This is a genomic window from Planococcus faecalis, from assembly GCF_002009235.1.
Lineage (GTDB): Bacteria > Bacillota > Bacilli > Bacillales_A > Planococcaceae > Planococcus > Planococcus kocurii.
The window spans coordinates 286,502-344,172 of record NZ_CP019401.1 but is presented as its reverse complement, the minus strand read 5'-3'; the positions used below and the strand labels follow the sequence as shown (position 1 = coordinate 344,172).

51 protein-coding genes and 1 riboswitch (2 of these 52 running past the window's edge) are annotated in these 57,671 nt (G+C 40.3%); of the genes, 17 read left to right on the top strand and 34 right to left on the bottom strand.

What is annotated here, in order from left to right:
* Positions 1–267: the final stretch of an oligoendopeptidase F gene (gene pepF / locus AJGP001_RS01800; protein WP_071153437.1), read on the top strand. Its footprint begins 1,545 nt before the window's first position; the window shows 267 of its 1,812 coding nt (coding positions 1,546–1,812); its start codon lies off the left edge, out of view; its stop codon occupies positions 265–267.
* 315 nt (positions 268–582) lie between these two features.
* Here the strand turns inward: pepF and AJGP001_RS01795 are convergent, their stop codons facing one another.
* The 5 genes from AJGP001_RS01795 to AJGP001_RS01775 form a co-directional block, all read right to left on the bottom strand.
* Positions 583–1,863 carry a purine/pyrimidine permease gene (locus AJGP001_RS01795; RefSeq protein ID WP_071153436.1) on the bottom strand — a complete coding sequence of 427 codons (1,281 nt, stop codon included), beginning with the start codon at positions 1,861–1,863 and terminating at the stop codon, positions 583–585.
* An 83-nt stretch (positions 1,864–1,946) separates the two neighbouring features.
* Positions 1,947–2,216 (bottom strand): hypothetical protein, encoded by a 270-nt coding sequence (locus tag AJGP001_RS01790; protein WP_071153435.1) that lies wholly within the window; start codon positions 2,214–2,216, stop codon positions 1,947–1,949.
* A 166-nt stretch (positions 2,217–2,382) separates the two neighbouring features.
* A complete protein-coding gene (locus tag AJGP001_RS01785; protein ID WP_071153434.1) occupies positions 2,383–3,024 on the bottom strand; it encodes an NAD(P)-dependent oxidoreductase in 642 nt (213 codons plus the stop codon).
* Positions 3,025–3,138: 114 nt separating this feature from the next.
* Positions 3,139–4,161: an LLM class flavin-dependent oxidoreductase gene (locus AJGP001_RS01780; protein ID WP_071153433.1), complete on the bottom strand. Its 1,023-nt coding sequence runs from the start codon at positions 4,159–4,161 to the stop codon at positions 3,139–3,141.
* A 98-nt stretch (positions 4,162–4,259) separates the two neighbouring features.
* The gene (locus AJGP001_RS01775; RefSeq protein WP_071153432.1) at positions 4,260–4,994 is read right to left on the bottom strand and encodes an MBL fold metallo-hydrolase; all 735 of its coding nucleotides are present in this window, start codon (positions 4,992–4,994) and stop codon (positions 4,260–4,262) included.
* Between the two features lie 122 nt (positions 4,995–5,116).
* Here AJGP001_RS01775 and AJGP001_RS01770 point away from each other — a divergent pair, with 122 nt between their 5' ends.
* From AJGP001_RS01770 to AJGP001_RS01760, 3 genes are all read left to right on the top strand, one after another.
* Positions 5,117–5,446, top strand: a complete 330-nt coding sequence (locus tag AJGP001_RS01770) for a YflT domain-containing protein (RefSeq protein ID WP_058386549.1) — start codon at positions 5,117–5,119, stop codon at positions 5,444–5,446.
* Positions 5,447–5,674: 228 nt separating this feature from the next.
* The gene (locus tag AJGP001_RS01765; protein ID WP_071153431.1) at positions 5,675–6,733 is read left to right on the top strand and encodes a YkvI family membrane protein; all 1,059 of its coding nucleotides are present in this window, start codon (positions 5,675–5,677) and stop codon (positions 6,731–6,733) included.
* 14 nt (positions 6,734–6,747) lie between these two features.
* Positions 6,748–7,047, top strand: coding sequence for a DUF3219 family protein (locus AJGP001_RS01760; protein ID WP_071153430.1), 300 nt, complete (start codon positions 6,748–6,750; stop codon positions 7,045–7,047).
* A gap of 500 nt (positions 7,048–7,547) precedes the next feature.
* Here AJGP001_RS01760 and AJGP001_RS01755 read toward each other — a convergent pair whose 3' ends face one another.
* The 8 genes from AJGP001_RS01755 to glgB all read right to left on the bottom strand — a co-directional run bounded on the left by AJGP001_RS01755 (position 7,548) and on the right by glgB (position 17,717).
* Positions 7,548–7,808, bottom strand: coding sequence for a DUF3006 domain-containing protein (locus AJGP001_RS01755; protein ID WP_071153428.1), 261 nt, complete (start codon positions 7,806–7,808; stop codon positions 7,548–7,550).
* A 4-nt stretch (positions 7,809–7,812) separates the two neighbouring features.
* Complete coding sequence (locus AJGP001_RS01750) at positions 7,813–8,943, bottom strand: MBL fold metallo-hydrolase (RefSeq protein ID WP_071153427.1); 1,131 nt, start codon at positions 8,941–8,943, stop codon at positions 7,813–7,815.
* A 92-nt stretch (positions 8,944–9,035) separates the two neighbouring features.
* Positions 9,036–9,845 carry an SDR family oxidoreductase gene (locus AJGP001_RS01745; RefSeq protein ID WP_071153426.1) on the bottom strand — a complete coding sequence of 270 codons (810 nt, stop codon included), beginning with the start codon at positions 9,843–9,845 and terminating at the stop codon, positions 9,036–9,038.
* A 19-nt stretch (positions 9,846–9,864) separates the two neighbouring features.
* Positions 9,865–12,252 carry a glycogen/starch/alpha-glucan phosphorylase gene (locus AJGP001_RS01740; protein ID WP_071153539.1) on the bottom strand — a complete coding sequence of 796 codons (2,388 nt, stop codon included), beginning with the start codon at positions 12,250–12,252 and terminating at the stop codon, positions 9,865–9,867.
* A 15-nt stretch (positions 12,253–12,267) separates the two neighbouring features.
* Positions 12,268–13,695 (bottom strand): glycogen synthase GlgA, encoded by a 1,428-nt coding sequence (glgA, locus tag AJGP001_RS01735; RefSeq protein WP_071153425.1) that lies wholly within the window; start codon positions 13,693–13,695, stop codon positions 12,268–12,270.
* A complete protein-coding gene (locus AJGP001_RS01730; RefSeq protein WP_071153424.1) occupies positions 13,695–14,714 on the bottom strand; it encodes a GlgC family sugar phosphate nucleotidyltransferase in 1,020 nt (339 codons plus the stop codon). Before AJGP001_RS01730 ends, glgA begins: the two co-directional genes overlap by 1 nt.
* Positions 14,711–15,859, bottom strand: a complete 1,149-nt coding sequence (locus tag AJGP001_RS01725; RefSeq protein WP_071153423.1) for a glucose-1-phosphate adenylyltransferase — start codon at positions 15,857–15,859, stop codon at positions 14,711–14,713. The genes AJGP001_RS01730 and AJGP001_RS01725 overlap by 4 nt, the downstream gene beginning before the upstream one ends.
* Entirely contained in the window at positions 15,849–17,717 is a 1,869-nt protein-coding gene (gene glgB, locus AJGP001_RS01720) for a 1,4-alpha-glucan branching protein GlgB (protein WP_071153422.1), read from the bottom strand. Before glgB ends, AJGP001_RS01725 begins: the two co-directional genes overlap by 11 nt.
* Before the next feature lie 231 nt (positions 17,718–17,948).
* On the opposite strand from glgB, the gene AJGP001_RS01715 reads away from it, so the two are divergent.
* Both AJGP001_RS01715 and AJGP001_RS01710 read left to right on the top strand, forming a co-directional pair.
* Complete coding sequence (locus AJGP001_RS01715; protein WP_058386980.1) at positions 17,949–18,527, top strand: SCO family protein; 579 nt, start codon at positions 17,949–17,951, stop codon at positions 18,525–18,527.
* A 3-nt stretch (positions 18,528–18,530) separates the two neighbouring features.
* Positions 18,531–18,860 (top strand): hypothetical protein, encoded by a 330-nt coding sequence (locus AJGP001_RS01710; RefSeq protein ID WP_071153421.1) that lies wholly within the window; start codon positions 18,531–18,533, stop codon positions 18,858–18,860.
* Positions 18,861–18,895: 35 nt separating this feature from the next.
* Here AJGP001_RS01710 and AJGP001_RS01705 read toward each other — a convergent pair whose 3' ends face one another.
* The gene (locus AJGP001_RS01705) at positions 18,896–19,936 is read right to left on the bottom strand and encodes a lactonase family protein (protein WP_071153420.1); all 1,041 of its coding nucleotides are present in this window, start codon (positions 19,934–19,936) and stop codon (positions 18,896–18,898) included.
* 152 nt (positions 19,937–20,088) lie between these two features.
* Here AJGP001_RS01705 and AJGP001_RS01700 point away from each other — a divergent pair, with 152 nt between their 5' ends.
* Positions 20,089–20,649: a shikimate kinase gene (locus AJGP001_RS01700; RefSeq protein WP_078080081.1), complete on the top strand. Its 561-nt coding sequence runs from the start codon at positions 20,089–20,091 to the stop codon at positions 20,647–20,649.
* A 105-nt stretch (positions 20,650–20,754) separates the two neighbouring features.
* On the opposite strand, the gene AJGP001_RS01695 is transcribed toward AJGP001_RS01700, so the two are convergent.
* Both AJGP001_RS01695 and AJGP001_RS01690 read right to left on the bottom strand, forming a co-directional pair.
* Positions 20,755–22,074 (bottom strand): acetamidase/formamidase family protein, encoded by a 1,320-nt coding sequence (locus AJGP001_RS01695; protein ID WP_078080080.1) that lies wholly within the window; start codon positions 22,072–22,074, stop codon positions 20,755–20,757.
* A gap of 134 nt (positions 22,075–22,208) precedes the next feature.
* Positions 22,209–23,621: a hypothetical protein gene (locus AJGP001_RS01690; RefSeq protein WP_078080079.1), complete on the bottom strand. Its 1,413-nt coding sequence runs from the start codon at positions 23,619–23,621 to the stop codon at positions 22,209–22,211.
* A gap of 382 nt (positions 23,622–24,003) precedes the next feature.
* Here AJGP001_RS01690 and AJGP001_RS01685 point away from each other — a divergent pair, with 382 nt between their 5' ends.
* The gene (locus AJGP001_RS01685; RefSeq protein WP_071153419.1) at positions 24,004–24,912 is read left to right on the top strand and encodes a proline dehydrogenase family protein; all 909 of its coding nucleotides are present in this window, start codon (positions 24,004–24,006) and stop codon (positions 24,910–24,912) included.
* 75 nt (positions 24,913–24,987) lie between these two features.
* Here AJGP001_RS01685 and AJGP001_RS01680 read toward each other — a convergent pair whose 3' ends face one another.
* Positions 24,988–25,935, bottom strand: coding sequence for a ring-cleaving dioxygenase (locus AJGP001_RS01680; RefSeq protein ID WP_071153418.1), 948 nt, complete (start codon positions 25,933–25,935; stop codon positions 24,988–24,990).
* An 85-nt stretch (positions 25,936–26,020) separates the two neighbouring features.
* The gene (locus AJGP001_RS01675) at positions 26,021–26,782 is read right to left on the bottom strand and encodes a hypothetical protein (RefSeq protein ID WP_071153417.1); all 762 of its coding nucleotides are present in this window, start codon (positions 26,780–26,782) and stop codon (positions 26,021–26,023) included.
* Between the two features lie 267 nt (positions 26,783–27,049).
* Between AJGP001_RS01675 and AJGP001_RS01670 the strand changes: the two genes are divergently transcribed.
* Positions 27,050–28,045, top strand: a complete 996-nt coding sequence (locus AJGP001_RS01670; protein WP_143039506.1) for an alpha/beta hydrolase — start codon at positions 27,050–27,052, stop codon at positions 28,043–28,045.
* 42 nt (positions 28,046–28,087) lie between these two features.
* On the opposite strand, the gene AJGP001_RS01665 is transcribed toward AJGP001_RS01670, so the two are convergent.
* The 9 genes from AJGP001_RS01665 to AJGP001_RS01625 all read right to left on the bottom strand — a co-directional run bounded on the left by AJGP001_RS01665 (position 28,088) and on the right by AJGP001_RS01625 (position 37,881).
* Positions 28,088–29,404, bottom strand: coding sequence for a nucleobase:cation symporter-2 family protein (locus AJGP001_RS01665; protein WP_151897504.1), 1,317 nt, complete (start codon positions 29,402–29,404; stop codon positions 28,088–28,090).
* Positions 29,401–29,988 (bottom strand): xanthine phosphoribosyltransferase, encoded by a 588-nt coding sequence (locus AJGP001_RS01660; RefSeq protein WP_058386567.1) that lies wholly within the window; start codon positions 29,986–29,988, stop codon positions 29,401–29,403. The genes AJGP001_RS01665 and AJGP001_RS01660 overlap by 4 nt, the downstream gene beginning before the upstream one ends.
* Positions 29,989–30,135: 147 nt before the next feature.
* A riboswitch (purine riboswitch) is annotated at positions 30,136–30,237 on the bottom strand.
* A gap of 177 nt (positions 30,238–30,414) precedes the next feature.
* Positions 30,415–31,029, bottom strand: a complete 615-nt coding sequence (locus AJGP001_RS01655) for a PH domain-containing protein (protein WP_058386568.1) — start codon at positions 31,027–31,029, stop codon at positions 30,415–30,417.
* A gap of 222 nt (positions 31,030–31,251) precedes the next feature.
* Positions 31,252–32,553 carry a DUF4139 domain-containing protein gene (locus AJGP001_RS01650; protein ID WP_071153416.1) on the bottom strand — a complete coding sequence of 434 codons (1,302 nt, stop codon included), beginning with the start codon at positions 32,551–32,553 and terminating at the stop codon, positions 31,252–31,254.
* 29 nt (positions 32,554–32,582) lie between these two features.
* Positions 32,583–32,804 (bottom strand): hypothetical protein, encoded by a 222-nt coding sequence (locus AJGP001_RS01645; protein WP_071153415.1) that lies wholly within the window; start codon positions 32,802–32,804, stop codon positions 32,583–32,585.
* Positions 32,805–32,938: 134 nt separating this feature from the next.
* The gene (locus tag AJGP001_RS01640; RefSeq protein ID WP_071153414.1) at positions 32,939–34,603 is read right to left on the bottom strand and encodes a formate--tetrahydrofolate ligase; all 1,665 of its coding nucleotides are present in this window, start codon (positions 34,601–34,603) and stop codon (positions 32,939–32,941) included.
* Positions 34,604–34,789: 186 nt separating this feature from the next.
* On the bottom strand, positions 34,790–35,752 hold the full coding sequence (locus AJGP001_RS01635) for a hypothetical protein (protein WP_058386572.1): 963 nt from the start codon (positions 35,750–35,752) through the stop codon (positions 34,790–34,792).
* A gap of 132 nt (positions 35,753–35,884) precedes the next feature.
* Positions 35,885–36,274: a hotdog fold thioesterase gene (locus AJGP001_RS01630; protein WP_418054999.1), complete on the bottom strand. Its 390-nt coding sequence runs from the start codon at positions 36,272–36,274 to the stop codon at positions 35,885–35,887.
* A 50-nt stretch (positions 36,275–36,324) separates the two neighbouring features.
* Positions 36,325–37,881, bottom strand: a complete 1,557-nt coding sequence (locus AJGP001_RS01625) for a fatty acid--CoA ligase (RefSeq protein ID WP_071153413.1) — start codon at positions 37,879–37,881, stop codon at positions 36,325–36,327.
* Between the two features lie 432 nt (positions 37,882–38,313).
* On the opposite strand from AJGP001_RS01625, the gene AJGP001_RS01620 reads away from it, so the two are divergent.
* Both AJGP001_RS01620 and katA read left to right on the top strand, forming a co-directional pair.
* The gene (locus tag AJGP001_RS01620; protein ID WP_071153412.1) at positions 38,314–39,327 is read left to right on the top strand and encodes a C40 family peptidase; all 1,014 of its coding nucleotides are present in this window, start codon (positions 38,314–38,316) and stop codon (positions 39,325–39,327) included.
* 421 nt (positions 39,328–39,748) lie between these two features.
* Positions 39,749–41,215, top strand: a complete 1,467-nt coding sequence (gene katA, locus AJGP001_RS01615; protein WP_078080078.1) for a catalase KatA — start codon at positions 39,749–39,751, stop codon at positions 41,213–41,215.
* 109 nt (positions 41,216–41,324) lie between these two features.
* Here the strand turns inward: katA and AJGP001_RS01610 are convergent, their stop codons facing one another.
* The gene (locus tag AJGP001_RS01610; protein WP_071153411.1) at positions 41,325–42,728 is read right to left on the bottom strand and encodes a protoporphyrinogen oxidase; all 1,404 of its coding nucleotides are present in this window, start codon (positions 42,726–42,728) and stop codon (positions 41,325–41,327) included.
* Between the two features lie 154 nt (positions 42,729–42,882).
* Here AJGP001_RS01610 and AJGP001_RS01605 point away from each other — a divergent pair, with 154 nt between their 5' ends.
* The 3 genes from AJGP001_RS01605 to AJGP001_RS01595 all read left to right on the top strand — a co-directional run bounded on the left by AJGP001_RS01605 (position 42,883) and on the right by AJGP001_RS01595 (position 45,696).
* On the top strand, positions 42,883–43,440 hold the full coding sequence (locus AJGP001_RS01605) for a nitroreductase family protein (protein ID WP_078080807.1): 558 nt from the start codon (positions 42,883–42,885) through the stop codon (positions 43,438–43,440).
* A gap of 283 nt (positions 43,441–43,723) precedes the next feature.
* On the top strand, positions 43,724–45,154 hold the full coding sequence (locus tag AJGP001_RS01600) for an FAD-binding oxidoreductase (RefSeq protein WP_071153410.1): 1,431 nt from the start codon (positions 43,724–43,726) through the stop codon (positions 45,152–45,154).
* Complete coding sequence (locus AJGP001_RS01595) at positions 45,151–45,696, top strand: MFS transporter (RefSeq protein WP_058386579.1); 546 nt, start codon at positions 45,151–45,153, stop codon at positions 45,694–45,696. Before AJGP001_RS01600 ends, AJGP001_RS01595 begins: the two co-directional genes overlap by 4 nt.
* Positions 45,697–45,786: 90 nt before the next feature.
* Here AJGP001_RS01595 and coaW read toward each other — a convergent pair whose 3' ends face one another.
* Positions 45,787–46,602, bottom strand: coding sequence for a type II pantothenate kinase (gene coaW, locus AJGP001_RS01590; RefSeq protein ID WP_071153409.1), 816 nt, complete (start codon positions 46,600–46,602; stop codon positions 45,787–45,789).
* Between the two features lie 214 nt (positions 46,603–46,816).
* Here coaW and AJGP001_RS01585 point away from each other — a divergent pair, with 214 nt between their 5' ends.
* Complete coding sequence (locus tag AJGP001_RS01585; RefSeq protein WP_071153408.1) at positions 46,817–47,293, top strand: DUF948 domain-containing protein; 477 nt, start codon at positions 46,817–46,819, stop codon at positions 47,291–47,293.
* Between the two features lie 282 nt (positions 47,294–47,575).
* On the opposite strand, the gene AJGP001_RS01580 is transcribed toward AJGP001_RS01585, so the two are convergent.
* Positions 47,576–48,424 (bottom strand): mechanosensitive ion channel family protein, encoded by an 849-nt coding sequence (locus AJGP001_RS01580; RefSeq protein ID WP_071153407.1) that lies wholly within the window; start codon positions 48,422–48,424, stop codon positions 47,576–47,578.
* 774 nt (positions 48,425–49,198) lie between these two features.
* Here AJGP001_RS01580 and AJGP001_RS01575 point away from each other — a divergent pair.
* Positions 49,199–51,223 (top strand): sensor domain-containing phosphodiesterase, encoded by a 2,025-nt coding sequence (locus AJGP001_RS01575; RefSeq protein ID WP_078080077.1) that lies wholly within the window; start codon positions 49,199–49,201, stop codon positions 51,221–51,223.
* A 138-nt stretch (positions 51,224–51,361) separates the two neighbouring features.
* Positions 51,362–52,183: a sensor domain-containing diguanylate cyclase gene (locus AJGP001_RS01570; RefSeq protein WP_245830227.1), complete on the top strand. Its 822-nt coding sequence runs from the start codon at positions 51,362–51,364 to the stop codon at positions 52,181–52,183.
* 51 nt (positions 52,184–52,234) lie between these two features.
* Here AJGP001_RS01570 and AJGP001_RS01565 read toward each other — a convergent pair whose 3' ends face one another.
* The 4 genes from AJGP001_RS01565 to AJGP001_RS01550 all read right to left on the bottom strand — a co-directional run.
* Positions 52,235–53,314 carry a M42 family metallopeptidase gene (locus tag AJGP001_RS01565; RefSeq protein ID WP_078080076.1) on the bottom strand — a complete coding sequence of 360 codons (1,080 nt, stop codon included), beginning with the start codon at positions 53,312–53,314 and terminating at the stop codon, positions 52,235–52,237.
* A 16-nt stretch (positions 53,315–53,330) separates the two neighbouring features.
* Positions 53,331–54,932, bottom strand: a complete 1,602-nt coding sequence (locus AJGP001_RS01560; protein WP_481861820.1) for an ABC transporter substrate-binding protein — start codon at positions 54,930–54,932, stop codon at positions 53,331–53,333.
* A gap of 287 nt (positions 54,933–55,219) precedes the next feature.
* Positions 55,220–56,224 (bottom strand): S8 family peptidase, encoded by a 1,005-nt coding sequence (locus tag AJGP001_RS01555; protein ID WP_071153404.1) that lies wholly within the window; start codon positions 56,222–56,224, stop codon positions 55,220–55,222.
* Positions 56,225–56,342: 118 nt separating this feature from the next.
* Positions 56,343–57,671, bottom strand: the 3' portion of a protein-coding gene (locus tag AJGP001_RS01550; RefSeq protein ID WP_058386587.1) for a solute symporter family protein. 207 nt of this gene lie beyond the right edge of the window; the window shows 1,329 of its 1,536 coding nt (coding positions 208–1,536); the start codon falls outside the window, past its right edge; the stop codon is at positions 56,343–56,345.

Here is a 57,671-nt window from a genome sequence, read left to right as displayed (position 1 = left end):
TACTACCTCGGCTTATATCCCTACACTTACAGCGCGGGATTGACCATTTCCACTCAAGTATCCAAGCGAATTCTAAATGAAGGACAACCAGCCGTAGATGAATGGTTGGAAGTTTTAAAAGCCGGCGGCACTAAATCACCAGTAGAACTTGCACAGATGGCTGGAGTCGATATCACGACAGAACAACCATTACGCGACACGATTTCCTATATCGGAGAATTGGTTGACGAACTCGTCCGTCTTACTGACGAAATCGAAGCGGAATAACGAAAAGCGTAAGCGCCCGTGTAGATTCGACGGGCATAAGACAAACCGGCGAAGCGGCGCACTGTGCCGCACAGCTGGGTTGGCTTATGACCCTAGAATCTGGGCGCTGGAGTCTGGACATAGAAAAGCGCAAGCGCCCGTGTAGATTCGACGGGCATAAGACAAACCGGCGAAGCGGCGCACTTTGCCGCACAGCTGGGTTGGCTTATGACCCTAGAATCTGGGTGCTGGAGTTCTAGACACAAAAAAGCGCAAGCGCCCCAAAGTCTAAAAAAGAGCCTTACGCAAAGTAGCTGCGTAAGGCTCTTTCAATTTTCATTTTTTCTGCCACAATAATAGCTGCTCTACAGCAATGGCGATAATGGTACCGGTGATTAAACCATTTGATAACGTAGCTGCCACAACAGAAGGCAAGTTCGCCATGCTTTCAGTCGGTACAAACATGATGCCAACACCGCTCATCAGACCAAAAGCTACTACTTTATAAGCACGCTGTTTATTTGTTTCATATTCTAGTTCAATAAAGGCCATTTCCACCATTTTGGTGAATACTGCAAAAATGACAGCGTACGCTACCGGCGCTGGCAGCGAAGCAAGAATTGCCATGATATCCGGAAAAAAACTAATCAACACAACAATCATACCGCCAAAGATAAAAGGCTTTAGCGCTGGTGTTTTCGTGGCACTAACAAACCCAGCCGCTCCAGAAATAGGGACAGGTCCAATTGAAGAAAATAGTCCAGCAAGAATATGATTGATTCCTGATGCCACGGATGCTTGCTTAATACGATCGGGTACCTCAATTGAAAAAGAATTCTTCAAAACACTCTCCATCACACGAATCGATGCCATCATATTGGCAATCAGCAAAATCGTCAAAAACAAGGCTGTGACGAACATCCCACTATCCCAAATCAACGGTCCAAAAACTAACATTTCCGGCATGGAAATTAAGTCACTAGTGGTGTTTTCAGCTTCTGGCAATTTGCCAATCACCCAGAAAATCAACCAACCTGCAGCAATTGCAAACAAAACAGAATAACGGCTAACCCAAGCTGCTTTATGATTCATAAAAAAGAAAGTCAATACGATGACCACAATACTGCCTATTAGTACGACCCCATCTACTGGGTCGCCTTCTGAAACGATTCCAAATAGGCCAGTCAAAATCGACTCACTAATTTGAAGCACCAACAATAATAAGTAAACAAAAGTAATGGTTGGTGTAAAGAGGACTTTCAGCTTATCAACTAAGCCTGTATAAGCAAACACAATAAACAAAACACCACTGTATAACAAGCCGCTTTGCAACGCTTGGAGAGATGCTTCCATAGTCGAATATAGTATTCCAACCAAACTCGCATAAACAATGAAAACTCCCCACCATAACCCGGCCGGCCCTTCATTAATTGGCACTCGGTGCCCGATAAACGCTTGCACTAAACAAGCAATTCCGAGTACGAATATAGTTCGTTGCACAAATAATGCCGCATCTGTCGTGTCCATACCGAAGATGCCGGTAATTGCGACTGGTGCTGCAATGGAAGAGGCGATCAGGAAAACCGCCCATTGCACTCCACCAAAAATATTTTTCATAATCAATTTCTCCACTTCTTGCTGTTATCAATGATTACAGTATACACCTATTGAAACATAAAAAAACGAAGTCCTGACAGTTGTCAGAACTTCGTTTTTTTATGTGCTGCTTTTTTTTCGTTCGCTATGCGTACCGCTTCTTGTGGATCTACGACATCTTGATCTGATTTTCCAGCATCAAAACCGTCTTTATATACTGCCGGATAACCTTGTTCTTCCAGTTGTTTCACTTGTTTACGAGAAGCTTTAACTAATAACCGAACAATCAGCACGGACAAAATAAATATAATAACGACAGAAATAATCCCAGGGATGTATTCCGATTTGTCTTCAGGAAAATATAAAAAATCCATTGTATTGATTCCCACCTTTAAACCTCAAGTTTCATCTTATTATACATGATTCATAAGGCTATTCTTTTACGGAACGTGAACATTTCATGGCAAGTTCTTTTGATCCTCCAAGAGTTTCATACTAATGAAAAAGCCGACTTCACGTGAAATCGACTTTTTCAGGCTATTAATGATTTTCAGAAACCACAGTAAATCGCTTGTTTTCATGTTCACCGCTTTCGATTTCATCCACTACGGCAATTGCATAATCAGCATAGCTAATATAGCTTTTGCCTTTACGGTTAACAATAAACCCATCGTCGCCTTTTTGGTAACGACCTGTACGGCGTCCATCGGGATCGAAAAATGCCGCGGGACTTAAAAATGTCCATCGAACTCCCTCTGACGCTTCTAAATCGGCTAGATTCTGCGATTGTCCTCTCGCAATTGATTTAAAAGCCTCAGGAAACTCAGGGGTTTCAACCAAGCGAGTTGTCCGCGCTTCATCAACGAACAAACTACCGGCGCCTCCCACTACGATCAAACGAGTTCCTTGAGTTTTTTTCAATGCTTCTATTAAAATTCTTCCAGCTTCAATGTGCTGCTTAGCCTTTTCGGGTGGAACACCAAATGCATTAACTACAACATCGAATGGCGACAAATCTGCTGCCGTTAAACTGAAGACGTCCTTTTCGATCACTGACACATCTGGATTTTCGACTTTCTGTGAATTTCTGACAATGGCTGTTACTTCGTGACGTCTTTTTAACGTTTCTTTTAAAATCAGATTGCCCGCTTTTCCTGTAGCTCCGATAATTCCTATTTTCATTTACCTCTCCTCCAGTCTCTATTCCCTATATAGAAAACAATAGAATCCGTTTGCACTGCTTTAGCAGCTTTTTGTCAGACTCTTCAACGAGCTATTGAGTGGTTCACTGGAAATTTATACAGTAGCAACAGTAAAACGATTTGCGGCTTGTTTGAGAATTTCAAACGAGCGTTTTCTTTTCTCCTGATCGTAGATATAAGAAACCGCAATTACTTCATCGATCTGCAAGTCGGCTACAAACGTTCCCAAACGCTCGCTTATCGTTTCTTCATCACCTTTGAACGTGTATTGCGACATTCCCCGCACCATCATTTCCTCGCGGTAACTCCATTGTCCGTCCATCGTATCAAGTGGCGGCTTCAATAAATTCTTACTACCTCTTACAACATTCAAATAAAATTGATCAGCAGACGTTGATAAAATTTCAGCTTCCTGATTGGAGTCAGCTCCGATAACGTTGACGCAAACCATCACATACGGTTCAGCCAAGTATTCAGAAGGTTGGAAGCCGTTGCGGTAAATTTGTAAGGCTTGTTCTAGTTGTTGCGGTGCAAAATGAGCTGCAAATACGTATGGCAGACCAAGACGTGCTGCAAGCTGTGCACTAGAAGTACTAGAACCTAAGATGTAAATCGGTACTCCCGTTCCTACGCCTGGATGCGCCCGGACAGGACCTTGTTCTTCAAGAGAGTTTAAATAGCTTTGCAATTCGACAACATCTTGCGGAAAAGCAAATGCCGTTTCTTGCGTCGTTCTGCGGAGCGCATGCGCCGTCTGCATGTCTGTACCTGGTGCTCTGCCAAGACCGAGGTTTAAACGGCCAGGATGCATCGTTTCTAAAGTTCCAAATTGCTCTGCGACAACCAATGGCGTATGGTTAGGTAGCATAATGCCACCCGAACCTACTTGAATAGATTCGGTGTTTTCAAGCACTTTAGAAATCAATATTGCTGTAGCAGAGCTTGCTAGTGTAGCTGTATTGTGGTGCTCAGAAAGCCAGAATCTACTGTATCCTAATTTTTCTACGTACTGGGCAATCGTGACCATTTCATCTAATGCATCTTTTGTCGTTCCGCCTTCACGAACTGGAACTAAATCCAGAACGGAAATTGGAAACGAATCTATAGGTTGTGTCATTGTCAAACTTCCTTTCAGCTTTCATATGCTTTAAGGATAGAAGTAAACTAGCTAGCACACAAACTATCTGCCTGCTGCTAGCTTATGTCAGCTGAGAGTCAAATCATATATTTTTTGCCGATCTTTGCAAACTCAACTTCGCCAGTATAGCTAGACTTAGCCGCTTGCAAAATCTCGGCCAAGTCTCCGTATTGAGGTAAGTGTGTTAGTAGCAGTTGCTTAACCCCTGCCTGTTCCGCCAACTCTCCTGCTTGTTTGCCACTCAAATGTCCTTGAATGATACCGACGTATTTCTCATAGAGATTCGATTCAGCAACTAACAGATCAGCTTCTCGAGCAAAATCCAGTAACTCATGCTTCCAGCCGGTATCTGCAGTAAATACAGCTGTCCGACCGTTTGCAGTGAATTTTATAGCTAGGCAATAAACAGGGTGAACTGTTTCACAAAATGACACTTGCCACGGTCCGAGTTCCATTGTTTCAGAAGCTTGTATCGCACGCCCTTCTGTCACCCCTTTATAGGAAAGCTTGCTAAATTCTTCTGAATCTTTGTCATGTGCATAAATTAACAAAGGCGTTTGCCATTCCTTTAACTGCATACCTACCATAGCCGCATGTTGAAGCACACCAATATCAGCAATGTGATCTGGGTGATAATGGCTAATAATTACAGCATTCAACTCACGTAACTCTGTGTAATTCTGTACGGCTGCTATTACTCCACTGCCGCAATCAACCAAACAGCGAAACCCCTCTTGTTCAATCAAAAATGCAGAAGTCGCTTCATTTTTATTGGGGTAGCCTCCCCAAATTCCAATCGGTATGATTTCCAAAAAATCACTCCCTAGCTTCAATTTCTTTCAGTATAACTGATTTGTCACACATCCTTTTGTTTAACCCCTCTTGCATCGTGGTATATATACTACTAAGTTAGAAATTATTTGGAGGGATTACATTGACAGTAAAAATGACAGTCGAAAACGCACTTCAAGCCAAATCAGAAATCGAAAAACTAGAAGCACAGGGATACACACATGAAGATATTTACATCTTTGCGCATGATAAAAAGCGTGGCAAGGACATCTCGAAAGCACTAGACACTGAAGAAGTCGGCATGAAAGAACAAGGCTTCCTCGATAGCATGAAAAACATGACAATTTCACGAGGCGACGAGCTTCGCGCGAAGATGGCTGCTGCTGGATTATCTGATCAAGAAGCAGAACAGTATGAAGAAGAGCTTGATAAAGGGAAATTGGTTATTATTGCAAATAAAGACGTAAAATAATTCACTAGTAAAGCATTGCCGGTCGAATCGGCAATGCTTTTTTTATGTACCAATTCAACATTTCCACTGATTTTTTCCTCCTATTTAAGTGTTACTAATATAGAGTTACCCAGTGCTTTACCTCTCTTTTTTATTGTATCGGCTTTATTTTTTTGCTATATTTAGATAAGGATTTTCTAATTTTTAAAAAACTTACATCCGTAGCAATCAGCATCAAGGGGGAACAACATGAAAAGTTTAAAAATGGGAAGTGCCTTTGTCGGCATTATTGTCGGTGCCGGATTCGCTTCTGGCCAAGAAATTCTTCAGTATTTTACTAGCTTTGGCTATATGGGAACTATTGCAGCAATCTTAGCAACTGCTTTATTTGCATATTTAGGAATGAGTTTAACTCGACTGGGAAGTCGTATGAAAACAACATCACATAAAGAAGCTATTTTTGGGATTAGCGGAAAAATAATTGGTACGATTGTTGATTACATCATCATCCTGACTCTTTTCGGAGTGGGTGTCGTGATGATTGCCGGAGCAGGCTCTATTTTCTCTCAGCAATTCAATTTGCCAGCTCCACTTGGTAGTACAGTCATGGCGATTCTGGTCGTCTTGACCATCATGCTGAATGTTAAAAAAGTCATTGCTATCATTGGCAGTATTACTCCATTTTTAATTATTGCCGTTGTAGTTTTAGCGGTCTATAGTTTACTGACGATGGATGCCACATTTGCATCATTAAACCCTATCGCTAATGATCAAGCTTCTGTTCTACCAAACTGGTTCCTGTCCGCTATAAATTACGTATCATTTAATATAGCTGTCGGTGCTTCAATGGCCATTGTCATGGGTGGTACTGAAAAAGACGAAAAAGTCGCAGCACGTGGGGGACTCATCGGCGGACTTATTTTAGGTGGTCTAATTATTTTGAGCCATTTGGCGATTTTCTCTAAAGTGGATGTTGTCGGTAGCGCAGAAATGCCTTTACTGCAAATAGCTGATGATTTATCACCAATTCTTGGAGTCTTCATGTCATTCATTCTTTTTGGCATGATCTACAACACTGCTGTCAGCATGCTGTTCTCATTCTCAGCGCGCTTTGTTGAAATGGGTACGATGAAATCTCGCATGTTCATCATTGCTGTCGGGCTTGTCGCTTATGTATTGAGTTTTGTTGGTTTCACGAAACTTGTTAGTCTGTTTTATCCGACCATCGGTTTTCTCGGTTTGTTCCTTGTTATTGCTTTGATTGTTGCAGACATTCGACAACCGCATAAAAAAAACTTCAATAACTAGAGGTGAAGCGAGTAATGAAAACGATTATTTGGATCAACGATACTAAACTAGAAGCTCTTCATTTCAAAGCAGAATTAATGGAGAATTCGAATGTTCACTCAAACAAACGAAAAATTTCTTTTGACTTCAAGGTAACAAGTGAAGACTATCATGACATTGTAGTATTGTTATATCAACTGAATTTCCGAATCCGTATTCCAGCTCAAGAATGGGATTTCAATGCATCGATTATCGATTACTTAACATCAATTACCGATTTGTATAAACCCAATCAAGTAGCCGATTACCATTTAGAACTGCTGGAACAAGATTAGATAGCTTAAGTAGAAAACCGTTATAACTTATATACAAGTACAAAGAGGAGCTTGTCCGATAAGCCTCTAACATAAAACAGACGGAGAAAAAGCGTTTCTTTTTCTCCGTCTGTTTTTTTGAATTGCCGCCGAAAATGCAGATAGTAGCTGATGGATACCAGCTACTTCCAAAAAATTGTGAGCCCGTGCGACAATCCTAAAATCGGTGTGTACTTTTTCGAGTTCCTGAAAGTATAATTTTAGGAAGGACCGATTGCGCTTGACACGACCAAGCACATTTTTTCCATCAATTTTGCGTCTTCTTACAGAAATGAGTGGTTTTCGTCTCTTTTTCTAGAGTCAAAATGGCTGATGGTAATGAAGGACGACGAAAGGCAAAGATATGCTTCTGTAAGATTCGCTAGCTTCGTCGCAATGGACATCAGCTTGTTCTTTAGCAGACAAAAGGGGCTGCACCGAAAAAGCCATTGTTTACGACCTTTTAAGACATCCCCTTCTTTTTACTTTCTTTTGAAACGGCTTCCTTTTTTTCTCATTCTCAATCGATCCATCAGCTCTTTTGTTTGTTGGTTTTTGATAAGAGAGGTTTCTTCATCCAGAATGATAGAAAGTTGTCTGTTTTCTGCATCAATCGTGAACCAAGAATTAATATGGCTTCCTGCGGGCAAATAATCGAAAGGCAAGATCAATTCAAGTTTTTCTGCTTCTACTAAGATGACCGCATATCTACCGTCTTCAATACGGTCCAAAATTCCTTTCATCGCATTACCCTCCTATGCAAGCCAGGCCCTGTTCTTGAATAACCTCCAGCGTCCCTTGCCCAATTCCTTTAATATCAATTAATTCTTCCACGCTTTCAAACGGTCGTTGCTCGATAATTGCCTTTGCGTAAGCATCGCCAATTCCCGATATCTCCTGCAATTCCGCTGAAGAAGCAATATTCAAATCGATACACCGATTTTCTCCTTCAGTGGGAACGCCTTTCTTCTGCGTTTTCACACGATAGGATTTACCGTCTGTTTCTACCACAATCGTGCCGTTGACATCTGTCCCGTAGACTTCTACTCCTGCATTTTCTACAGCTGCAATTACTTCTGCATGCGGATGTCCATAAGAGTTATCGGCTCCTGCACTATAAATTGCAACGTCAGGATTAACTGCCTTCAAAAAAACCTCACTGGTTGATGTATTGGAACCGTGGTGTCCTAAACGTAAAATTTCCGCATTTAACTCGATACCACTGTCAATCATTTGTTGTTCTTCTGTAATGCCCGCATCTCCTGTAAAAACAAAATCGACATCCCCATAGGTGATTTTTAATGAAATGGATTCCTCGTTTGCTGCACCGGTAAGTTCTTTTGGATGTAGCACTTCAATTTGCAAAGAGCCCACATCAAAAATGTCACCTGTTTTCGGCTCATCATACGCTGTATCACTTGCTTCAATAGCTTGCAGTGCATTTGTAAATGTATTAGAGCTACTCGTATTACCGGACATCCACACTTCTCCAACCTCAAATTCTCCGATTACTTGTGCCAGTTGACCAATATGATCAGCATCCGGATGAGTACCAACCACAATATCAATTTCTTTGATGCCTTGCTGCTTCAAGTAATCTACTACTTGGGTTGATTTCCAATGGCCCGCGTCAATCAACAGCAAAAACCCATCAAATTCTACTAGTGTGGCATCGCCTTGGCCAACATCTATATAATGTACACTCAAGGTTTCTGCAACATCTTCGTTTAGGACAGGCTGTTCTACTTTATCTTTATCGTTCTCTTGCTGCTCCTCATTACTCACTGCTTCGTCTTTTGGTTGCTCAGCTGCTTTGTTGCAAGCTGACAGCAACAGTAACATTAAAATTACTAGGAAGGACACTACTGTTTTTTTCAAAAACTCACTCCTGTTCTCCACTAAATTTTAGCATATGAAAACAGAAATGAAAAAGCAGGACAAGAAACGTCTCTTGCCCTGCTTTCTACTATTTACGTAGACATATAGTCGCCACCATTCATATGCAAAAATTGACCTGTCATATATGAATTTTGCGGATCTGCCAAAAAAACATAGGCCTTCACCAATTCGTACGGCTGCCCTGGACGTCCAGCTGGAACATCTTCACCAAAATCATCAGCGACATTTGGATTTAAATCACCGAAGGTTTTTGTAATTAGCGGCGTCCAGATGGGTCCTGGTGCGATGCCATTCACTGCAATTTCTTCGCGCACTAAACGTCTTGCCAGTGACCGCGTCATGGCAACCATCGCGCCATTTGCTCCCGCATAATCAATCAAATCCGAATGTCCCCGGTAAGCATTGATGGATGCGGTATTGATAATTCGTGAACCTCTTTTTAAATGCGGAAGCGCCGCTCTCGTCAAATAAAACATAGCAAAGGCTTTAATTTCAAAAGTTTTAAGTAATTGTTCATCTGTAATATCAAGTGGTGAAGTTTGAGGATATTGGTAACCTGCGTTATTGACCACTATATCCACTTGGCCAAATTCCGCTAAAGTAAACTGGACCAACTCATCACAATTCGCTGATTTCCCTAAATCACCGCTTAACGCTTTCACTTTGCCTCCATAACTTTCAATTAATGTGATGGTTTTTTGAGCACCTTCATCGTCTCCTAGATAACCGATAACCACCTTAGCGCCTTCTTTGGCGTAAGCGATTGCTACTGCTTGACCGATACCACTACTGCCACCTGTAACAATTGCAACTTTTCCAACGAGTGCTCCACTTGCCTTATAGTCTTTTAAATCAGTGTTATCAAAATGATGATCTGTCATATTTCCACCCTTTCACCGACTAATATACGCTGGGGATTTTTGTTAAATGCCAAACATCATTCGAATATTGCTGAATGGTACGGTCGCTTGAGAAAATACCGGAAGCAGCGATATTTTTGACGCACATTTCAGCCCATTTTACTGGATTCGCATAAGCTGCCAAAATTCGTTCATGTGCATTTGAGTAGCTGTGAATGTCTTTCAAAACAAAATAAGGGTCCCTATCTTCTAACAGCTGCCCCACAATAAAATCAACATTCTCTTTTCCTTCTGTCCATTCTCCATCAACCAACTGCTTCATCATTTTTTTAATTTCAGGATCTGAATTGATTATTTCTTTCGGATCATAGGATTGTTCTTTTTCATACTGCATAACCTCTTCAGCACGCATCCCGAAGACAAACGCATTTTCTTGACCAGCTTGCTCGAATATTTCGACGTTCGCACCGTCCAAGGTACCAATCGTCAATGCCCCATTCATCATCAACTTCATATTGCCCGTACCGGAAGCTTCTTTAGAAGCGGTAGATATTTGCTCGCTCACATCAGCTGCTGGAATTAAGTATTCAGCTTGCGTGACATTGTAATTTTCGACAAAGACAATGTGCAGGTGTTTTCTTAGCAGTGGATCATTATTCACTTTCACTGCTACCGTATTAATCATTTTAATCACTTGTTTGGCAAAATGATAACTCGGCGCCGCCTTTCCTCCAAAAAAGAAAGTTCGTGGATGTGGCCGGTACGTTGAATCTTGTTTAATTCGATCGCAAAGCATTTGAATATGCATGATGTTCATTAGCTGTCGCTTATAGCCATGAACACGTTTAATGTGGATATCAAAAATAGAAGCTGGATCTACAATTATATTTTCATTTCGTTGAAGATGATAAAGTAATTGTTCTTTTTTCAAAGTTTTAATCGCTTGAAAATCTTGAAGAAAGGAGTGATTTTGAGCAAAATAATGCAATTCGTTTAAACGTTCAGGCTCTTCAATCCACCGAGGTCCAATTGTTTCAGTAATTAGTCCAGATAACTCTTGGTTGGCTTTAACGAGCCACCTTCGATGTGCGATGCCATTGGTTTTATTGTGAAACTTGTTCGGAAACTGTTCGTTCAGTTCTTTCATTTCTCGTTTTTTCAAAATTTCTGTGTGCAGTTTGGCCACACCATTTACTTTATAGCTTCCTACTACTGCTAATACGGCCATTTTAATCACACCATTTTCAATAATTGACAGCTTTCGAAATGTTTCTTCGTCTATAGTTTGTGTCTCTAGACTTTCTTTGAAACGCTTGTCGATTTCTTCGATGATCGTATAGACTCTTGGCAGTAAAGATTGAATCAGCCGACTGTCCCATTTTTCCATCGCTTCTTCCAAAATCGTATGATTTGTATAGGAAATAGTGCGCGTCGTAATATCCCAAGCTTGTTCCCAAGTGAGGTGATGATCATCAATCAATAAGCGCATCAATTCTGGAACGGCCAAAGCTGGATGTGTATCATTGATTTGAATGGCGACATTTTCTGGAAGTTTCTCCATAGAAAAGCTGCGATTATTCAAGATATCTTGGAGTGATGCACTACAGAGAAAGTATTGTTGCTTCAAACGGAGGATTTTGCCAGATTCTAGAGAATCATCAGGATAAAGTCGGTCGGTGATCTTGGCGGTTTCTTGTTCATAAACCAAGTAATCTTTATCTCCAGGAAACGGGAAATTTGAAACTTCTGCCTGCCACAACCGAAGTGTATTAACTGTCCCCCCATTTGCTCCGACAATTGGCATATCATAAGGCACTGCTTTGACCCATTCCGAATTTTCTACCTTCATCTTTAGTCCGTCTGTCCCCATGACTAATTGAACGTCTCCATAATAAGGAATGTCTATTGCAAGGTCTTCACGACGAGCATCTGCGTTGTGCTCTTCTTGTATCCATTCTGTAGGTTGTTCTGTCTGATAGCCATTGACGAAATGCTGAGTAAATAGCCCACCTTTATAGCGCAGCCCATAGCCATGTCCCGGTAATTGAAGAGAAGCCAGCGAATCCATAAAACAAGCTGCCAATCTTCCTAACCCGCCATTACCAAGACCCGGCTCTACTTCAAGTTCTTCTACTTCAGAAAGTTGAAAGCCCAGTTCATCAAGACCTTCTTTAACGATGTCGTAAGCATTTATATTCATAAGGTTTTGTCCTAAAACACGACCAATCAGAAATTCGATAGAGAAATAGTACAATTGTTTTTCATCATTTTCTTTATACAGCCCATTTGTTCGATCCCAACTCTCTTTGATCCACTCACAAGTCATTTCCCGCAGTATCTCATAAGCTAGCTCCGTCGTTTTTCTCATATCTTTAGATTCGATTCGTGTGATAAAGCTTTTTTTGAACTCTTCTTTAGAAGAAAACATCATTGGCACGCCCCTTTAGATTAGCTTTTCATAAAGTTTGGCGTATTCTGTCGCAGAACGCGACCATGAATAATTGCCTTCCATGCCATTTTTCTTGATTGTTTCCCAATGCTTAGGCTGCTGGTAAAAATCTAAACATCGTTGGAGGGCAAGATCAAAGGGCTTGTCCTGTGAAAAATCGCTCAAAAATCCATTACCGGTCTTTAAATTTTCATCGTATTCAATGACTGTGTCTTTCAATCCGCCTGTTTTATTGGCTACAGGGACTGTTCCGTATTGCATTGAGATCAATTGACTCAAACCACAAGGCTCGAAATGAGAAGGCATGAGGAAAATATCCGCTCCTGCGTATAGTAGATGTGCAAAGGCCTCATCAAAGCCAATATGAATGTAAACCTTATCTGGAAAATCAGCTGCTAACTTCTGGAAAAACTGCTCGTACTTTTCCTCTCCTGAACCCAATAAAGCAAACTGAACATCTTCTTTTTCCAACAAATTAGGCAATACTTCTTGCAAGACGTCAACTCCCTTTTGTCCTGCTAGCCTCGAAATCATTGTTAGTAACGGAACATCTCCACGTTCAGGAAGACCTGCCTTTGATTGGATTTCACGCTTATTGACTTGCTTTCCTTCCATGCTCATTGCATCAAATTCCCGTACGATGGCAAGATCCGTCGCTGGATTATAGACTTCTGTATCAATGCCATTTAAAATACCGACTAAATCTTGTTGCTTTTCTTGTAGAAGACTATTTAGTTTCTCTCCATAAAAATCCGTCAAAATTTCGTCTCGATAAGTCGGACTCACAGTCGTTATTTTATCCACGTAGGAAATGCCTGTCTTTAAAGAGTTGAAGCCACCGCGCCATTCTACAATTCCCTCGTCATAGTAACGCTCATCCATTTCAAAATTCTCCAGAAATTTTTCTTTTGAAAATTTACCTTGAAATTGCAGGTTGTGGATGGTCAAAACGGTCTTAATTGCTTGAATCGAAGCATATCGCTGATCCTCCTTTAGGAGGAACGGGATCATAGCCGTATGCCAGTCGTGCACATGAATTACATCGGCTTGTTGCTCTTGAAGTTGGACAATTTCTAGCACGGATCGGTTAAAAAAAGCGTATCGTTCAGAGTCATCTTTTTGTCCGTAAATTTGTTCTCTTTTAAAATAATCATCATTTTCTACAAACAAGTAGGTTACTCCGGCTTGTTTGTATTCAAAAAGTCTAAAAGGAAGTTGCCGTCCTTTAAAATTCACTTCGATAGATTCTTTCAAGATAAATTTCAATGCGTACTGTTCTGAGATCAAGCTATATTTTGGTATAATGACCGTAATATCATGGCCTAATCTGCTAAGTTCTTTCGGTAAGGCTCCGATTACATCTGCTAATCCTCCAGCTTTTGCAAAAGGTGCACATTCTGCTGCTGCCATAATGACTTTCATCATAAATCCTCCTTCGTGACGATTGCTCCTTTACGTAAAACAATCGGCTGTTCTGCAGTTCCACGTAAAACGACTCCTTCACCGATATGAACTTCTTTGTCTGCAATTACATACGACAAATCACAATTTTCTTCAATTACACATTTCTGCATAATCACGCATTTTTCTAATTGTGTATTTTTCTTAATGCAAACTCCCCGACTAATGATACTATCCATCACACTCCCCATAATGGTGCCGCCATTGGCTACCAAAGCTCGCTTAACATGGGCCCCATGGATATAGCGCGTTGGAGGCTCATCTTTGACTTTTGTATAAATTGGACGATCTGGTAGGAATAACTGCTTCCTATTTTCTTCATCTAACAAAGCCAACGACGCTTGGAAATAACTTTGAATCGAATCAATAATTGCAAAATATCCGCTGTATTCATAGTCATTAAACGTATAAGGACTTTTCTTTAAATTGACGACATCTTCGACACTTACTACTTTTTTATCACGGTGCGTTTGAATCAGTTCAATTAACAACTCTTTAGACAGAATATAGGTTTTCAAAGAAACTCCGCTACTAACCGCTTCTGTAATATCAGCACCTGATTTGATATGCTGCTTCAGCATGTCTTTAAAGTCTAATTGAGTAACAACAAAGCTATTAATGACGACAACGTAAGGTTGAATACTTTTTGTAAAAAATTGCATATGCTCTTCTAATGCTGCAAATGGGCCCACGGTTGATAATCCACCATTTCGCTGCGTAACCGGCAGAAAAAACAAGCCGTTTTTTCTTCGGTCTAAGTCCCAACTTTTTCCTCCACCAATATGATCTAGCAGAGAAGAAAAAGGATTCGATGGGAATACGCCAACCGTATTGACTCCCGAATTGACGAGATTCGATAATGGAAAATCAATTAATCGGTAACGCCCCGCAAAGGGTACTGAAGAAACAGTTCGTTGCATCGTCAAATCTTGTAATCCTTCTTTATTAACAGAGGCGTCTACTACAGCAAGTAGGTTCATTTCCCCTCACGCTCCTTCCATTCATCCAATTGCTCTTGAATCAGAAGAACCACTTCATCCTGCTGATCATGGATTTCAAATCCTTCCGGCACCTCTAAATTCGGCGGTACAATTACCCGATGAAGCTTGGCACCTTTTTTTATCGTAGAGCCACTCATGATGACACTTTCAGAAACGGCAGCTCCTTCTTCAATCGTTACCTTCTGAAAAACAACCGACTTTGAAACGTCTCCAGAAATTACGCAGCCTTCGTTAACCATAGAGCTTTGAACATTACCTGTTTTATTAATCACCTGTGGTGGTAATTGTGGATTTGAAGAAAAAATACGCCAAGCAGAGTCATGAAGATTTAAGCCAGAGTTCAAATCAAGCAAGTCCATGTTGGCTTCCCATAGACTTTCAACCGTTCCGACGTCTTTCCAGTATCCTTTAAATGGATAAGCAATCATTTTTTCGCCTTTTTCTAACATAGCCGGTAGGATATCCATACCAAAATCATGAGAAGACTCTTTATTTAAATTGTCTATTTCTAAATATTCTTTTAGCTTTTTCCATTTAAATACATAGACACCCATAGAAGCTAAATTACTTTTTGGATTTTCTGGTTTTTCATCAAATTCTTTAATGATCATGCTGTCATCGACGTTAATAACACCAAACCTGCTTGCTTCTTCCCACGGAACTTCTAGCACCGAAATGGTGACATCCGCTTCATGTTCTTTGTGATAATCGATTAGTACTTCGTAATCCATTTTATAAATATGATCTCCTGATAGAATCAAAACATACTCAGGATCACATGATGTAAGGTAATTGATATTTTGATAAATGGCACTGGCTGTACCTGCATACCATTTAACCCCTTCTATTTCGGTATAAGGTGGTAGCATGGTGACTCCCCCGTGACGTCGATCTAAATCCCACGGAGTTCCCAGTCCGATATATTCATGAAGGACATGCGGCTGATATTGTGTCAGCACGCCAACGGTATTGATTCCTGAATTGGTGCAATTGGACAACGGGAAATCGATGATTCGATATTTTCCACCAAAAGGCAATGCGGGTTTTGCTATTGTATACGTTAATGACTTTAATCTGCTTCCTTGTCCGCCGGCTAACAACATTGCAACGACTTTATCGTTCATGTTGATTCCCTCCCATTCTCTTTAGTTTCCAGATAATCAATGTAAATGCTGGCAAATCGATCGAAATGGCATACATCAAGCCCTCACCTGCATGATTTGTCGCACCAACCGCTATTTCTGAAGGTTTGCTTTCTGACGTAAAAATTTTTTCATAAGTATTGTTTTCAGGAACCTCCAATTCAAAATCGGTATAATGTTGGTCTGAAAAATTACACACCACAATACACTCATCCCGTGGCAAATGGCCCCTACGAATAAAGGCAGCTACACTTTGTTGGTGGTTGTCCGCATCGATCCAAGTAAAACCGTCCGGATGATCATCTAATTCAAAAAAAGCTTTTTCAGTTTTATAAAAAGACAGTAATTCTTTTGTAAAATTAGCCATTTTTTTGTGGTCTTCAGTTTCCAAAGAACCCCAATCCAATTCTGATGTGAAATTCCATTCTTCAAAATGACCAAACTCTTGACCCATGAAAAGCAATTTTTTTCCTGGGTGAGCAATCCAAAAACTGAGGAGTAGTCTGAGTTGAGCAAAACGATCACTCAAGGTCCCTGGAAGTTTGTTCAGCAAAGAACCTTGGCCATTTACTACTTCATCGTGGGAAAGTGCAAGAAGATAACGCTCTTCATACTGATACACGAGAGAGAAGTTCATTTTTTTATGCACCTCAGAACGCTTTGATGGCTGAGTTTCCATATAATCCAGCGTGTCACGCATCCAGCCAAAATTCCATTTATAATGAAAGCCGACTCCTCCTTCTGCTGTATCGTGTGTCACTTTCGGATAGTTCCACGCGTCTTCTGCAATTAATAACACTTCTGGATGATGCTCTTTTAAACTATTTGTCAACTTCTTTAGAAAAGCGGCACCTTCTTCGTTAGGTATAGCCTCTTCACGGTTTGGTACAAATAGCAAACAAATTAGAGCGTCCATACGAAAACCATCAAACTTAAATTCGCTTAGCCAATAGTGACTGCTCGACAGTAAAAAACTAGCGACTTCTCCCTTTCGAATATCGAAATTCAACGTTCCCCAGTCTGGGTTGGCACGCCGGTCCTCCTGCTCGTACTCATATAAATAGCCACCATTAAAGTTTGCCAGTGCATGTTCATCGACGCAGAAATGACCCGGTACCCAATCTAAAATTAAGCCAACTTTTTTTTCTGCGCATTTAGCAATAAAATACTTCAAATCATCAGCAGTTCCGTATCGGCTCGTTGGCGCAAAATAACCAGTCGTCTGATAGCCCCAAGATTCATCTAACGGATGTTCTGTGATGGGCAGAATTTCTATATGCGTAAAACCCATCTCCAAAACATATGGAATCAACTCATCTGCCAATTCACGATAATTTAAAAACCCCCCTTGTGCATTACGTTTCCATGTCCCAATATGCAATTCGTAAATTGCTATCGGTTTTTCACCATGCTTATTGTTTAAAACTTTCTTTTGATGCAATACAGTTTTTGACCAAGTGTGTTTAGAAAAAGCTGCTACTATAGATTTGGTTTCTGGTCTCATTTCGCTCATTTGAGCGTACGGATCAGATTTCCTTACTACTTCTCCAGTTAGTGTTTCAAAGATATACTCATAAGCGTATCCAGTTAATCTCCGGGGAATTCTCACTTGCCAAATGGTTTCATCAAGAACGTGCTGTTCCATTTGAAAAAATTCTTCCACAAGACTTTCAGGATGTGTACAGGCTACCGCTACTTTAGTCACACCTGGAACCCATAGAGTAAATGTTGTTTCATTTGTAGCGGTATGCGCTCCAAAATAAAGATAAGCGTCTTTCATCAGACCTGTATGGAAAGCTTCCAACTTGTCTGGAGTAAGATGGCGTTGAAAATCATTCATTTTTGCACCTCCAATAGTTCAATGGTTCCATGTCTCTTTTTAATTCTACGTAAGACTCGTAAATACCTTGTGAAGATACAAAATTATTCAAAAATTTAGATAAATATAGGAATTCAGAAGGATATCTGTTCGAAATGTCTACACATTTCTTTTCCTTTATGCCCTTGTTTGACAGCATAATTTCCACTACGCTTAGGAGGATATCTGTTATTGAAAGAGAGGCTGACATTTTTGAGAAAATATAGAGGACTATTACTAGCAGTTTTCTTCAGCATTTTTCTGGCTGCCTGCAACCAAGGCGTTGAAGATCCACTTGAGTGGGAAATAGAAGATTTTACTTTTACTAATCACAACAACGAAGATTTCGGCTTAGCTGACTTAGAAGGTGACGTGTGGCTTGCTGATTTTGTTTTTACTAACTGCACAACCGTTTGCCTGCCAATGATGGCCAACATGACAGACTTACAAGAACAGTTAAAAGAAGAAGGATTAGCTGTTGAAACGGTTTCTTTCAGTGTAGACCCTTCGTTTGACAAGCCTGAAGTCTTGAAATCTTATGCAGAAAATTACGGAGCTGATTTAGCTAGTTGGAATCTGCTGACCGGTTATACCTCCCAAGAAATTGATGACTTTGCTATGGATAATTTCCGAACTTTAGCCAGAAAACCTGAAAATGATGATCAAGTTCTTCATGGCACCTCTTTTTACTTAGTCAATAAAGAAGGAATCATTATGAAGGCGTATGATGGTTTGAATCCACCGGTAGAGGATATTCTAGCGGATGCAAAAATTCTATTAACGGAGGAATAATAAATGCAGCAGAAAAAAATATGGATGAGCGTGTTGTTTCTCGCTGCCCTGCTATTGCTACTGCTTTTCTTTATCCCAAGAGAAAACGTGCCAGCGCCAGAAACTCGTGTGATCTTGGAACATTCGTTTAGAACATATATTGCACCTTCTTGCTTTGAACAGGCGGACGCCACCAACTTTTTAGAAGAAGAAACTCTGGAGAAGGCTCTTGAACTAAATTATCCTCCCCACTCTTCGTGTACAGAAAAAGCATTTGAAGGCAATCGAGACAGTGGTTTTATACGACTTTTGAAAGAACTGGACATTGTCGAAAAAGAATCAAAAGATTGGTAAGAAAAAAAGACGGAGACACTCTCCGTCTTTTTTTCTTATTTGATCACTTTTACACATACAGGCGCTGTCGTTTGGACAATATTCTCAACGATACAAGGCATGCCTGAACAACTCATTTTCAGCGTAGCAAGTGTGTGGGAGTTTTCATTCGCTACTACTAGCCACTCATTTCCTGGAATCAAAGCAAAATGTCTTGGTCCTTCTCCTCCGGACTCTGTCAATCCGAGCGTTTCTAACGTTCCATTTTCCTGGATAGCAAAAGAGGCAATACTATCGTAGCCCCGATTTGACGCATAGACAAAACAGCCATCGCTTGAAACTGCAATTTCTGCACTGGTGTTTTCTCCCTCATAGCTATCTGGCACTAAAGGCAATAGCTGTAAAAAATCCAGTTTGCCTTCTTGACTGACTTTGTAGACCATCAACGTGGAATTTATTTCGTTTACTGAATAGACAAAAGCTTTTGAGGGATGGAAACTTAAATGACGAGGTCCTGCTCCCGCTTCTGTTTGTGCAGCATATTTAAACGTTAAGGCACCGGTTCCGGCATCTAATTTATAAGTAGAGATTGTGTCGGTGCCCAAGTCCGATACCAAGAACAGATTTTTTCCTGGGATTTGAATAATTGAATGAGGATGAGCGGCGTCTTGCCGATTTTTGTTAGGCCCTCCTCCTTCATGCTTTACAGAAGCTGCCAAATCTCCAATTGCTCCGTCTGCATAAAGCGGATGGACATTAACTGTAGCTCCTGAATAAGTAACGGATAATAGCCATTGACCCGTTTCATCAATTGTCACGTGAGCTGGATGATCACCATTCGAAGATTGGCGATTGATTTCGACTATTTTTTTTGTAGTTGGATGGACCCAGTAACTAACTAGTTGGCCGTCCCCTACTTCACTCGTAGCGACAAAACTTGTACCCGTTGGATGAACAGCAATAAAAGAAGGGCGTTCAATCCCTCCTATACCCATCAGTTCCGTCAATTCGCCGGTCATGCCTTCAAGTTCCCAGAGCTTAATGCCCTGTTCTTTTTCTGATGCATACGAACCTGTCAGCAAATAGGTAGATGTCATGAAATTCCTCCTTGAAGCTAGATGTCATAAAACTCGAAATTGATTTTCTGATTCAAATTAGTTAATTGACAATTCTTATGAATTTTCTATACAGATAAGGTAAAGTAAGCTATGAACCCGACTAAGCTATTAAAAGAGAAAGAAGGTTGCTCATGAGAAATTTCGGTTTATCCATTCGCGAAAAAAGTATTGTCTGCATTGGATTTATGGGAGTGGGAAAAACCACTGTTGGCAAACTGTTAGCTCAAAAACTCTATCGTAGCTTTGTTGATATCGATGAGGAAATCGAGAAGTTTTATACGATGCCAATTCCGCAAATATTCGAAATCTATGGCGAACAGGCCTTCCGGGCTAAAGAGAAAGAGTTGATTGTAAAGTATAGCCAGCGCCCTCTCAATATCATTTCCGTTGGTGGCGGTGCCTTTTTGCAAAAGGAGATTCAGGATATTTGTATGGCCAATTGCATCGTTCTATTTCTCGATATTTCCTGGGAATCATGGAAAGAACGTATTCATATTCTCGCTGACAACCGTCCTTTGTTACAGGGACGTTCTCTTGAAGATATCGAAATGCTATTTCTAGAACGGCAACGTATTTACTCATTAAATCATTCTAAATTTCAAGTAGATCATTTTGAGGCAGAAGAAGCCGCTGATTACTTGGCAGATGCTTTGAAGTTATCATGGGAAATTAATGCGCCCCAACCGAAATAATACCAGAAGCCGCCATATAGACTTGGCGGTTTTTCATATGGCAAAAAGCGCCGCTTCGTCAGACCGTCTTATACCTGTCAGAGCTCTACAGGCACTTCCGCTTTTCTAGGAGTACTGTGCTTTTACTGTGTTTAACAACCCTGCTTTTTCTAAATAATGTTCGGGTGCGAGGAACGTGATTGTTACGACTCCTGGGTGTCGACCAATTTCAATTGACCCCGTTATGGTAGCTCGGTTCATGATTTCTGGAACTGTGACGTTAAACAGATCGGCTGCGCGTTGCAGTCCATTTTCTGTAGCATCATTCAAAGTTGGTCCTGTACCGACAAAAGAAACCGGCAGCGACTCTTCTAGCTTGTCGATATTCCATTTTTTTGCAAGCTGTTGAGCCGTCTGTCTTTCTTGTTCTGTAAAAGGTTTAGCCGTATAAGGTAGGTCTTCGACATTCGGCAAGAGAATAGGTCCCGCATTATTTAATCCTTTAACGACATGAACTTCAAGATGAACAATACCGGCAACGTCCGATGTATGTCCAGCAATTTCTCCGTCCCCTTGCATGGCATGCATATCCCCTAGATAAATCCCACCACCTGGTACTTTCACTGGACAAATCAATACGGCTCCAGCCCGAACACGGCTGATGTCCATATGACCATCTGTCCGATGAGTTTCCAATTCTTCCTGTGTACTTGCGTATTCGTGCGGAGCTCCGACAAGAAAAGAACCAAAATCTCCTGCGTTATGTGAGTCCGGTGTCGGACGAGAAGGCGTTGTTCCGAGTTGACCTAAAAACGGCCGCATGCGTGCAATGGTTCCAACTAAATCGTGCGGTGCAAAAGTGACAATTGGATTTTGTACAGAGTTCTCAGGCGTTTTCATGTAACCCCGGCCATTTTCCGCAATTGTTTCGGCTGCTTCTTTGGATAGCGTGATTCCTACATCGCCCTTTTCTCCAAAAAACATTGTATAGCCGTTAGTAAAAACAAATGGTGTCACATCCGCATCGCACTTAGCGCAGCGAATAGCTTCTTGTCCAACACCTCTAATGATCGTATCTGGATACATCGTTCCACAGCCTGGACATTTTACCGCGATAAAAGGGTCTCCAAGAAAACGACCTTCAACAGGACTGTCATTTCCTGAGGAAGTGGCATGGGATGTTACTTCGACTGATTTAATTTTAATAACGATGCCATCTCCCGGTTCTGCACCTTCGACATAGACGGGCAGCGTCACTTCATGCCCCCCTCGAATACAAGGCGTAATCATCGGCCCCCAACAACCTGGTGCTGTGTGGGCAATAATATGACCTCCATCTTTTAGAGGACCCAACATTTCTTTTCCGGGATCTAACACGCCATCAATATACCGGTTAACTAGTAAAGTCTCGACCGCTGTTTTTTTAGCAAGTATTTTTTTATTCATTTCTCTACCCCTCCAAGTTTTAATATTCAGTTATTTAAAATTATACGCCATGTTCCTCTGCCTTACAATTTTAGGTCTTCTGAATAAAAAATACACATAAAAGTCTCTACAGACTGCTATGTGTATTGAAAATTTCAGTATAGATAGATAGCTGTTTGGATAAACAATTGGACCATCACGTAAAAAGCAATTGCAAATTTCAAATTAAATTGCAAGCCATTGCGAATTCCACTTAAGCCATTTACGCTACTTAATATAATTATAGGCATAACAAAAGGTGACAAAATGATAGAAATGACACTTCCAGAAGTAACGGCTAATACAACCAATTCAGGTGGGTACGGAAATGGCACAGCCTCCAGAACCCCTGTCACCAAAACGATTACTGGCAACGGTCCCAATCCAATAAAACCTAGCAGGATCACAATGAATGGAATTAAGAACAATATATTTAACAGTGGAATGATTCCTGTTAAAAAATTCATCCCGTTAATAACATAGTCACCAACATTCGATTGATTTAGCGCATAAATCAATAATCCAGCAGCTACTAAAATGCTAAATTGCTGGGCTTGTTTCGCAATACCTACGGAAAAATAATACCGAGTTTCCACAACAAAGTTAGACAATCTCTTTTTAAATCCAAAATAAAGGAAAGTCCACACTAAAATGACCAGTGGTATGGTCAGTAAAAATTCCAATCCCGTCGTTTCGTGTACAAAGAAAATCGTTCCAAAAAGAGATACAAATAAAAAGACAAACTCCGCTACGTCTTTATTCCATTTTCCTTGATTGCGTGAATTTCGCATGGCTTTTTCAATTTCTTGTTTCAAAACAAAAGAAAAATCCATCCCGTATTTCTGTTCTTGATAATACGAAAAAATTACTGATAAGACGGTCCCGGCCAAAGCAAAAATAAAGCCGAGCACCATCGATTTCCAAAGAGTTGCTTCTAATGCTTCTACCGCAAAAATGAAACTTGGAATACTGATAACCCACATTGTAGAAAGTCCAAAGCCACGTAAAATAGCTGTTCCTTTGAAATTTTCCCATGTCTCTCCTTTATGATCTTTTAAAAAACGATCAATAAAGTGGTACATCATCGGTACGACACCAAATAACAGAAAATGCGAAATCACTTGAGTCATTGCCATTAATCCAAAATAGAACTTCTGGCTCTTATTTAAAAAGTTGTGAGCATAACTCATAATTTCTTCTATGTAAGGCTCTTCCTTCAAAACCCAGCTAATCATTGGCACGATCAGCAACAACCCAATCAAATTTCTCATTTGCTGCAATCCCAAAATTAAATCGCCTAAGAAAGAATCACTCGTGAAAAACAGTACAGCTAAAGCTGCAATCACTAGAAACAGTTGCAACTGAATTTTCTTGAGAGGTAATAAGAACGCAGCTGACAATAACATGAATACTCCTAAAACAGAAAGTATTAACGTTAACCAGGCACTTTCGTAAAAGTAAGTGATAAAATGCAGCAAGGCATATACTGAACTTGAAATCATAAAACTCACAGCTGCTTTTCGATTCATGATAAATCCTCCTCACTTTTAACAACCACTTTTTCCATTCTACACTTATTTTACAGCTTCACAGTCAAAACCTAGTGCATTGTTAAGCTTGCCTATTCCTTAATGCGCGTCCCTGCGTCAGACGGATGTATTCTCTACTCATCACGGGAGCATTGACATGCTAATTTTTTTTATCAACCAACTAAACAAAAGCGTGACTGTCTACAGCATCTATCTACGCTAAGATTTTTTGTTTTCAGTTAATATGTGATATGCTCTGAGGTAATAATGGATTATACAGCAACTTCCTCCGGAAATTAGACTGTATTTCATTGAGCAGGGGATTTCCTGTTCTAAAGCTTGGCTATCGACGAAGTGTTTTAACAGTATAGGAGGAATTAAAGTGGGTGTAACAAAAAATTTCTTTATCGGGTTGTCCAAAAACCAAGCGTTAAATAGTGCCGCTAAAAAATGGGGATTGAAATTAGGCGCAGGAAAAGTCGTCGCTGGGACTGATATCAAGAGCATGATGCAGTCTGTAAAGGAACTGAATGCCAATGGAATTAGTGCCACAATCGATAGCTTAGGTGAATTCGTCCACACAGAAGAAGAAGCCACAAAAGCGAAAGAAGCCATATTAAAAACACTTGAAGCCATACAGATTTATGGCGTTAATGCACATATGTCTGTTAAATTAACACAAATCGGTTTGGACATTGACACGGCCTTTTGCCTAAAAAATATTCAGGAAATTGTAGCAGCTGCAGCTAATTATGATATTTTTATCAACTTAGATATGGAAGATTATGATCACTTGCAACAAACGCTTGATATTCTCAAAACGCTGCTCCAGGAATACGAAAATGTAGGTACCGTTATTCAAGCCTATCTGTTCCGTTCCGAAAAAGATGTGGAAAACCTGCAAAATGTACGACTTCGTCTCGTAAAAGGTGCTTACAAAGAAAGCGCAGAAGTTTCCTACCAAGAAAAGAAAGAAATTGATGAAAATTATTTAAAACTTATCAAAATTCATCTTCAAGCTCCTGGATATACGTCCATTGCGACTCATGACCACCATATCATTGAACAGGTAAAAGCATTTGTAAAAGAAAAAAATATTTCTCTAGACCGCTTTGAGTTCCAGATGTTATACGGATTCCGCTCAGAAATGCAAAAAGATTTGGCAAAAGAAGGATTTTCTTTCACCACTTATGTTCCTTTTGGTAAAGACTGGTATGCGTACTATATGAGACGGTTAGCCGAAAGACCTCAAAACATTAATTTGGCCTTAAAAAGTATGATTTCTAAATAATGACAAGAAGCACCTTCGAATTTTCCGAAGGTGCTTCTTGTTATCTAGCTTCTACTTTTAGGTGCTCACATGTTTTTACTTTTTTGATTTTAGATTTTTTACTCTAATAGGCGGCAGATTACGCTGAATATTTTTTCGATGTGTTTCGTATTGCTTGGGCAGCATTAACGCTTCGCCAAGGGATTCTTGGGGTTCGTCTATCGCAAATCCTGGTGGGTCCGTAGCGATTTCAAACAAGATGTCCCCGTATTCGCGGAAATAGATCGCGTTAAAATACTGTCGATCTTGAACAGGTGTTACGCCCAGCCCATAAGTTTCTATCTGCTCTTTCCAGTCTAGTTGATCTGCATCGTCTTTTGCACGCCAAGCAATGTGGTGGACAGTTCCAACGCCCATTTGTCCTGTACCTACTGGAGATAATTTCACATCAATGATATTACCGAGATCATTTGCTGCACGGAAACGCAATAAATCGTGTTCTTCTCCTATTTTTTCGAGTCCTAAAACGGTTTCTAACAATTCAGCTGTTTTTTCAGCATTAGCTGTATATAAAGTTGCACCTCCAAAACCTTTAATAGCCACATCTTCTGCCACTTCTTGAGTTTCCCAATTATTCAGTTGCCCGGATTGTCTTTCCACGAGTTCTAAATGAAGGCCATGTGGATCATCAAATGCTAAATACCGCTCTTCAAAGCGTGTTGTTTTTGAAAATGGAATCTCGAATTTTTGCAGTCTTTTTTCCCAGAAAGCTAAAGCTCCAGTCGGTACTGCGTAAGTAGTAACGCCGACTTGTCCATCTCCGATTTTCCCTTTGTACGCATTGCCCCATGGAAAAAAGGTGATGATGGTACCTGGTTTGGCGGTTTTATCACCGAAATACAGATGGTACGTATCGGGATCATCAAAATTCACTGTTTTTTTTACTAAACGCAAGCCTAATACACCCGCATAAAAATCCACATTTTCCTGAGGATCTCCCACAATAGCGGTAATGTGATGAATTCCCATTGATTTTTTTGTCATTCCGTAGCACTCCTTTAGTTAGTAACTCTATCTAGCATCTTACCATTTCACTATCTCGAATTAAAGATAGCTAGTGACCTGCCACTTATTCGGTTTCTTTTTCAGTATCTTGCTCCGGCATGTTGTCTTTAAATTCTTTTATTTGTTCTTTCTTTTGCTTTTTGACTTTCTTCAATGCTTCTTTGTCTTCTTGTTTGTCTTCTTCGATTTCTTGTTTCATTTCTTTTTCTTTAGATTTGGTAATATTCGAATTTTCCTGTTCTTCTTCTACTTGATCTTTTAAGTGTTCTTTAACTTCTTCAATTTTCTCTGAATCCTCTTTATATTGCTCTTCTACTTCTGAAGTAGAAGGCAGAAAAGGTTCGTCATTGTAATCCGTTCTTTTACCATAACGCAGCATTTCATAAATAATCAGACCGTTGTTCGGCATACCATTAGCCGTTTTCATTGGTACGGCATCAAATAATACGTAGTAAAACGCATAAAAGACAAATCGATTCCAAAACGTTGCTTGCTCTTCAAACAAGCCATTCGCTATCATGGCATTTAATGACACTGCTACTATTACATTGACTAGAATAGGACCTGCATAAAGTGCTATATAGGCAAACTTGCCTTCACGTTTTAGTGAATCGTACGAATACCAGCTATACAAATGATAATATTTTCGTACGTCGAACATCCCTATTTTGAAAATTCTTGGTCCTGAACCAATTGTCATCCTCGGGTTTTTCACTCCCAAAATCAAGCTCATCAGCAAATAACCTGATTCTCTCAAAAAGACAACGACGGGCAATATAATAAATGCAGAAATAATTAATGCAATTAAATCAGCTAATCCAAACATTCGCCCACTCCTTTCAGAAGCTTTAAAAGCCTCACCTCTTAATCTACCCGCCTTATGTTGCGTTCTGACATAAACATGATGACAAATACATTTCATTTTGATGAACTTAATTCTTTGGTCGCTATCTTTTTTCTGTTAGCATAGCTATTATATAGAGAAGTTGGACATAATTGGAATTGACGCATAGGACTTATTTAATCTATACCCAAATAGATAGCTATTCAATATAGGCCATTCAGTGAAATTTTAGTTTAAAGGAGAGCTATCGTGAGAGTAAAAATGGAACGCTTAACGCTAAAAAAATGGATTGTTTCTACTTTATTTATTACGTTTTTATTTGTTATGGTCATTTTTGAAGAAGTCACTGCTCCACCTGATGCTTTAGCTTCCATACAAATTACAGGTTCTGCTGCATTTAGCTCTCCACCTACTATTCATGAAATCACCGAACGAGTCACTCGTGTTAAAAACTTATCCTATAATTCTTCTAAAAATAGCTTGTTGGATATTTATTATCCCGAAAATGCACCTGCATCAATGCCAGTCATTTTATGGATACATGGTGGAGGGTACGTTGGTGGCTCTAAAGACAGTCGCCAGGATTATGCCATGGCTCTTGCAGATGCGGGCTACGTCGTGGCGAACATTGATTATGCGCTAGCTCCTGAATCGCTTTATCCCGGGCCTGTAGTACAAGCAAATCAAGCGCTTACTTATATGCAACTTCATGCTGCTGAATACGGTGGTGATATGAACCGAGTCTTTATCGGGGGTGACTCAGCAGGGGCTCAGATTGCTAGCCAAGTTGCTGCGCTTATGTCCAATACTGAATTGGCTGAAAAGATGGCCATTCAGCCGGCTATTTCCAATAGCCAGCTTCAAGGAGCCGTGTTGCTATGCGGCTTGTACAACTTAGATACAGTGAGAGCGACCGCTTTTCCAAACATTGATAAGTATTTAGCAGCTTATACAGGTGTGGAGCCTTTTGAATCGTTCTCGAAAATTGATGAACTTTCCACCGTTCAACATGTCAGTTCTAATTTCCCGCCTGTGTTCATTACAGTTGGCGATGCAGATCCTTTTGTATCTCAGTCAACCGAACTCGTTGACGTTTTGCAATCTCATGATATTCCAGTAAACTCTGTCTTTTTCGAAGGTACTCAAAAAAACCTGAAGCATGAATATCAATACGATTTAAGCATGGAAGACGCTCAAGAAACACTGCAAAAAACAATTCAATTTCTTTCTGTTCAGGGTGAATAAAAAATGAGCAAGTCGCGAACTCGCGACTTGCTCATTTTTTATTCACCCTTGGTTTATTGCATTATCTTTCACAGCTGCTGCTGCACGTTGACGATTTTTAGAAGGCAGCATATTGAAAAGAATATTTAAGACAATAGCGGTAACACTGCCGGCAACAATGCCATTGCTAGTCAAAATTTGAACGCTTGAAGGCAGTTGTATGAATAATTCAGGAACTACTGTCACGCCCAGACCAATTCCAACAGAACAGGCTATAATCATAGAATTATCTTGAGAATCCGTAACAACAGTGCTCAACATTTTAATACCTTGTGCAATAACCATACCAAACATCGCAATCATCGCTCCTCCGAGAACTGATGGAGGAATGATCGTTGTCACAGCAGCAATTTTCGGAACAAATCCAAGCGTCACCAACATAATAGCTGCAATGAAGATAATTTTTCGTGATTTAACACCAGACATTTGAATCAGACCGACATTTTGTGAAAAAGCAGTGTACGGGAACGAGTTAAAAATACCACCAAGAACAATGGCTAATCCCTCTGCACGATACCCTTTTGCTAAATCTTTTTCTTTAATGTTCTTTTTTGTAATGTCTCCAAGCGCAAAGTAAACGCCTGTCGATTCGACTAGTGACACCATCGCCACTAAAATCATTGTTAAAATAGCAGGTAATTCAAATGTCGGCATTCCAAAGTAAAAAGGCTCGACCATATGGAAGTACGAGGCATTGGCAATAGGAGAGAAATCCACTTTCCCAAGCAAGGTAGCAGCAATTGTCCCAACGACCAATCCTAAAAGAATCGCGATAGCTTTCATAAAACCGCTAGAGAATCTAAATAGAAAAACGATAAACAACAGCGTTCCAAAAGACAAAGCAATATTGGTTAGTGAACCGAAATCACTGGCACCTTGTCCACCGCCCATATTGTTGATTGCAACCGGAATTAACGTAATTCCGATTATGGTAACGACCGTACCCGTAACGACTGGTGGGAAGAACCGAACAAGACTTCCGAAAAATCCACTGATCAAAACGACAAATAATCCAGAAACAAGAATAGCACCATAAATAGCGGATATGCCATACTGTCCCCCAATAGCAATCATTGGTCCAACTGCTGTAAACGTACAGCCGAGCACCACCGGAAGTCCGATACCGAAAAAACGGTTGCTGACAATTTGAAGAATCGTCGCTACCCCACAAAGTAAAATATCAATGGCAACCAAATACGTTAGCTGTTCTGGCGTCAGTCCAAGTGCTTCTCCAACGATTAGCGGAACTAATACCGCTCCTGCATACATCGCTAATACATGCTGAAATCCTAAAGCCGTTTCGCCCAGCATCTTCTTCATTGCGTGTTAGCCTCCCCGAAAAATGACACTGTCCCATTCTCCAAAGACTCAATATTCGCCAATGTTTCCACGCGGATGCCACGTTCACGAAGCAATTTGCCTCCGGGCTGGAACCCTTTTTCAATAACGATACCGATGCCTGCAAGTTTAGCACCTGATTGTTCAACGATATCTAATAATCCAAGAGCTGCTTGACCATTAGCAAGAAAATCATCCATTACTAGGACTACATCATCTTGTTGAATAAAATCTTTTGATACAGAAATATCGTTAGTTTCATTTTTAGTGAATGAGTGGACACTAGCTGTGTACATATGATCAACCAATGTTAGCGATTTACGTTTTCTTGCAAATACGGCGGGTACGCCTAAAACTAACCCCGTCATCATCGCAGGTGCAATACCCGAAGACTCCAACGTTAAAATTTTTGTGATGCCATCATTTTTAAAACGCAATGCAAATTCTTCTCCAATTGCTTGCATTAATGGTGGATCAATTTGATGATTTAAAAATGAATCTACTTTTAATACCGATTCCGACAAGACTTTGCCGTCCGATAAGATTTTGTCCTGCAATTTTTTCATAACCGTCAGCTCCCTTTCTGTCACGGCTGAAGGCATGAAAAAAAGCCCTCAGAACGTGCATCCATCCATATCATGAGTGGAGCAATGTCCTTCGAGCTTGAATTCGAAAGGAAACAACAAGAATAGACACCTAAAAAGGCCCAATCCTTCTGTTTCGTTGCTTCTCATAGTCAGTTTATTTAAGGTAAACTGGTAGAAACTTGCGAGCCATATTCTCGCTGTTATATGAGTGAATCGTATTTGAATGGTCTTATTATAGCACGCTACTGTAGCTTTTCAAGCAAGCCTCGATTTAAAAAAGTATTCCATTTTTTCAGATAAAAACAGTTATCTAGTTCTTAGTAAATCATTTCTGGATTTTTTGGGATACTTCACTTTTATAACAAGAAAAAGATGGCTGTTGAGTTAGCAGCCATCTTTTCTCTATTAATTATTAATATACTTCTCAAACACATCTCCGAAATCTTTCACGTGGTATTGGTTGCGGACGGAAGTCATCCACGTAAAACCAAAATCAGTAAGCTTCGAATATTCGTCTCCTAACGCAACTTCACCCACTCGCGAGTTTTGTAAAATGGTAACGGCCTTGTTTAAGCTGTCATTTGCCATATTGATAATAATTTCGTTTTCGTGTGTGCTTTCAGCAATTCTCAATAACGATTTGTACAGGTCCGTTAACCGGTTTGCCTGTTGTTTTTGAACATCAATTTTAAAAGGTAGCGTTCCTACAGCAAAGGCAAGTTCAATATCCAAGTCGATTTTCCCAGCAGTTTCGAGAACAACATTTGAAATGGTGTGCTGAGAATAAGGGAAACGTCTTAATGTTCGTTTAGACGACATTGCACTTTCACCATCAACGTGAATGATTGCGAGATTTGTGAAGCAATATTCATCCGCCTTGGTCTTGATTAGAAAATAGATTTTCTCTCCGTCTTCGTGCATCACGTAGTCGTCAGAATCCGTTTTATCGAAATCTTGCGGGTCAATTATTTTTCCTATGTCCGATAAGCCAAGTGCTTCTGAAGCCATTTTTTTAAACATTTTACTCGTTCCCCTTTGCCTGTAAAGTAATAGTCGTTCGAGTTGATTTTATCAAAAAAACGAGCAGGGCGACATAATTATGCAGCTCTTCTTTTAGCTGATTTTTTGAAAAAAAGGTTCTATATCGGTCGAACTAAAGGAATAGTTTTACCTCATTGCGTAAGAAATCATCAAACCATAGAGCACAATGGAATCACTGTTTCCATTTACTATCGTTCACATTTATTGAATTTGTTCTTCAGTTCTTCTGTCCACTTTATAAGTGAACTCTACCTCTACTTTTTTACCTGCAGCTAGATGTACACGAAATTCCAGTTTATTGGACTGCTTTAATTCGTAATCATGACTAGACGATTCCATCTGCCAGATCTGTTCGAAAACCTGATGAGTCACTTCGATTCGTACAGATTCCAATTTTTTATTTTGCAACTCGTACACATAAGTTACGTAGTCAAAATGTCCACTTCTGCTGCGTTTTTTCTCCCGGCTTTCACTACTGATATCAAAAGCTTTTCCGATAGCTAACGATACTTTCTGCTGATTCGTTTTGTGGATCATGGCATCTTCTCCGATGAACTCCATTTCGTCATTACTGTCTTGCTCATATACTTTAACTATTCCTTTAGGTAGCGGAACACCTAGCTTGTTTTCCACGTTATTGTAAAACTCCACACGAACTTCTGCCTGCTGACTACCCGATTCAACTTTATAGACCTTTCGGAAATCTACTCCTTGTATTTTCATCAATCTGATTTGCTTTGTTTGATCCTGTAAAATGGTCACGGGGCGGGCCATACTATACATGTGGTAATCCTCGAAAGTGTGCTCTTCAAAAAAAGACTCCTCTTCCTCTGTAGCTGCAAATAGCCGCGCTTGTGCATGCAACGGGTGTGCCTCTTTGTATCGATTTACGTTTCCTGAAGTCAACTTGAGTCGGCTTTCGAAAAAATCGATCCCACTATCATTAGAAAGTTGAATCCAACTCGTGAGATTTAAATAAGATCCACGGATTTCCGCGACGTAGTTTGCTTGCCATTTTAATCCTTTTGTTAAATAAGAAATCCCCACTTCAGTAGCCGTTTCAACTGCCACGATCTTACATACTAACGTCGGTCTCATCAAAAGCCCCTCCGGCAGCGAAGGTAGGATCAACTGTCCAATCGGATCAATAGTGATTTCTCCGGTATCGAGTTGTTCCACAATAATGTTACCTGACGTGCTCAATAAACGAACTTTTATCGCTTCACCCAATTCTGCATTGTTTACAGTAATAACCTGACCGATATACCAGTCTAAGAGTTTTTCTTTGCTAATGAAGTTGGCACTATACGTTTTTTCTAGTACTTGGAGCCCTTCGATCAATACGGAATCTGCTTCAATCTCTGAAGCGACATCCAAAAATTGAATGTCAGTCACTGCTTTGTTTTCTGGAACCATCCGCTTTTCTTTGACCATTCCAAATCCATCGTTATAAACAATCAAACCTGAAGACGTCACTTGTTGGCGTGTTGATTGAAATTTCATCCAAATCTCTCCTTCCAAATCCAACTTGTCTAGCGGTTAAAATACGCTCTTACATAAGCAATGGTTCCCAATCGACATTGTTCTGTCAGAGGAGATTTTTTCGGATGCACGAGTTCTCCATACAGCAATCCCCCTAAAAATCTCAACTCTTCTTGGTACCACTGGTTTTTTTGGTGATCATAGACATCAATTTTGACATAAATCGCTGTTTCTCGTTCCACAAAATCGGTAACAGTAATTTGGCAGTCCATGTTGGTTCCTCCCGTTTTTTACTCTTCACTTTCCTTGTATTCTACCACCTCTCTCGATGATTGGCTTTTCATTTTTAATGATTGAATTTTTCTCCATCAAAAAAGACTCAGAGCTTTCGCCCGAGTCTTTGTTCTTAAAATAAACCAATTGCTTTGCCATCATTTGTTACATCCATCTTCAAAGCAGCAGGTTTTTTTGGTAAACCTGGCATCGTCATAATGTCGCCTGTTAGGCACACTAAAAATCCTGCGCCAAGTTTCGGCATAATTTCTCGTATGGTAATCGTAAAGCCTTCAGGACGACCTAATAATTTAGGTTGATCTGATAATGAGTATTGCGTTTTCGCCATACAAATCGGCAATGAATCCCAGCCGAATTTTTTCAATTCAACTAACTGCTTTTGCGCAACATCAGACAACTGAATGCCTGCGCCTCCGTAAACCTTTTGAACAATCGCACAAAGTTTGTCTTCAAATAGATCTTCTTCTTTATAAAGATAATGAAAGTCTGTTGGACGCTGCAATTCTTGTTTGACTAGCTTGGCTAAAGCAATTCCACCTTGCCCGCCCTTTTCCCATACTTCCGTTAGTGCAATGGCAACGCCTTCGATTTTTGCCCAGTCTAACACGACAGCTAACTCTGATTCGCCATCTCCTGCAAAGCGATTGAGTGCTACGACGGGTTCAATTCCGAATTGACGGATTGTGTCTACATGCTTCGCCAAATTGACCATACCGCGCTTGACGGCATCTGCATTTTCTTCTGACAACAGATCCTTTGTCACACCACCGTGCATTTTAAGCGCACGAACAGTTGCTACAATTACAACCGCATCCGGATGAAATCCACCTTTTCTGGATTTAATGTGCATGAATTTCTCAGCACCTAAATCTGCACCAAATCCTGCTTCTGTCACTACGATGTCCGCTATTCTTCTAGCTGTGTTCGTTGCAATGAGCGAGTTGCAGCCATGTGCAATATTGGCGAATGGTCCGCCATGTATAATAGCGGGCGTTCCTTCAATTGTCTGAACCAAGTTAGGCTTAAAGGCATCTTTCAACAATAAAGTTAACGCTCCTTCAACTTCAAGGTCTCTGACAGTTACCGGCTCTCTATCGTAAGTATACCCAATGACCATTTGTGCGAGTCGCTCTTTCAAATTCTCTAGCGAAGTCGCCAAACACAAAACCGCCATAATTTCTGAGGCTACAGTGATGTCAAAGCCATCTTGACGTGGCAAGCCTTGTCCAGGTCCACCAAGACCAATCGTTACTTGGCGTAGCGCGCGGTCATTGATGTCCAATGCTCTCTTCCACGTAATGCGACGCGGATCAATATTGAGGGTATTGCCTTGGTGTAAGTGATTATCAAGAAACGCAGCTAATGAATTATTGGCTGACGTGATGGCATGGATATCTCCCGTAAAATGCAAGTTTATATCTTCCATCGGTAGCACTTGTGCAAAGCCACCACCCGTTGCACCACCTTTTACACCCATGACCGGACCTAAAGATGGTTCACGGAGAGCTACTGCCACTGATTCATCCAATTGTTTAAAAGCATCCGCCAAACCTACCGTTACAGTAGACTTCCCTTCTCCAGCAGGTGTCGGACTAATTGCCGTTACTAGTACGACTTTCCCTAATTTTTCAACAGGTGGCAACTGATCTACATTGATTTTCGCTTTAAAATTCCCGTATAATTCCAAGGCTTCTTTAGAAATGCCCGCTTGTTCGGCAATTTCCAAAATCGGCAGTATAGTCGCTTTGCTCGCAATCGATAAATCAGTAAACGCCATGAATAAAATCCCAACTTTCAATTTTTTTATTTAGTATAACCTGTTTTTCAATAAAACAAAAAATAACCGCTTTTCTATCTTTCAGAAAAGCGGTTGATATGCACCGGTAAACAGAGCAGAATCCTTTAGTCTCTAAGATTTACAGACAGTTAAAATGTTGACTTTTTTTAAAAAGTAAATCTTGCATCAAAATCGCAAATCTCCGATAATGGCCAGTTCCGGAAAGTCTTCCTCCATTATTGCCAATAAACTATTTTCCTCTAGCTGATCATATAGCTCTTCTTCATCAGCTTTTTGGATTGTTTCCAAGCCTTCTGTTAGATCATGAAATTTCAGAATGTATTTTCTCTGATCGTCTTTAGTCAATACATAGACATCAAACGGCTTGTATTTTTTCACTTCACCCACATCTTGATGTTCCACGATTGATGCCGCGTCTAATTTATCGAAATGACTATAAAGAAAAGCTTCAGAACGTTTTTCTTCGGCTGAGATAAAACTCATCTTTGCGTAATGCCGGTTGATAAAGCGTTCCGACAAGCGTTGGTGGAACGAAATGGTTTCCCATTCCACATCGTTGCTGTACTTTTCAATAAAACGTTCCGATAAGACTTGGTGACGTGTAACGAGTAGCCAATCTACTTGATTTGCATGTCGATGAATTAACGGCATCGGCAAGTACTGATAGCGGCTCAGTTCATGCCACGCTAATTTGTTCTGATGCCTCTCCATAAACGCCGGCGACAAGCCCTTGGAATTCGCCAATTGTTGCTTCATGGAGACAAACTTCCAGTAGTCTCCAGCATCAAACGGTTTGCCTTCTTTTTCAACTAGCTTTTGCTGTTTTTTGCTGAGTTGTTCTACATTAATCGGCTGCCATTTCTTTTTAGTCCCATAATTTTCGATAAAACGTTCCGACAGTTTTTGCGCTTTAATAATATCTTCCCAAAATAAGCGACTTCTATACTTCTGTATGAAACTCTCGGATAATTCTTGATAGCGTGAAATCAGCTGCCAGTTAACTTGATCTAAATTTTCTTTAATAAAGTTCTCTGACAAGGATTCTTCTTGGCAAATTTGACTCCATGGAATCGAGCGTTTATCTTTCAAGTTTTTTGCTTCCATTAGTTCTACTAAAGAATTAAACATAGTAACCACTCTCTCTTTACAGTTTGTTACTGTCCATACTAACATGCCTTTCCGCGAAAAACTCACAATAGACATAGCAAAACCCTTGCCTCTAGAAATAGAGGCAAGGGTTTTGCTATGCGTCCTTATTCACTACTTTTTCATTTTAGCAATTGCTACAGTACATCTCGAAATACAAATCAATTTTTCATCTTCATCAACGATTTTAATATCCCAAACCATAGTTGTGCGTCCTTTATGGAGTGGCGTACCGATGGCGGTTACTATTCCGTCCTGCTTACCGCGCAGATGGTTGGCATTGATTTCTAACCCTACAGCGATTTCCGTTTCCTGATCGATTAAATTCCACGTTCCCATACTCGCAACCGTTTCAGCCAATACTACGGATGCACCTCCATGCAATAGCCCAAAAGGTTGATGAGTCGCTGCATGGACAGGCATCGTCGCTATGACTTTTTCTGGAGTAACCTCGGTTACTTCAATTCCTAATGCACCTAAAATAGTTTCTTTCATTGATTTCATTTGCACGTTAACATTCTCCTTGTCTGTATATCCCCTAGTTATTGTTATCCCTATTTATCGTCTTTGGCATAAAGTTCACGCAACAGAAATTTCTGTATTTTACCGCTGGCATTTCGTGGCAGTTCATCGACAAACTGGTAAGATCTGGGCCGCTTAAAGCGTGCAAGGTTGTTGTTATCGAGGCAATACTCTTCCAATTTCTCTTTAGTGAGTGATGTGTCTTTTGCAACAATAAATGCCATCACTGCTTCGCCCCATTTTTCATCGGGAATCCCTAAAACCGCAACATCTTGAACCATGTCGTGTTCATGAAGAGCATCTTCCACTTCACGCGGATAAATATTTTCTCCACCGCTAATAATCATGTCGTCAACTCGATCGGACACAAACAAATAGCCATCTTCATCCATATACCCTAAATCACTCGTATGGTACCACCCTTTATATAGCACACGGGCCGTTGCCTGCGGACGATGGAAATAACCACCCATCATGCTCGGTCCACGAACAATAATCTCTCCCACCTCAAATGCTGCTAATTTGTCATCGGGTTCAGAAGAACCTTGTTCTTGTGTCCGAACGATTCGAATTTCGTGGTTAAAAGCCGGTTTTCCAGCTGAGCCTGCTTTTGTCAACTGTTCATCTTCAGCAAGAAAGGTAATCGCTGGTCCCATTTCCGTTTGACCATAAGCTTGGATCAATGCAATTCCCAGTACTTCTTTAACTCGCTTTACGAGTACAGGCGCCATCGGAGCTGCTCCATACAGCCCGCGCTGCAAAGTTTTCACTTTAGATGCGGCTCCTTCTAATTCGGTCATCATGCTCCACATTGTCGGCACAGCAAACATAACCGTAACTCTTTCGTTTTCAATGGTCTCGATTGCCGTCTGCGGATTAAATTGATGCATGATAATACTTGAAGCGCCGGCCTGGACGCGTGGAATAACGCAGCAATGTAATTCTGCACAATGAAACATGGGTGCGACGACTAACCCCACATCATTCTTCGTATACTTTAACATTGCAATGCACGTCATACTTTGTTCCGCCATGTTGCGGTGGTAGTGAATTACTCCTTTTGGTCGTCCTGTTGTGCCACTTGTATACATAATCGCGTAAATATCCATTTCATCTACTTCTACAAGCGGATCTGTTGCAGACGCCGCATTGACTTGTTCCCGATAACTTATTGCGTAAGTAGGAACCGTATCGTCTATAAACCAAAATTGAATACTCGGAAACTGGGAAGCTATTTTCTCAACTGTATCTTTTAAAGCTTCTTCAAAAAGAACGATTTCTGGTGTCGCGTCATTTAGAATATAAGCTAACTCTTCGGGCTTTAAACGAAAATTAATGGGATTGAAAACGGCTCCTATTTTTGCACAAGCAAATAAAGCAGTAGGCAATTCACTATTATTGAAAAGAAAACTTGAAACACGATCTCCTTTACAGACACCTGCAGCAATTAGCGCATTTGCTAAACGATGAACTTCATCACTCCACTGCGAATAGGTCCACCTTTTCTCTCTTCTCATATCTACCAGCGCTTCTTTATTTGGATACATGCTTACTGTCTGATCGAATACTTTGCCAAGTGTTGCATACATTTTGTGCTCCTCCTTTTGATGAAACCATTTGTTCTATCAAATCAACTATATGATGTCAGAAAAAACCCAATATTGCAACAACTCTAAATCTATCTTAAATCAAGGCATTAACTGGACGATGTCTATATCACCTGTCGCTGTTGCAAACGATTAATTTAATATATTTTTTTGCAATAAACAATCATCTAACAAGAGCTATTAACTTTTATTAAAACTGACCGATATTATTTTGTGTAGGACCTACGTCTGCCTATAATTCTTCAACTAAACATTCCTTATTTAAAGATTTAAAATCAAATTATCGTTACTTTTATTTTTGTAACACAAATGTAATATTGATTCTTATTGCCTATATTGAATTAATTATATAGAATTAAGAAAATTACAAAAACAATAAACTAAATAAACAAGATTAGAAAAAGGGGCTTGAGAATGAGAAGAGTTATTTTTACTTTAGTTGCTGCTACTGCATTATCGATGGCGATCGGGGCTTCCAACACAGAAGCAAGTACATATACCGTTAAACCAGGAGACACATTATGGAAGATCGCTTCTAGTAATAAGGTTTCAGTTGATCAGCTGTTATCGTGGAATAAGTTACCATCTACTTCGATTCATCCAAATCAGACCATCAAAGTCGCAGCTACTTCGGCTACCGCTCCACCAAAAAATACCGGAACTAAAGCACCAGTAATCTCTACTAGTACATATACAGTCAAAGCCGGGGACACTTTGTCACAGATAGCTCGAATTCACAGTACCAACGTGAGCTCTATTCAAAAATTGAATCAGCTACCTGATAGCAATATACGTCCCGGCCAAAAGCTAACAGTCAGCGGCAAGGCGCAAGCTAGCACACCAACAGTTACTAAACCCAATACATACCGCGTAACGAGTGGAGACACATTAACAACTATTGCAAAGCGGCACGGTGTTTCCGTTTCGCAATTAATGAGTTCTAACAGCTTAAAAACAAGTTCGATTCGTCTGGGCCAAGTTTTAATAATTGATGGCAGTTCAGCCACTGGTCAACTGGTTACCGTTTCGAAACCAACTACTACTGCGCCTAGTTCTGGAGCCATTTCTACAGTTATTGCTATAGCCAACTCTTCAATAGGTACCCCTTATAAATGGGGAGGAGCTGCACCAGGTGGATTTGATTGTAGCGGCTTTATTTATTACGCATACAATCAGGCAGGATTCAACGTTCCAAGAACCAGTACAACAGGCTTTGACGCAATTTCTTCTCCTGTGAGTTCTCCACAAATTGGCGATTTAGTATTCTTTAAAAATACGTATCGGGCCGGAATTTCACATATGGGTATTTTTATTGGGAACAATAGCTTTATTCATGCAGGTGGCGATCGTGTTCAAGTGACAAGTCTAAATGACAGCTACTGGGGTTCACACTTCGATAGCTTCCAACGCCTAAATGTTACGAAATAAAAATACAAACAGTACCCGTCCAACAGGTACTGTTTTAGCTTGTAGACAAAAGAATACTTATTCATTTTTTGTCTACACCTAGGATTCTCCGCACCAAGTGGACGCTTTGCGACGAAGCTAGCGCAGCGATGCAGGAGAATGGGTTTTCAGTGACGAGGAGACTGAAGCTGAGCCCACGGAAAGTAAAGTGGCCAGCCCAGTTGGAGATTATACATCACTATTCAGTTTAATAAGACTTTGTCTATAGTCTGAAACAGTACCCGTCCAACCGGTACTGTTTTTTTGCACACATTCAATGGCTCATTAGATATAGAAACTCCTTAATTATAGTTATTATCATTTAGTATTGATTTTAATTTAAAGGGTGATATGATTAGAGGTATAGTGTTTATATTAAAATAGAAAATGGGGTGTTCGATTTATGACTACGAACAAAACAGGTTTAACAACTAGCTGGGGGGCTCCAGTAGGAGACAACCAAAATTCTCAAACCGCCGGACAACGCGGTCCCATTCTTTTGCAGGACGTTCATCTTCTTGAAAAGCTTGCACATTTCAACAGAGAACGTATTCCTGAGCGTGTAGTTCATGCAAAAGGAACAGGCGCACACGGTTATTTCGAAGTAACTCAAGACGTTTCAACATATACGAAAGCGGCTTTTTTATCGGAAGTTGGTAAGAAAACAGAGATGTTTGCACGCTTTTCAACTGTTGCTGGTGAACTAGGCTCAGCGGATACAGTTCGCGACCCACGTGGCTTTTCTTTAAAGTTCTACACAGAAGAAGGAAACTATGATTTAGTCGGTAATAATACGCCAATCTTCTTTATCCAAGACGCGATTAAATTTCCGGACTTTATCCACACACAAAAGCGCGATCCACGTACTCACTTGAAAAACCCTAACGCAGTGTGGGACTTTTGGTCATTGTCACCAGAATCATTGCACCAAGTAACTTATTTGATGGGTGACCGCGGAATTCCCGCTACACTTCGTCATATGCACGGTTTTGGGAGCCATACATTCAAATGGACCAACGCTGAAGGTGAGTCGGTTTGGGTCAAGTACCATATGTTAACTGAACAAGGCATTCAAAACATCACACAAGAAGTTGCTGACAAAATCGCTGGCGAAAATCCTGATTTCCATACAGAAGACCTTTTCAATTCAATTGAAGAAGGCGACTTCCCTGCTTGGAAAATGTATGTACAAGTTATGCCTTTAGAAGATGCCAACACATACCGCTTTGATCCATTCGATGTGACTAAAACATGGTCTCATAAAGACTATCCACTAATGGAAGTTGGCCGCATGGTACTTAACCGCAACCCCGAAAATTATTTTGCTGAAGTTGAGCAAGCTACTTTCTCTCCAGGCACTTTGGTTCCGGGTATCGACGTATCTCCAGACAAAATGCTGCAAGGCCGTTTGTTCGCATACCACGATGCACATCGCTACCGTGTAGGTGCTAATCACCAAATGCTGCCAATTAATGCAGCGAAAAACCAAGTGAATAATTACCAACGCGACGGCCAAATGAACTTTGGCAACAACGGTGGTGGTTCTGTCTACTACGAGCCGAATAGTTATGGGGGTCCTACTGAAACTGCAGCTGCTAAACCAGCTCCACTTGAAGTATCTGGCGTAACTGATTCGGTGCCTTATTACAAAGAGGATTATTACACACAGCCAGGCGATCTTTACCGCTTGCAAAGTGCTGAAGAACAACAACGTCTTGTTGCAACTTTCGTTGGCGGCTTAAATGCTGTTGACAAAGAAGACATTAAACTTCGTCAAATCAGCCATTTGTATAAAGCAGATGCTGAATTTGGTACACGCGTTGCTGAAGGTCTTGGTCTTGCGGTTCCAGATCTTACAGAAATAAAATAAGTACTTGATAATATCATTTCTATTTTCTCAATTAGCCGTTTATCCAAAATGTGGATAAACGGCTTTTTATTGTTTTAAACCTAAAAAAAGACCATTGCTGGCCTTTTTTCTACTCTTCAATTTGATCGGCTAAATTATTAGCGATAATTTCTGCCAGATCGGAGCCATTTTGAATACACGCTCCGATTCCGACACCAAAATAAGAGGAACCTGCTAATTTAATACCCGGTACCAATTCTTCCATTTTCAATTCTAACGCACTAAGAGCTGTTTTATGGCCCATGTGATAATTTGGCATTAAGTTTTTCCAACCAGTCACTTCGACAGCCAAAGGTACATCTTCAATTCCTAAGCTTTTGCGGACATCTTCCATCGCTACCGCTGTCAATTCTTCTTTTGTTAAACTCTTTAACCTACCGTAAGATGGGTGTGAACTCTTGTAAAATAGGCGCACGAGTAATTTATGGTTTGTGGACGTATGACGCCACTTCCGACTCGTCCACGTACAAGCATTGCAATGCAAATCACTTTCCTGCGACACAATGAATCCCGTCCCATCTTCAGGCAGTCGATCATCTGGAATATCAAATCCAAGATAGACACTTATCAAGGACGAATTCAAAAACTCATCAAATTCCGTGTCCAGCTCCGCTATTTCTAAAAGTTGCTGCGCTACTTGATGAGGCGTTGCTAAAATTACATAATTTGCTTCTATTGTCTCGCCGTCTTCAAGCTCTATTCGGTAGTGTGCCGCTTCTTTTTTGACGGCTTTGGTTCCAACTCCCTTAATTATACGGGCATGTTGTAACTTATTTTCCAATTCGTCGATTAACACCTGCATACCGCCATCAAATGAGATAAATTTTTTATTGACCGCACCTTGGAAAAATTCTTTATTGGCTTCGAATCCTTTTATAATACTGCCATACTTATTTTTGTAATCAACCAAATAAGGCAATGTCGATGCCAAGGTCAATTCGTGAAGGTTTCCAGAATAGACTCCCGATAACACAGGCGCAATCTGATTTTCAACCAATTCTTTTCCTAAGAAAGCTTGGAGAAAATCCCCAATTGAGCTATCCCGCGTAAAGCTTTCGTTCATACTATCTAAATCTTCTAACGCTCTCTTTTTGCCGTCGTCAGAAACAAGCGTCGAACTAAACAAAGCCTCTTTACTCATCGGAATACCAAAAACAGTATCTTTCGGAATAGCATGCAGGACATTATTGGCATATAAATACGAAATTCCAGTGCCGTTGTAAACCATCCGTTTTTCCAAGCCTAACTCTTCTATTAGTGGCAGAACACTGGCATGACGTGCAACGATAGAATCTGCCCCGACTTCCATTACAAATTCCGAGTCTTTCACCGTTTTGATCTTCCCGCCTAAGTGTTCCTTTTCTTCAATCAGTACTAACTCCATATCGAGATGTTCTTTCAGGTTTAGTTTTTGTAAATAATACATTGCGGAAAGACCCGTAATTCCCCCGCCGACTACAACAATTTTTTTCAACTCAATCCACTCCTTGCCTATACTTATATTCTACCAACACTTTCAGTTGTCAGCCTAATTGTTCATGTCTTTTTTGATACACTTTTAATCTCTCTGCGTGTTAGGATAAAGAATAGATAACCGCATTTTTTGCGAAAGGGAGAGACGTTTAATGATGAACGCTATTGATCAGAATATCATAGAAAGACGCTCCATCAAGAAATTTAAGGATGATGCGATCAACGTGGAAGAAATTATCGAACTACTGAATGTCGCCAAATGGGCGCCTAATCATAAAGTTAATGAGCCGTGGCGCTTTCAATTGTATACAGCTGCTGGGAAAGAAAAATTCGTTGAAGCTTTTATGGAAGCTATGCGAACGCCTGAAGGTGAAATTCCACCAAAAGCGCTAAACAAAGCCGACTACTTCCGGAGTATTCCACTTCATTTGGTTGTCGTTATGCCTGAAGATCCAAGGCAACGAAGATGGGACGAAGACTACGGTGCAGTTTCATCGATGCTTCAAAATTTCCAACTGGCTGCATGGCAACGCGGCATTGGTATGATTTGGCGTTCTAACGACTGGATCTACAACCCTGTATTCCGTGAAGCCCTTGGTGTAAAACCAGGCGAAAAAATTATTGCTACTATGATGATTGGGTACCCTGCTCATATTCCGGCAAAACAACAACGCACTGATATCCGTGAAAAACTGACAATTATTAGTGAATAGCATCGTTAAGCTTGTTTTCTAAAGCTCCTCCCATTATTGGGATAGTTCACTTTTTTAATATTGAAAAGTATATTTTTTATGAATAATGGTAAGTTAGCTACTTATTTAACCCGATACAAAAGAGATGCTGCAGCCTGCAACATCTCTTTTTATTTGCAACAACTCGGACACGATCAATAAAATTAAAATTCCTACTACTATTTACTAATTAGTGGAACTATTTCAATTAATAACGGTCTTATAGAGAAAGTGCGGAGAGTCTAAAAAAAAGGGTGAAGGCATTATGAAAGCTGCATGGATAATCCTTATCTACCTATCTGTTTTCGGCTTGTCTATTTATTTATATGCCACACAACTAAACGGCCCTGCAACTGAACTACATCAACGACTTTTACCTGTCGAGATCAAAACAGTCCGGTCAGGTACGACTGACGATGAGCTTCAGAAAATTGTTCGAGAAGCAAAGAAAACTGAAGAGGTTCTCTCAATCGCAGGCATGCAACATAGCCAAGGCGGACAGACAGTTTATCCGAACGGTATCATGATGGATATGAAGCCGTACAACCAAATAGTCAACGTTGATAAAGCAGCAAAAACGGTGACTGTGCAAAGTGGAGCAACGTGGGCAGACATTCAAGAAGCCATCAATCCTTATGGCTTTTCACTAAAGGTAAGTCAATCGCAAAACATCTTCACTGTTGGTGGTTCACTGAGCGTGAATGCACATGGCTTGGACATTCGGAATGGTGGATTGACTGATACGGTTTCTTCAATGCGTCTAATAGATGCTAACGGGGATATTATCAAACTAAGCCCTACTGAAAATAGCGAGTTGTTTTATGCGGTTCTTGGTGGCTATGGTTTGTTTGGTATTATTCTAGACGTCACCCTACAGCTGACTGATGATGAGTTGTATAAAACCGATACGGCAAGCATGTCCTATCGCGATTACCCATCTTATTTCAAGCAACACGTACACAACGATCCCGATGCCAAAATGCACCTAGCTCGAATTTCAATTGCTCCAGAATCTTTTATGGAAGACATGTACACCATTACGTACAAGTCAGCTCAAGATCAACAAAAGCTTGCTCAATACCAAAAGCTGAAAACCGAAAACCTAGTAGCAGTACCGAAGTTTTTCTTAGGGCTGTCACGTATTAATGATGCTGGAAAAGACAGCTTTTGGAATGCACAAAAAACCTATACACAACAAATCGATGGCAATCTCGTATCGCGAAACAATGTTATGCGATCCGATTCTGAGTTCATGGAGTACGACAATAGCCGAAGAATCGAAATTTTACAGGAGTATTTTGTTCCTGTAGATCAATTTGAAAACTATATTCCGGCATTAAAAGCAGTTCTTGAAAACAGTCCTGACTTTAATTTAGTAAACGTCACGATCCGTTATGTGGAGAAAAATGAGGATGCCGTTTTATCTTATGCAAAAGAAGACATGTTTTCACTGGTACTGCTCATTAACCAAGGAACCGATGCAAAAAGTGTAAAAGAAACAGAAAAGGTCGTTCAGGATATGATTGATGTGACACTCGCACACGACGGTAGTTATTATTTACCTTATTTCGGCTACCCAACAAAATCTCAAATGCAAGAAGCTTATCCGAGAACCAAGGAATTCTTTGAGTTGAAAGACCAATTTGATCCGGATCACCGCTTTATGAATCTCTTTTATGAGGAGTATCGGCCATGAACTATAAACGTTTTATTTATTATCAAGGCACAATCGGCATGGCGTCCAGTATGATTTTCCCTTTCTACATTTTACTGATTCGCAATGTTGGCGACAGCTATGCTCAGTTTGGCTGGGCATATGGCTTGTTCGCGTTGACGGCTGCTCTTTGTTATCCGCTGATTGGGAAATACGCTGACCAAGTTGGCGATAAAACGTTACTTTTTGTTTATTCTTGGGGAATGGCGATTCTTTTGCTATTTTTCCCACTAGCTTCTGAAGTTTGGCACGTGTATATTCTACAAGTTCTCATGGGGATGCTGGGTGCTGTCCAGAAAAACTCTGAAAAAACGGTCTTAGCACGCTATGTTACAAAAGAAATGGCTGGCACGCAAATCGGCCACTATCACGTCTGGACTTCTGTCGCTGCAGCTGTTGCTATTATTGCTACGGGTTATCTCGTTGATTTTCTAACGATTGCCAGTATTTTTTATGTAGCATCCGTCATCTTTGCCTGGAGCGGTTTAATGCTAATGAAATTAAAGTCTGTCGAGGTATCATAAGCTGTTGACTATGTTGAATGTAACATTGCCAAACTAAAGACGTCTATGCACCCATCTTGATGGCTGCATAGACGTCTTTTTAACAGGTAACTAACCCCTTTTTTTAGCTAACGAAGACATCGCTCCCATCGCTCCTGAAAATTCCCCATTATTGAGAAATACAGGAACAGAGCCGCGCAAAATCGTATAGCTTGTCACTACTTCTTTCAGTAACGGATTGTCGATAAAAGAAGAGCCGATATAAACGATGGTCGAGCTTCTACATTGTCGAGCCGCTTGTACACTCACTGTGCTGACTGTTTCACCAACTAAACCAATAACCGTCGCTAATAGCTCTTCTTTCGTCAAATCTTTTGAAATGGCAAACAAGTTTTGTCCAAAGTTACTAGCTGTCAGCTCTCCTGAGATAGGAGGCTCTTTGCCTTCATAGATATGCTTAACTTTCAAATCGATTCGTTCACGGGAACCTTGTCTGGCTAGAGAAACAATTTCGTCGTAGCGGGTAACACCGGTCAACAAATGGCTCAAGCCAATCAACGTTCCTCCACCAACACCCGTGCCGCCCAAACGTTCATGGACATTATCTTGAATGCAGTGGATAGAAGTGCCGGTTCCAACATTCGTCACCAAATAAGCATCTTCTAAACGACCCATCTCTTTGAGAAGAACTTGTACACCTAGATGAGTAGCTTCAAACTCGACCATTTCCTGTGCTGGTTGGTTGAGCAAAGAAACCAGTACGCCCGACCTTCCACCTGTTACACAAACTTCACTGTCACCAAGGCCGTTTACCCAGTCGGCAACTTGCTCAATTTCAGCAATTGGGTGTTTTTCAAAATGGATTTCCCCTTTGTTGGTATACGCCACTTTGATTAACGTACCGCCTGCATCTATTCCAACAATCATTTCCGCACCTGCTCTTTCTCGCATCTCCCTAGAAAAATGCCAGATAATATTATAGACATATGATGAAATTCTACCATACTCATTTATATTATGGGAAAGGTTTCAAATGCGCTCTAGAAATGAAAATTCTTTTCTTCTATAATAGGATGTTAATCACTGAAGTTTAACGGGTATAACATACTCAAGACATGAATGGAATAGAGGAGGAAAAAAGATGGACTATGCACTGTGGCTTTACATAGCACTCGCAATCTTTGTCGTGGCACTGATCATCGCAATTATTGGTGTGGTTATGCTGATAGTAGGCATGAAAGAACCGCTGAAAAAGATGAAAGGTTCCGCCAACAATTTAACAGATCGAATGGGCAAACTTCAACTCGAAACAACAAGTCTGTCACACAATGCCAACGAGCTGAAAGAAGATATGCAAATGAAATCCGAAAAAATCACTGCTTTGATTGATGCCGGAAAAGGTACCGTGAACTCAGTTATCGACTTAAATGCTTCAGTTCGGGCAATTACAGGAAATATTGCATCACGCGTAGACCATAATCGAGACAATATTGCGGAAGTTAACCAGTGGAGCAACGGAGCGATGAAGCTACTCGTTGCATTGGAAAACCGCAATATAACCAAAAGAAGCGACGTTACTCATTCTTCAACTTCCTTCTCTGATACTAAACACTATTAGTAAATAAGTAATCGGACGTAAAAAGGCAGCCATTTTGGCTGCCTTTTTCACTACCTCAAAAATGTTTTTATCGCTTTTTTTATTTCTGTTTATATCGGTTGAACTAGTGATTTCCAGTTGCTAAGGATTTGCGCCATATCTTCTCGTTCACAACGAAAAAATAGACACTACCTTCTTACTCAACAAGTTACTTAGCGCCGGCGCGTCCACGGGATGGCTTCTTGCCGGAGCTGTGCCCAAAGCGACCGAAGCGGGGGTTCTATTGTCCAACTTATACTGCAGTTAACTTTCTAAAGACCCACCATTTTTTTGGATATTTACTTGATGAGGAAATGGAATTTCAATACCGTTTGTATCCAACGCCTCTTTAATAGCTTTACGCAAATGGCGCTCTACCGCCCACTGCTCGCCGTTTTTTGCTTTTGCAATAACGCGTAAAGTCACGTCCGACGCACCAAATGCCTGTACCCCAATAACATCAGGTCCTTCAACGATTCCTACGTCTTCGGTTGCCACATGCGTGCAAGCTGCTTGTATGACTGCCATCGCTTCGTCAATGTTTTCATCGTAGGAGATACCAATATCGACTAACGCTCGCATATTACCACGCGAATGATTGCTGACTGTCATAATGTCCCGGTTCGGAATATAGTTCAAGGTGCCATCAAAACTGCGGATCTTTGTTGTTCTTAATCCGACTGCTTCCACAATGCCATCGATACTCCCAACCGTTACGTAATCATTAACATCCAGTTGTTTTTCGAGCAATAAAAAGAACCCTGTAACCACGTCACTAACAAGTCCCTGCGCTCCGAAACCTATCGCCAGTCCAATAATCCCCGCGCCCGCAATGAGACTTGCAACAGACAAACCGAATATATTGAATACGGTAGTCACCAATATAAAAATTAAAATGTAAGAGAAAATATTTTCAGATAAGCTCTGAAGCGTTAACGCACGACCTTTTGTAACGTCCCCTTTTACTAACAGCTTATCGAAGAAACGATCTATTAGTTTTTTCCCAATCGCTCTTACTAAAACAAAAGCAACTAAAATCCCAATAATTTGAGCTGCAATTACTCCTGCGCCAAAAAGAAGCGCTTCCCAATCAAAATTCTTAACATCTAACAAAAAATCATCCCTTCTTTTTTGTGGTAAAGCACTATCTTTATACCACAATCGTATTCCATACTCATATTCCTTTATAACATAGATGGAGAGTTGATTTCATTTCTGGGTAATGTTTTTTGGTTTCTTTTCTTTTGCAAACTCTTCACTTACCGTATCTTCAGTAATATATTGTGAGAAATTTAGTTTGTCTCCTGAAATGAGAGTTTCAACCTTATACATAAGCCACCTCAAAAAAGACATCAGATAGAGTATCGATTTGGACTTCTTGAAGTGAAGGGTATCTTACACATTAGCGACTACTGACATATGTGTCGATTATCTTTGAACACTGAAATTGTTGATACACCCCTAATCAATCTATAATTAATCCACTGAACAAGCTTAAAACAGTTCTTTTGACCTTTTTTACATGCAAAAAAAATAAAAAAATCTTCTTTTGCTTTAAATCGGGATTATTCGATTTCAATATTCATAAGGAAATCATATATCGCAAAAAAATACCTATTTCAAATTAGGTATAAGACTCATATAATTAGTTACTAATACCGAATACAATAAGTATATGTATTCACTCTACCTATACTATAATTATTAAATTTCTTTGAAAACTGCAATTAGATAGATGTAAGTCTCTTTCAATAGTGACAAAAGAATTGCACCTATTTTAATGATTACAACTATCCATTCCCTTAGCTGTATTTACGTTATTTGAAAGTCTTTAGCAATGTTTTTAACATATGAAAGTAAATTTGAGATTGGTGGGTATGATTACGTATGCAAAATACAGAGTTACAACTATACAAATCAACCGAAATACTAGGAGACTTCATCATTATCCTTAGTAGTGATGGCATCATTGTCCATTCCAGTCAAAATTGGAAAAAGTATTGTCAGAAGCATCAAACGGAAAATGCTCTTTGGGAAGTTGGAGAAAACTACTTTAATAGCTTAGAAAAATCGAATAAATTTAACGAACTCCAATGTTTAAAAGATGTCTTAACTGGAGTCGAAGAAGAAAAATTTCAGTTATCCTTATTTTATACACAGGAAAAAATAGATTATTTATCTGTGCATTATCAACAGTTTTTATTCACTAATAATTCAAAGGGAATTATTTTGCATAAACAATTGGTAACGAATAAACCCGCACCCCCTTCTTTAGACACAGAAGTTATTCTTGAAAATATGACGGATGCCTTTTTTCTTCTAGACGATCAAATGAAGTTTTACTTTTTAAATTCAGAGTCAGAAAAGGTTTTTCAATGCAAAAAAGAAGACATGCTTGGCCGTACCCTTTGGAATTGCTTTCCTGCAGCTGTAGGAACTGAATTTTATTCAAAATGTAATCATGCTATGGAAAAACGAGTTACTGTTCAGTTTAAAGATTTCTATGCTCCGTTAAATAATTGGTTCAATGTCAAAGCATCCCCAGTTAAAGATGGTGGATTGGCTGTATATTTCCAAAAAAATAATAGTGACTATAACATAGAAGCCGAACGCCAAAAGATTCCCTATACCGATTATTTAACTAGTTGGCCGACTCGTACAAAGTTTGAGGAGGAACTAGAAAAAATTCTATATGAAAAGAAAGCTTTTTCTCTCTTTTATATCAACTTAGATAACTTCAAATACATCAATACACTTTATAACCATCGAACAGGTGACGAAATCATCAAAAGCATAGCGAAAAATTTGGAGAAACTACTTGATCAGAAAGATTTAGTTGGACGCCTCGACGGTGACGAACTAGTCTTTCTTCACTTGCATCGAGGAGACGAAAACATTATACACTTTGCAGAAAAGGTTAGAGAACTCTTTACCCATCCTATCGTTCTAGAAGATCTCCGCTCAATTACGGTGAACGCGAGTATTGGTGTCTATTCTTATTTACAAGGTAACTATAGTGTTGAAAATCTAATTTCTTTCTCAGAGACTGCTATGCGTGCTGCTAAAAAGCAAAACGGTTCTTCTTGCTGCTTTTTCCAGCCAAGTATGAGAGTTGATTTGAACCGACGACTAGTAATTGAAAAGAGCTTGTCAGGAAATGTAAAAGAACTTGGCTTCTACTTTGTCATTCAACCTCAAATTAATTGTGATACCGGTGAACTTGTCGGTGTTGAAGTACTGTCAAGATGGAATCACCCAACACTCGGACCTATTTCCCCGATTGAATTCATTACGATTGCAGAAGAAACAGGTACTATTTCAAATTTAACAAACTGTCTGCTGAAGGATGTCTTTTCTTTTATTAATTGCACAAAAAATCAGGGTGATATTTTCCCTAAAACTGCTATTAATGTGACAGCATCCTTACTTTCAAGTAAAACATTCTTTAAAGAGTTGTTTCTACTTATGGAGCAAAATCAGATATCCTCTGAACAAATTGAAATTGAAATTACCGAAAGTGTAGAATTGACCTATTCGGAAATCACTCTGGCTAACTTGATAACTTGTCAGTCAAAAGGTATATCAATTGCTTTAGACGATTTCGGTACTGGCTTTTCGATGCTATCGTATTTAATGGACTATCCAATCGATAAAATTAAACTAGATAAATCGTTTGTTAGCAAGATTGGTCAGGATGAAAAATCCGAAGCTGTTCTCAAATCTCTTATTCAATTTGTAAAAGGGGTTGGCTGTACATTACTAGCAGAAGGCGTAGAAACACAAGAAGAATCTCTATTCTTACAAGCGAATGGATGCCCTATTCACCAAGGCTACTTTCACGATAAGCCTTTGCTACCAAAAGATTTCTTAACAAAATATATAGGTGTTTTGAATCAGAAAAAAAGGGAATAATGTGTAGGGAATATCACACAAACTTATCGCTTATATAGAAAGATGCTGATTGTATTGGAAACGCAAGTTAATACTTTTCTGTCAATTGACCCAAAAATAAATGATTCTATCCTGAATTCTTTAAAGGATCAAATCTGTTTGATCGATTTGAATGGGACCATCTGCTTTACAAACAAAGAATGGAATCGATTTGCCGTAACAAACGGCGGTACTTTATCGAACTGTGGTATTGGCATAAATTATCTACAGCATTGCACAGAAGAACCTGCTGTATTTCAAGGGTTGCAGGCGATCTTAAAAGGAAACGCAGATTGCTTCAATTTTGAATATCCTTGTCATTCTTCTTCAACAAAAAGATGGTTTTCGATGCAAGCTACCCCTCTTCAAGCAAATGAAATTGCGATTGAAGGGATAGTCATTCGTCATGTAGACATTACAAAACAAAAACTTCTTGAACTCCAATTGAAAGAATATGCAGAGAAGGATTCACTGACTGCACTTTTTAATCGACGTTATTTCCAAGAGCAACTCACAAAAGAAGTAAATCTGGCTCTTCAAAACAAGACGCCGATATCTTTGTTGTACATTGATATGGACGATTTCAAAGGCATTAATGACACGCACGGTCATCCCGTCGGTGACAAAGTTTTAAAAAAGTTGGCGCTTCAGATTACAAATTCCGTAAGACTCTCTGATACTACAGCACGTATAGGTGGAGATGAGTTTGCGATACTGTTACCAAACACCAACAAAGTAGAATTAGAAATGATAGCGAACAGACTAAACCAAGAAATTCAGCAACTAAAAATCCAAGGACAGAATTGCCAAATCAACGTCACCGTATCAATAGGCGGTAAAAGTTTTACTAACGATTTCTCACTTAACTCCATGGTTGAATGGGTAGACGATGCGTTATATAGAGCAAAAGATAAAGGCAAAAACCAAGTAGTTATCGTTTAACTACTCATGCAAAAAGCCAAGCGCCTGATAATAGGCGCTTGGCTTTTTTATTCACGTGTCTAAAAAATCCTTTCCGACTAGTCTCTTTGAAGCAAAAATGAACGCTTCTACTAATCGAACTGTATTCTCTAAATCATCCAAATCAACAATTTCAATAGGTGTGTGCGTATAGCGCGAAGGAATAGATACTACGCCTGACGAAACTCCGGTCGACGTCATATGAATAGCTCCGGCATCCGTGCCAATACCCATAAAAATTTCATGTTGATGCGGAATGCTCTGTTCTACTGCGACTTTTTCTAAAAGTGATGTAACCAGCGGATGTGATATCAATGACTTGTCAGCGATTTTAATACAAGGACCACTCCCGAGCAGTCGCGTTCCTGTCATTAAAACATCGTACGTATCACTAGTCGGTGTCGTATCGATTGCTAACGCAAAATCCGGTTTGAGATTCGGTGATAATACAGAAGCCCCCCTTAACCCCACTTCTTCTTGGACCGTAAAGACACAGTAAATGTCTCCGTGCTTGTCTTTTTTGTTCGCTTGAATCTTGTTGATTAGTTCGATCAATACAGCACATCCTGCGCGGTCATCAAGTGCTTTGCCAACTACGCGATTGCGTTTTTTATCTCCAACTAACTTCAAGCCGCTGCCATAGCTAATTGGCTGGCCAACTTTAATGCCCATTTCAAGAACTTCTTCGGCCGTAGATGCACCGACGTCGATGTACAAATCACGATGAGAAGTAATCCGGTTCGGGTTGTCCCATTTCACATAATGGACAGATAAAGTGCCAATTACCCCTTCAATATACCCATTCGCACCTTTAATCGTTACAGACTGCGCTAACAGCACACGGTTATCGAATCCACCGAGTTGTTCAAAACGCAAGGTCCCATTCGCTTCAATTTTTTTGACGATAAAACCAATTTCATCTGCATGTGCTGCCAATAGAATAGATGGCAACTGAGCATCTGTTGCTTTTATTGTCGCAATTAAGTTACCTAGCGCATCGACTTGCAACCTATCTACTTTGTGCTGTATTTCCTCCTTGATAAAGCGCTGAACATCTTGTTCAAAACCACTTGGTCCTACTAATTCACATAGATTTTTCAGCAATTCGTACAAAGATCATCCACTCCCATTATTGATTTGATAAATAGACATCCGTCATTAAATCATTACTCATCGGATGTGGTTTATAATCTTCGACATAGTCGCTTTGTGCGAGCGGTGGAGTCGTATAAGCGAGCATTACCCACGGTGCGTCTTCTTGGAACACTGCTTGCGCTTCTTTATAAAGCTCAGTCCGCTTGTCTTGATCAATGGTTTCACGAGCTTCTGTAATTAATCCAGTAAATTCATCGCTCTTATAGAAGGCAATATTCTGTGCCGGCACTTGTGCATTGGTTTTACTTAAGTTGGGGTACAAGAAATTATCAGGATCTGCCATGACACCCGTCCAACCGTACATAGCCATACTATGCTTGCCATTTTTGGTATCTTCTAAATAAGTTGCCCATTCCATCGAGACGATTTCAGCTGTAATTCCAATCTCAGCCAAATCTGACTGGATTGCTTCAGCAATTTTCATTGGTTCCGGCAAATAAGGACGCGGATTGCTCATTGTGTACAATTCCGTTTTAAAACCATCTGCGAATCCTGCTTCAGCTAATAGCTTTTTCGCTTCTTCGACATTGTAATCGTATTTTTTCAACGTATCATCATGACTCCATAGTGAAGGAGGCAATGGACTCGTTGCAGTGTCCGCTAACCCATTATAGAATGCATCTACAATTTCTTCTTTATTGATTGCCATATTGATTGCTTTTCGGACTAATGGATCATCAAATGGTTCTTTTTCCATATTGAAGGCCATGTAGCCGATATTGAAGCTTGGACGCTTCTGCAGCTCTAGCCCTTCTGTTTCTTCTACAATATTCGTATCACCCGCGTTCATTCCATCTAAGACATCAATTTCTCCCGTTTGCAGAGCGTTCAATCGTGCTGCATTTTCAGGGATTACTTGATAGATAAGTTTATCCAAATAAGGTTTTCCATCCATCCAGTACTCCGGATTTTTCGCTAAGGTAATGGTACTGTTACGGCTCCACTCTTCAAACTGGAACGGTCCAGTGCCTACCGGATGCTCGTACAATTTGTCACCATACTGCTCAATAGCAGCTGGACTTGCAATCCCGAACATCGAAATAGCTAAATAACTAAGGAATGGCGCAGTTTTGCGTGTCAATTTGATTTCGAGTTCATGCTCCTTTGTTGCTTTGACAGACTCGATTAAGTGGTTTTCGTCTCCTTTAAATCCGCCGTAGAGGAATGGATAATAAGCGAAATCTCCTTGGTGGTAAGGATTTTCAGGGTCCATCCATCGTTCAAAGTTAAAGACTACAGCGTCTGCATTAAAGTCAGTTCCATCGTGGAATTTGACGCCTTCACGCAATTGGAATGTCCAAGTCAACCCATCTTCACTCGAACTATACTCAGTTGCTAATTTCGGCTGCAATTCTAAATTTTGATCGTATTCCAACAACGTTTCGAAAACATTGTGAGTGACTCGGATGGACTCACCATCTGTTACATTGATTGGATCCAATCCGACAGAGTCAGCTCCGCGACCATAAATCAATGTGCCACCTTGCTTATCTTCTTCTGTCATTTCTTTTCCATCATTTTCGGAACTTGTGGTTTCCGTCTGTCCAGAACAAGCCGTAAGCAGTAAAACCAACATCAGTAAAAGATAAATGGATCGATGCGTTTTTTTCTTCACTCTTTTTCCTCCTCGACTGTTTTTAGCGTCTTTCTTCTGCATAACGGAACTTAATCTAGTCAATTCACAGACAAAAAGAAGATATTTAAAGTATAATCATTTAAAAACGAATTATCAAATTAATATTTATTTATTCTGTTTATTAAGTTTTTAAGAGATACGTTCGTGAACCTCTTCTTTTAACGCGCTCATTTAATTTTTAGCATAAAAAAGCCATCCGCGCGTCTTGACTAGGATGGCTTTGCTCATTATAACTTTCTTGGATCTGTTTTTTCATTTGCACGATACGATTTGTTCATCACTTTAAACAATTGCTCGATTTTATTCAAAATATCCAATGACAACAAGCCATTTCCTTCTGCCGTTTTTGGATAGCCAAGCGGCATCGTGCGCCGAACTAGTTGAGCGTATAATTCAGCTTCTGTCAGTTCACGGGCAAATTCTTTTTCTGCAATATTTTTAATTAAGGCTAAAGCGCCAGAGACATGCGGTGTCGCCATTGAAGTGCCTGACAAACTGGCGTATTTTCCTCCTGGGAAGGTTGAATAGATATCGACACCTGGAGCTACCAAATCAATTTCATCATTCGTATTACTGAAATTCGCAATCTTGCGCTGAAAATTCACTGCTCCTACTTGAATTACTTCTCCGTATGCTCCTGGATAAGCAAATTCGTTCGTATCGTATGCGTCATCTCCTTCATTGCCTGCCGCACAGACAACGGGTATTCCTGCACCTACAGAACGCTTGATTACGTCATGAAGTTCAACTACATCTTCTGGACCACCGAGCGACATCGAAATGACTGTTACTGTCTCTCCGTTTGGCCCTCTCCAATCAATCGCAAATTGAATGCCGTCGATAATTCCTTGATATTCTCCGCCACCTTCACCCGCCAACACTTTGATTATCAGCAACTGAGCAGATGGTGCCACTCCCGCTATTCCCCCTTCTTTTCTATAGGAAGCTGCGACTGTTCCGGCTACATGTGTGCCATGACCATTATTATCATCAAAATTCGATGCATCTCCATTAAAATCTGGTGTAAAATTCTTTCCACCAATGATTCGGTCTTGCAAGTCAGGATGATCCTTTTGACAACCTGTATCTAAAATGGCAATGATTGTTCCCTGTCCTTTTTCTGCCGCTTCCCAAACTTCTGGAGCTTCAATCATGCGCACTCCTTCTGGAATTTGCGGGGGTCTTTCAGTTATTTCTTCTACGCGGTAAGGAATTAAATGTAACTTCGCCATTTATGTCACTCCCTTAACTTCCGATTTTTTTCTTACTGTCCTAATTCGTCGCAGTCTTTCTAAATCCTTTATTATTCACAAAAAATCGATACCCGTTAAGGCATCGATTTCCCTTTTTTTATAATTGTCTAAAGCCGCCGGTATTTGCACGGACATTGACCTCGGAGTATTTCTTGAGATCGCGTTCTTTTGATAGCATCGTTCCGACCCAACCGCCGATAAATCCAAGCGGCACAGAGAACAAAGCAGGATTGGTTAATGGGAAGATCGGATCACCGACAAAAATTGCTGCTCCCGCTTCAGGACTCATTACGCTCGGGCTGAGTGATACGAGCACCAAAGCCGAAATTAAGCCCGTTAAAATCGCTGATACCGCACCGGTTGTATTAAAGCGTTTCCAGAAAATCGTGTAAATGATAACCGGTAGATTAGCGCTAGCTGCAATACAAAATGCTAGCGATACTAGGAATGCAACGTTCAAACTTTGGGCGAAAATCGCTAGCAGGATAGAAAACGCTGATACGCCAAGAGACGCATAACGAGCAGCCAACATTTGCTGATGTTCGGTTGCTTGGCCTTTTTTGATAATTTGACCATAAATATCATGAGCAAACGCTGATGCACCTGTCAAAACTAGTCCTGCTACTACTGCAAGAATCGTTGCGAATGCCACTGCTGAAATGAACGACATCAATACGTCGCCACCTAGCGCTTGGGCAAGAAGCGGTGCTGCCATATTTCCGGCTGGGTTTGTCGCAGTAATCAAATCAGATCCGACAAAAGCAGCTGCCCCAAAACCAAGGAAGATGGTCATGACATAGAAAATCCCAACAATCCATGTAGCCCACATCACTGAGCTTCTTGCCGTTTTGGCGTCTTTAACAGTAAAGAAACGCATCAGAATGTGCGGCAGTCCTGCAGTTCCCAAGACCAAAGCTAGCATTAATGAAATGGTATCTAGTGGAATTTTGTATTTTACGCCAGGACTTAAATAAGCTTCTCCGTGCGGCGTTGCCGTCTTCATTTGCGTAAACATTTCTAAAATATTGAAGTTGAAATTCTTCAGTACGAGGAAAGACAAGATAACCGTACCAATCATCAACAGCACCGCCTTGATAATCTGCACCCAACTTGTGGCTGTCATCCCACCGAACAATACATAAATGGTCATCATAATGCCAACAAGCAGAACAGCCCATATGTAATCAATGCCAAACAGCAATTGAATCAATGCCCCTGCCCCAACCAATTGGGCAATCATGTAGAAAATAACGATGGTAATGGAACTTAACGCTGCTGCTCCGCGAACTTTTTTCGCATTAAAGCGTGCGTTAATCATGTCAGCAAGCGTATATTTCCCTAAATTACGGAGCGGTTCAGCCACGATGAAAAGAACGACCAAATACGCTACCAAATAACCGATAGAAAACAAGAACCCATCAAAACC

Excerpts from the sequence above, each read along its gene's own strand:
- AJGP001_RS01680 (WP_071153418.1), bottom strand. The coding sequence starts at position 25,935 with ATGACAAAAAAATCAATGGGAATTCATCACATTACCGCTATTGTGGGA.
- AJGP001_RS01635 (WP_058386572.1), bottom strand. The coding sequence starts at position 35,752 with ATGTTTAATTCTTTAGTAGAACTAATGGAAGCAAAAAACTTGAAAGAT.
- AJGP001_RS01675 (WP_071153417.1), bottom strand. The coding sequence starts at position 26,782 with ATGTTTGGATTAGCTGATTTAATTGCATTAATTATTTCTGCATTTATT.
- AJGP001_RS01695 (WP_078080080.1), bottom strand. The coding sequence starts at position 22,074 with ATGAATAAAAAAATACTTGCTAAAAAAACAGCGGTCGAGACTTTACTA.
- AJGP001_RS01690 (WP_078080079.1), bottom strand. The coding sequence starts at position 23,621 with ATGAATCGAAAAGCAGCTGTGAGTTTTATGATTTCAAGTTCAGTATAT.
- AJGP001_RS01705 (WP_071153420.1), bottom strand. The coding sequence starts at position 19,936 with ATGACATCTACCTATTTGCTGACAGGTTCGTATGCATCAGAAAAAGAA.
- AJGP001_RS01585 (WP_071153408.1), top strand. The coding sequence starts at position 46,817 with ATGGACTATGCACTGTGGCTTTACATAGCACTCGCAATCTTTGTCGTG.
- glgA (WP_071153425.1), bottom strand. The coding sequence starts at position 13,695 with ATGAAAGTCATTATGGCAGCAGCAGAATGTGCACCTTTTGCAAAAGCT.
- AJGP001_RS01785 (WP_071153434.1), bottom strand. The coding sequence starts at position 3,024 with ATGAAAATAGGAATTATCGGAGCTACAGGAAAAGCGGGCAATCTGATT.
- AJGP001_RS01725 (WP_071153423.1), bottom strand. The coding sequence starts at position 15,859 with ATGAACGATAAAGTCGTTGCAATGTTGTTAGCCGGCGGACAAGGAAGC.
- AJGP001_RS01660 (WP_058386567.1), bottom strand. The coding sequence starts at position 29,988 with ATGAAAAAATTGCAGGACAAAATCTTATCGGACGGCAAAGTCTTGTCG.
- AJGP001_RS01730 (WP_071153424.1), bottom strand. The coding sequence starts at position 14,714 with ATGAACCTACTTGCTGTAGTAGACGCCTCTGTTAATAAAGAAGGATTA.
- AJGP001_RS01760 (WP_071153430.1), top strand. The coding sequence starts at position 6,748 with ATGAAAACGATTATTTGGATCAACGATACTAAACTAGAAGCTCTTCAT.
- AJGP001_RS01665 (WP_151897504.1), bottom strand. The coding sequence starts at position 29,404 with ATGAAGAAGATGCTGGGCGAAACGGCTTTAGGATTTCAGCATGTATTA.
- AJGP001_RS01655 (WP_058386568.1), bottom strand. The coding sequence starts at position 31,029 with ATGTTTAAAAAAATGGCTTCAGAAGCACTTGGCTTATCGGACATAGGA.
- AJGP001_RS01600 (WP_071153410.1), top strand. The coding sequence starts at position 43,724 with ATGAAAGCTGCATGGATAATCCTTATCTACCTATCTGTTTTCGGCTTG.
- AJGP001_RS01560 (WP_481861820.1), bottom strand. The coding sequence starts at position 54,932 with ATGTTGGTTTTACTGCTTACGGCTTGTTCTGGACAGACGGAAACCACA.
- AJGP001_RS01755 (WP_071153428.1), bottom strand. The coding sequence starts at position 7,808 with ATGAAAGGAATTTTGGACCGTATTGAAGACGGTAGATATGCGGTCATC.
- AJGP001_RS01650 (WP_071153416.1), bottom strand. The coding sequence starts at position 32,553 with ATGAAATTTCAATCAACACGCCAACAAGTGACGTCTTCAGGTTTGATT.
- AJGP001_RS01745 (WP_071153426.1), bottom strand. The coding sequence starts at position 9,845 with ATGACAGATCATCATTTTGATAACACTGATTTAAAAGACTATAAGGCA.
- AJGP001_RS01645 (WP_071153415.1), bottom strand. The coding sequence starts at position 32,804 with ATGGACTGCCAAATTACTGTTACCGATTTTGTGGAACGAGAAACAGCG.
- AJGP001_RS01790 (WP_071153435.1), bottom strand. The coding sequence starts at position 2,216 with ATGGATTTTTTATATTTTCCTGAAGACAAATCGGAATACATCCCTGGG.
- katA (WP_078080078.1), top strand. The coding sequence starts at position 39,749 with ATGACTACGAACAAAACAGGTTTAACAACTAGCTGGGGGGCTCCAGTA.
- AJGP001_RS01765 (WP_071153431.1), top strand. The coding sequence starts at position 5,675 with ATGAAAAGTTTAAAAATGGGAAGTGCCTTTGTCGGCATTATTGTCGGT.
- AJGP001_RS01700 (WP_078080081.1), top strand. The coding sequence starts at position 20,089 with ATGAGAAATTTCGGTTTATCCATTCGCGAAAAAAGTATTGTCTGCATT.
- AJGP001_RS01780 (WP_071153433.1), bottom strand. The coding sequence starts at position 4,161 with ATGACACAACCTATAGATTCGTTTCCAATTTCCGTTCTGGATTTAGTT.
- AJGP001_RS01620 (WP_071153412.1), top strand. The coding sequence starts at position 38,314 with ATGAGAAGAGTTATTTTTACTTTAGTTGCTGCTACTGCATTATCGATG.
- AJGP001_RS01640 (WP_071153414.1), bottom strand. The coding sequence starts at position 34,603 with ATGGCGTTTACTGATTTATCGATTGCGAGCAAAGCGACTATACTGCCG.
- AJGP001_RS01595 (WP_058386579.1), top strand. The coding sequence starts at position 45,151 with ATGAACTATAAACGTTTTATTTATTATCAAGGCACAATCGGCATGGCG.
- AJGP001_RS01740 (WP_071153539.1), bottom strand. The coding sequence starts at position 12,252 with ATGTTTTCTTCTAAAGAAGAGTTCAAAAAAAGCTTTATCACACGAATC.
- coaW (WP_071153409.1), bottom strand. The coding sequence starts at position 46,602 with ATGATTGTTGGAATAGATGCAGGCGGTACGTTAATCAAAGTGGCGTAT.
- AJGP001_RS01625 (WP_071153413.1), bottom strand. The coding sequence starts at position 37,881 with ATGTATGCAACACTTGGCAAAGTATTCGATCAGACAGTAAGCATGTAT.
- AJGP001_RS01710 (WP_071153421.1), top strand. The coding sequence starts at position 18,531 with ATGCAGCAGAAAAAAATATGGATGAGCGTGTTGTTTCTCGCTGCCCTG.
- AJGP001_RS01575 (WP_078080077.1), top strand. The coding sequence starts at position 49,199 with ATGCAAAATACAGAGTTACAACTATACAAATCAACCGAAATACTAGGA.
- AJGP001_RS01605 (WP_078080807.1), top strand. The coding sequence starts at position 42,883 with ATGAACGCTATTGATCAGAATATCATAGAAAGACGCTCCATCAAGAAA.
- glgB (WP_071153422.1), bottom strand. The coding sequence starts at position 17,717 with ATGAATGATTTTCAACGCCATCTTACTCCAGACAAGTTGGAAGCTTTC.
- AJGP001_RS01555 (WP_071153404.1), bottom strand. The coding sequence starts at position 56,224 with ATGGCGAAGTTACATTTAATTCCTTACCGCGTAGAAGAAATAACTGAA.
- AJGP001_RS01630 (WP_418054999.1), bottom strand. The coding sequence starts at position 36,274 with ATGAAATCAATGAAAGAAACTATTTTAGGTGCATTAGGAATTGAAGTA.
- AJGP001_RS01795 (WP_071153436.1), bottom strand. The coding sequence starts at position 1,863 with ATGAAAAATATTTTTGGTGGAGTGCAATGGGCGGTTTTCCTGATCGCC.